This is a genomic window from Streptomyces pacificus (assembly GCF_011766325.1).
Classification (GTDB): Bacteria; Actinomycetota; Actinomycetes; order Streptomycetales; family Streptomycetaceae; genus Streptomyces; species Streptomyces pacificus.
In genome coordinates this window covers 1-57,408 of the sequence record NZ_BLLG01000006.1, presented here as the reverse complement: position 1 = coordinate 57,408, position 57,408 = coordinate 1, and the positions used below count along the sequence as shown (strand labels likewise).

Here is a 57,408-nt window from a genome sequence, read left to right as displayed (position 1 = left end):
TAGTAGGTGCCCGGAGCCTTCCGCAGGTCCGCTCCGGGCTGTTCGGGTCTGGGGGCCGGCGGCCCCTTGCGGGAACGCGGAGAGCGTCGGCGGCCGATCCGGATCGGCCGCCGACGCTCTCCGCCGGGAACGGCAGAGGCGGCCGGCCCTGCCCCCGAGGCAGATCCGGCCGCCTGCCGCTCGCGCCCGTGCGGACGGCTACTTCACCGGCTGCGGTTCCGGGTCCGGCGAGTCCGCCGGAGCCGAGTCGTCCGCGTCACCGCCGTCGTCCGGTTCCCCCGGCGTCTTCACCGAGTCCAGCAGCAGCTGGGCCACGTCGACGACCTGGAGGGACTCCTTGGCCTTGCCCTCGCCCTTCTTGCCGTTGACCGAGTCGGAGAGCATGACGAGGCAGAACGGGCAGGCGGTGGAGACGATGTCCGGGTTGAGGGACAGGGCCTCGTCGACGCGCTCGGTGTTGATGCGCTTGCCGATCCGCTCCTCCATCCACATGCGGGCGCCGCCGGCGCCGCAGCAGAAGCCGCGTTCCTTGTGGCGGTGCATCTCCTGCTGGCGCAGGCCGGGCACCTTGTCCATGATCTCGCGCGGGGGTGTGTAGACCTTGTTGTGGCGGCCCAGGTAGCAGGGGTCGTGGTAGGTGATCAGGCCCTCGACCGGGGTCACCGGGACCAGCCTGCCCTCGTCGACGAGGTGCTGGAGGAGCTGGGTGTGGTGGATGACCTCGAACTCGCCGCCGAGCTGCGGGTACTCGTTGGCGATGGTGTTGAAGCAGTGCGGGCAGGTGGCGACGATCCTCTTCGCGGCCTTCGGCTTCCTCGAGGACGCATCCTCCTGCCCGGACTGCCCGGACTGCCCGTCCTCCTCTGGGGACTCGCCGAAGGCCATGTTCAGCATGGCCACGTTCTCCTGGCCGAGCTGCTGGAACAGGGGCTCGTTGCCGAGGCGGCGGGCGGAGTCGCCGGTGCACTTCTCGTCCCCGCCCATGATCGCGAACTTGACGCCCGCGATGTGCAGCAGCTCCGCGAAGGCCTTGGTGGTCTTCTTGGCCCGGTCCTCCAGGGCGCCGGCGCAGCCCACCCAGTAGAGGTAGTCGACCTCGGTGAGGTCCTCGACGTCCTTGCCGACGATCGGGACCTCGAAGTCGACCTCCTTGGTCCACTCGACGCGCTGCTTCTTGGCCAGACCCCAGGGGTTGCCCTTCTTCTCCAGGTTCTTGAGCATCGTGCCCGCCTCGGACGGGAACGACGACTCGATCATCACCTGGTAGCGGCGCATGTCGACGATGTGGTCGACATGCTCGATGTCGACGGGGCACTGCTCGACGCACGCACCGCAGGTGGTGCAGGACCACAGCACGTCCGGGTCGATGACGCCGTTCTCCTCGGCGGTGCCGATCAGCGGGCGCTCGGCCTCGGCCAGGGCTGCCGCCGGGACGTCCTTCAGCTGCTCCTCGGAGGCCTTCTCCTCGCCCTCCATGGTCTTGCCGCCGCCGGCCAGCAGGTACGGGGCCTTGGCGTGCGCGTGGTCGCGCAGCGACATGATCAGCAGCTTCGGGGAGAGCGGCTTGCCGGTGTTCCAGGCGGGGCACTGCGACTGGCAGCGGCCGCACTCGGTGCAGGTGGAGAAGTCGAGGATGCCCTTCCAGGAGAACTGCTCGACCTGGGAGACGCCGAAGACGTCGTCCTCGCCCGGGTCCTCGAAGTCGATCGGCCTGCCGCCCGAGGTCATCGGCTGCAGGGCGCCCAGTGCGGTGCCGCCGGTGGCCTCGCGCTTGAACCAGATGTTGGGGAAGCCCAGGAAGCGGTGCCAGGCCACGCCCATGTTGGTGTTCAGCGACACCGTGATCATCCAGATCAGCGACGTGCCGATCTTGATCATGGCGAAGAGGTAGATCAGCGTCTGCAGCGTCGGGACGCTCAGTCCGTCGAAGGCCAGCACCAGCGGGTACGAGACGAAGTAGGCGGCCTCGTAGTGGTCCACGTGGTGGATCGCGCCCTCCAGGCCGCGCAGGACGAGGATCGCCAGGCCGATGGTCAGGATGACGTACTCGACGAAGTAGGCCTGCCAGGCCTTGGAACCGGCGAAGCGGGACTTGCGGCCCGCGCGGGAGGGCAGGTTGAGCAGCCGGATCGCCATCAGCACGAGGATGCCGGCGACGGTCATCAGGCCGATGAACTCGATGTACATCTCGAACGGCAGGAAGCCGCCCAGGACCGGCAGCGTCCAGTCGGCCGCGAACAGCTGGCCGTAGGCCTGCGCGAGTGTCGGCGGCAGCGTCAGGAAGCCGATCGCGACGAACCAGTGGGCGAAGCCGACGATCCCCCAGCGGTTCATCCGGGTGTGGCCGAGGAATTCCTTGACCAGGGTGGCCGTGCGGGCCTTGGGGTTGTCGGTGCGGCTGCCTTCGGGCACGGGCTGGCCGAGCGTGACGAACCGGTAGATCTGCGCGACGGCTCGGGCGATGAGCGCAACGCCGACCACGGTCAGGACCAGCGACACGATGATCGCGGCGAGTTGCATGCGGGGGCTCCTCGGGCCGACGCGGGCGGGAATCGGCACTTACTAAGCGGTAACTTATGCAGTCCGTGCTGAGCGTACCCAGTTATTCCGTCGCACTGTAGCCAGGTGGGCGGTGATCTGCGTCGCTCAGGTCAACCTGAGTGCGGGGCGGGCGCAGGGCCAGCAGCGTGCGCGCGAGGACGGCCAGGTCCAGCCCGATCCAATGGTGCTCCACATAGTGCTGGTCGAGCAGCTCCGGCTCGTCCCAGGGGAGGGTGGAGCGCCTGCGCAGCTGGGCCGGGCCGGTGAGGCCGGGCCGGACGGCTGCCCGCCAGGGGGCGGCGGCGCGGGGGTTGTCCGGGGCCAGGGCCGCCGGGCCGACCAGCGACATCTCCCCCGAGATGACATGGGGGAGCCTGGAGAGCAGGTCCAGTCGCCAGCGGCGGGTGTGCAGTGAGCGGACGGTGAAGGGGTACCCGTGGAGCCCCGTCCGCAGCTCCCGTACGACGATCGGACCGGGAGGGCGCCGCAGGGCGAGGGCGCAGGCCGCGACGGTCAGCAGCGGCGCGGCGAGGGCCAGCAGCAGCGTGCCGAGGGCCAGGTCGAGGAGGCGCTTGGGGTCCGTGATCCCCGGCGGTCCCGTGACCGGGGGCCCGGGCGCTCTGGGGGACGCCGCCGCCGGCGGCGGGCCCGCCGGTCCCGCCGGTCCCGCCGGTCCTGCCGGTCCCGCCGGCCCGTCGGGCCCGGCCGATCCCGTCCGTGGTGGTTCCGCCGGTCCTGCTGTTCCCTCCGGTCCGGTCGACTGCACGGGGCGCAAGGCACTCACCTGACCGTTCTGTCATCTATCGGTCGATACCTGCTGGTTTCTGTCCAGTCGGACGCGTACCTGAACCTTTCGCGTACTTTGGGGAACGATGGCACGGTGGATGCGGGGGTGCCTACAGGCCGCGCCGGGCGGGCAGCGCGAGGGCAGACGCACCATAGTTGAGTCGAGGCGACTCAGCTCTGTTGACGCCCTGGTGTGGAGTGGGGCATCCTTGAGCCAGTTCCGCTCAAGTCCTCTGGAGGAATCGAAATGGCACGTGCGGTCGGCATCGACCTGGGCACGACTAACTCCGTCGTCAGCGTTCTGGAGGGCGGTGAGCCCACCGTCATCACCAACGCCGAGGGCGCCAGGACCACGCCGTCCGTCGTCGCCTTCGCCAAGAACGGCGAGGTGCTCGTCGGCGAGGTCGCGAAGCGCCAGGCAGTGACGAACGTGGACCGGACGATCCGCTCGGTGAAGCGCCACATGGGCACCGACTGGTCGATCGAGCTGGACGGGAAGAAGTTCAACCCGCAGCAGATCTCCGCGTTCATCCTGCAGAAGCTGAAGCGGGACGCGGAGTCCTACCTGGGCGAGAAGGTCACGGACGCCGTCATCACCGTCCCCGCCTACTTCAACGACTCCGAGCGCCAGGCCACCAAGGAGGCCGGTGAGATCGCGGGTCTGAACGTCCTGCGCATCGTCAACGAGCCGACCGCCGCCGCGCTGGCGTACGGCCTCGACAAGGACGACCAGACGATCCTCGTCTTCGACCTCGGCGGCGGCACCTTCGACGTGTCGCTGCTGGAGATCGGTGACGGCGTCGTCGAGGTCAAGGCCACCAACGGCGACAACCACCTCGGTGGCGACGACTGGGACCAGCGCGTCGTCGACTACCTGGTGAAGCAGTTCGCGGGCGGCCACGGCGTCGACCTGTCCAAGGACAAGATGGCTCTCCAGCGTCTCCGCGAGGCCGCGGAGAAGGCGAAGATCGAGCTGTCGTCCTCCACCGAGACGACGATCAACCTGCCCTACATCACGGCGTCCGCCGAGGGCCCGCTGCACCTGGACGAGAAGCTCACGCGCGCCCAGTTCCAGCAGCTGACCTCGGATCTGCTGGAGCGCTGCAAGACCCCGTTCCACAACGTGATCAAGGACGCGGGCATCCAGCTCTCCGAGATCGACCACGTGGTCCTCGTCGGCGGCTCGACCCGCATGCCGGCCGTCGCCGAGCTGGTCAAGGAGCTGACCGGCGGCAAGGAGGCCAACAAGGGCGTGAACCCCGACGAGGTCGTGGCGATCGGTGCCACCCTCCAGGCCGGTGTCCTCAAGGGCGAGGTCAAGGACGTCCTGCTGCTCGACGTGACCCCGCTGTCCCTCGGTATCGAGACCAAGGGCGGCATCATGACCAAGCTCATCGAGCGCAACACCACGATCCCGACGAAGCGCTCCGAGATCTTCACGACGGCCGAGGACAACCAGCCGTCCGTGCAGATCCAGGTCTACCAGGGCGAGCGCGAGATCGCGGCGTACAACAAGAAGCTGGGCATGTTCGAGCTGACCGGTCTGCCGCCCGCCCCGCGCGGCGTCCCGCAGATCGAGGTCTCCTTCGACATCGACGCCAACGGCATCATGCACGTGACCGCCAAGGACCTCGGCACGGGCAAGGAGCAGAAGATGACCGTCACCGGCGGCTCCTCGCTGCCGAAGGACGAGGTCGACCGGATGCGCCAGGAGGCGGAGCAGTACGCGGAGGAGGACCACCGCCGCCGCGAGTCCGCCGAGACCCGCAACCAGGCCGAGCAGCTCGTCTACCAGACCGAGAAGTTCCTCAAGGACAACGAGGAGAAGGTCCCCGGTGACGTCAGGACCGAGGTCGAGACGGCGGTGACCGAGCTCAAGGAGAAGCTGAAGGGCGAGGACACCGCCGAGATCCGCACCGCCACCGAGAAGGTCGCGGCCGTCTCCCAGAAGCTCGGCCAGGCCATGTACGCCGACGCCCAGGGCCAGCAGGCCGCGGGCGGCGCGGGCGGCGAGGACGCCGGGGCCTCCCAGGCGAAGGCCGACGACGACGTCGTCGACGCCGAGATCGTCGACGACGAGAAGGACCAGAAGGGCGGCGCTTCCCGATGACGGAGGAGACCCCGGGTTTCGAGGAGAAGCCCGACGTCCCCTCCGGCGCCACTCCCGATGACGCGGCGCAGGCCGCCGCCCCCTCCGCGGAGGAGGGGGCGGCCCAGGCCGGGGACGCAGCACAGACGGCCCGTGCGGCCACCGACGCGGGCCTGACGGCCCAGCTGGACCAGGTCCGGACCGCGCTGGGCGAGCGCACGGTGGACCTGCAGCGGCTGCAGGCCGAGTACCAGAACTACCGCCGCCGGGTGGAGCGGGACCGGATCACCGTCAAGGAGGTCGCGGTCGCGCAGCTCCTGACCGAGCTCCTGCCCGTGCTCGACGACATCGGCCGGGCCCGTGAGCACGGCGAACTGGTCGGCGGCTTCAAGTCGGTGGCGGAGTCGCTGGAGACCGTCGCCGCCAAGATGGGGCTCCAGCAGTTCGGCAAGGAGGGCGAGCCCTTCGACCCGACGGTCCACGAGGCCCTGATGCACAGCTATGCGCCGGACGTCACCGAGACGACCTGCGTGGCGATCCTGCAGCCGGGCTACCGGATCGGGGAGCGGACCATCCGGCCCGCGCGGGTCGCGGTGGCCGAGCCGCAGCCGGGGGCCCAGCCCAAGGAGCAGGCGGCGGAGCAGGCGGCGGACGAGGAGAGCGGTGGCCCGGACGAGGGCTGACGCGGACGGCGGGTACCGGGAGGAGGGACGTCGATGAGCACGAAGGACTTCGTCGAGAAGGACTACTACAAGATCCTCGGCGTCCCCAAGGACGCCACCGACGCGGAGATCAAGAAGGCGTACCGGAAGCTCGCGCGCGAGAACCACCCGGACGCCAACAAGGGCGACACGAAGGCCGAGGAGCGCTTCAAGGAGATCTCCGAGGCCAACGACGTACTCGGCGACCCCAAGCGGCGCAAGGAGTACGACGAGGCGCGGGCGCTCTTCGCCAACGGCGGCTTCCGGGCCGGTCCCGGCGCCGGAGGAACGTTCAACTTCGACCTGGGCGACCTCTTCGGGGGCGCCCAGGCCCCGGGCGGCGGCGCCGGTGGTGCCGGCGGTGCCGGCGGCTTCGGCGGTGGACTCGGGGACGTCTTCGGCGGTCTGTTCAACCGCGGTGCGGGCACCGGTGCCCGCACCCAGCCGCGCCGCGGCCAGGACGTCGAGTCGGAGGTGACCCTCAGCTTCACCGAGGCGGTGGACGGGGCCACGGTCCCGCTGCGGATGTCCAGCCAGCAGCCCTGCAAGGCCTGTTCGGGCACCGGCGACAAGAACGGCACGCCCCGGGTGTGCCCGACCTGCGTCGGGACCGGTCAGGTCTCACGCGGCGGCAGCGGGTCCTTCTCGCTGACCGATCCCTGCGTGGACTGCAAGGGCCGCGGGCTGATCGCCGAGAACCCCTGCGGGGTCTGCCACGGCAGCGGCCGCGCCAAGTCGTCCCGGACCATGCAGGTCCGCATCCCCGCCGGGGTGAGCGACGGCCAGCGGATCAGACTGCGCGGCAAGGGCGCACCGGGCGAGCGCGGCGGACCGGCAGGCGATCTGTACGTGGTGGTCCACGTCGGTGAGCACCCGGTCTTCGGTCGCAAGGGCGACAACCTCACCGTCACCGTGCCGGTCTCCTTCGCGGAGGCCGCGCTCGGCGGCGAAGTGAGGGTCCCGACGCTCGGCGGGCCTCCGGTCACCCTGAAGCTGCCCGCCGGCACGCCGAACGGGCGTACGATGCGGGCCCGCGGCAAGGGCGCTGTCCGCAAGGACGGCACCCGGGGCGATCTGCTGGTCACCGTGGAGGTCGCGGTGCCCTCGGTACTCGGCGACGAGGCCCGTGCGGCGCTGGAGGCCTACCGCAAGGCGACTGAGGGCCATGACCCGCGGGCAGAACTGTTCCAGGCTGCGAAGGGAGCATGACGCGATGGACGGCCGACGTCGACAGCCCGGATTCGGTGGCCGGGCCTACGAACTGACCGAGGAGACCCCGGTGTACGTCATCTCGGTGGCGGCCCAGCTCTCCGGACTGCATCCGCAGACCCTTCGGCAGTACGACCGACTCGGCCTGGTCTCCCCGGACCGCACGGCGGGGCGCGGCCGGCGTTACTCGGCCCGGGACATCGAGCTGCTCCGCCAGGTCCAGTCCCTGTCCCAGGACGAGGGCATCAACCTGGCCGGTATCAAGCGCATCATCGAGCTGGAGAACCAGGTGGCGGCACTGCAGGCCAAGGTCGCCGAGCTGTCCGCGGCGGTCGAGGGCGCGGCGCTGGCGATGCAGCAGCGCGAGGCCCAGGTGCACGCGTCGTACCGGCGCGACCTGGTGCCCTACCAGGACGTGCGGCAGACGGGCGCGCTGGTGGTGTGGCGGCCGAAGCGGGACGGCTGAGCCTCCGGTCGGCCCGCGGGTCACCGGCCTGCGGGTCCGGTGGCCGGTGACCGGGCGGGGAGGCCGGGGCTCGGGGCCGGACCCCGGGGGTACGGGCCGTGGTGCGTACGCTTCCCGACCTCTGCGCCGGTGCTGGTGAGGCGGCCCTTCAGCGGCCCTTCGGCGGCCCTTCGGCGGTCGGCCGCGTCGCCGGCGTCCGTGAGCGTGAGGGGCCGGCGGTTGTGCGTCGGGGTCCGTACGCGCCCGTCGGGGTTCAGCCCGGATCCGTACTCGTCCACCGGTGTGTGTCGAAGTCGGTGCACGTCGGTCGGGGTCCGTGGGCGTTCGTCGGCGTCGGGACGGCGTGCGCCGGTTTCCGCCGGTGTCCGGCAGGGCGGGTCCGCGACGGACCCGCGGGGCCTGGTGGCCCACCGGCTTGCCGTGGAAGGCGGACGCGGTGCGCGGGACGGCCGGGGCGGGGCCGGTGCTCTCGGTCAGTGATCGTGCTCCAGGATCCCGGACCGGGAGATGAGGTAGCCGAGCTGGGCGCGCGAGCCGCTGCCGAGGGCGGAGGCCAGCTTGGCGATGTGGGCCCGGCAGGTGCGGACGTTCATCCCGAGGCGGCGGGCTATCGCCTCGTCCACATGGCCCTCGACGAGCAATTTGGCGATGGAGCGCTGGACGCCGCTGACGCCGTCCAGTTCGGGGGCGTAGGAGACGATCTGGTCGTCCCAGGGGACGCCGTGGAGCCAGAACTGCTCGAAGACCCCGACCAGATACCGCACCAGGCCCTCATGGCGCAGCTCCAGGGCGACCCTGCGGTCGGTCCGCGCCGGGATGAAGGCCACCTTCCGGTCGACCACGATGAGCCGGTCGATGATCTCCTCGAGGGTGCGGACCTGCGAGCCGTAGGGGGCCACCCGCTCCACGTAGGCGATGGTGGCCGGGTGGTGGCGTGCGGTGTGCTGGTACAGCGTGCGCATCGAGACTCCCCGGTCCACCAGCATCGAGACGCGTCGTAACCCCTCCTGGAGGGTCGCGGGCCGGCGGCCGCTGCCGGGCTGCACCGTCAGCAGCTCCTCCTGGCACTCGGCGATGACGCGGTCCAGCGTCGCGTTGATGAGGCTCAGTCCTTCGAGGACGGTGATGGCGTCGGTCGTGGACGGATCGTGCGAGTTCAGCGCCATGAACGGCTCAAACGATTCCGCCAGTGAGACGGTCAGCCGCCTCCGGTCCTGGATCTCCCGCTCCAGGGGCTGCATCAGCTGGTGCAGGGCGACGGACGGCGGGACCGGGCGGAGCCACTCGGGGTCGTCGGGATCCGGGCGGAGCATGCCCATGTCCATGAGGCATGGGGCGTTGGCGACCTCGGACCGCGCTATGCGGCCACTGCGCAGAGCGGACGCATACAGCTTTTTCCCGGCCTCGCACAGCTCGTCGTGAGTGTGCTTATCTCCCTCATCGCCCTGTTTCATCTGCATGTGCACCCCCCTCAGGGTCCTGAATTACAGGAACATGATGCCTGGCCACGCTGGTGAAGGCGTTCGCAGTGGGCCATCGTCGTAACCGCGGGGGAGGAGGTAGTGATCACAAGAGGTGGAGATCGGCCATGACCAGGATGGTTCGTGCACTGTGCGCTATAGCCGTTGCGGCTGCTCTCGGCGGTCTCGCGGTGAGCGGTGAGCCGACGTGGGAGTGGAAGCCCACGACGGTGACCGCCACGGTGGCCGCGGCTTTGGGTGAACCCACGTGGGAGAGCGCGACGATGGACGTGGCTCCGGGTGAACCGACGTGGGACAGCGCGCCCGCGGACGTGGCTCCGGGTGAACCCACATGGGACAGCGCGCCGGCGGACGCGGACGTATGAGCATGCCCCCGGACGATCGCGTCTTCCGGCGGGAGATGGCGACCGCCTATCGATCCGGGTGGCACTTCATCGACCTCGTCACGGCAATTCCCCACCGTGGCGACTCGCTGATGGTCACTCTCTTCGGGGAGCCGATCGTCGTCGCCCGCGAGGACGACGAGGACGTCCGCGCCTACCGGTGTCTTCGCCGGCCCCGCGGGGCCCCGCGCCCCGTCCGCTGTGCGGTCCGGTACGGCATGATTTTCGTCAATCTCGACCAGCGCGACCACCAACTGGTCCAGCCCGAGACCACCACCGCCACCCCCCGCAGCGCCTGAGCGGTTCCCCCGTCGTTCAAGATCGCTCAGGTGCTTCCCCCACACAGCGGCGCCATCGTGGACCTGAAACACGATGGCGCCGCTGTGCTGCGCCCGAAAGGCGATGGCGCCGCTGGACACGCGTGCCGTCACGAGGCGCTGCGCGAGCGGTCGTGGCAGCGCCGTGGTGCCGTGCGCGGGCGCCGGCCGGGCGCCGGCCCGTCACACCCGGACACGCGCACGCGCGCGGGCTCCCGGGACCGAGGCCGACATGCCCTCCCCCTCCGGGCGGACACGCTCGCGCGCGCGGGCTCCCGCCGCCGGTCCCGTCCACGACGGTCCGCGCCTCGCGGACGCGCGCGGACGCCGGCCCGTCACACCCGGCCCATCGCCCGGGTCAGCGCGATCTCGATGACCACGCGGTCCGGGTTCGGCGACGGCGTGCGGCCGTAGCGCTCCGCGTAGCGGGCCACCGCGTCGGCGACGGTCTCCGGGTCCGTGCGGACCGTGGCGCGGCCCTCGAGCGTCGCCCAGCGCCCTTTGTCCACCTGGCAGACCGCGACCGGGGCCCCTTCGGGGCCGGCGGCCAGCACATGGGCGACCTTGCGGCTGCGCTTGTTGGTGATCACGCGGGCGATGCCCCTCCCGCCGCCCTCCGGGTCGTATGTGGCGCCCACCGCCACGACGTGCGGTGTGCCGTCGGGCCGGGGCGTGGTGAGCGTGCACAGGTGGTACTCGCGCCAGAAGCCGAGGAAGGACTCGTGCGGGTGCCTGGGGTCGATGGCCATGCCCCGGAACCTACCCGGGGGACTACATCCCGACGAATCCGGGGAGGACGCAGTTCCGGGCGCCCATACTTGAGCGGAACCGGCTCAACTTTGTGTACCTTGGGAGAGGCATAGTCATGGGGAGAGCCGAGGCGAGGAGGAGAAGCCGCACGTGGATGCTGAGCTGACCAACAGGAGCCGGGACGCGCTGAGCGCGGCGAGCACCCGGGCGGTGTCCGAGGGGCACGCCGACCTGACCCCCGCGCATCTGCTGCTGGCGCTGCTCGCCGGCCAGGACAACGAGAACATCACCGACCTGCTGGCGGCCGCCGATGCGGACCAGGCCGCCGTGCGGTCCGGTGCGGAGCGGGTCCTCGCCGACCTGCCCAGCGTGACGGGCTCGACGGTGGCGCCGCCGCAGCCCAACCGGGAGCTGCTCGCCGTCATCGCCGACGCCGGGCGGCTCGCCCGGGAGCTGGGGGACGAGTACCTCTCCACCGAGCACCTCCTCATCGGCGTCGCCGCCAAGGGCGGCCGGGCCGGCGAGGTGCTGTCCGGGCAGGGCGCCACTCCGAAGAAGCTGCGGGAGGCGTTCGAGAAGGCACGCGGGGGCCGCCGCGTGACCACGCCCGACCCCGAGGGCCGGTACAAGGCCCTGGAGAAGTTCGGCACCGACCTCACGGACTCGGCCAGGGAGGGCCGGCTCGACCCGGTCATCGGCCGCGACCAGGAGATCCGCCGCGTCATCCAGGTGCTCTCCCGCCGTACCAAGAACAACCCCGTGCTGATCGGCGAGCCCGGCGTCGGCAAGACCGCCGTCGTGGAGGGCCTCGCCCAGCGCATCGTGAAGGGCGACGTCCCGGAGTCCCTCCGCGACAAGCGGCTGGTCGCCCTGGACCTCGGCGCCATGGTCGCCGGGGCCAAGTACCGCGGCGAGTTCGAGGAGCGCCTCAAGACCGTCCTCTCCGAGATCAAGGAGAGCGAGGGCCGGATCATCACCTTCATCGACGAGCTGCACACCGTCGTGGGCGCCGGCGCCGGCGGCGACTCCGCCATGGACGCGGGCAACATGCTGAAGCCGATGCTCGCCCGCGGTGAGCTGCGCATGGTCGGTGCGACCACCCTCGACGAGTACCGCGAGCGGATCGAGAAGGACCCGGCGCTGGAGCGCCGCTTCCAGCAGGTGCTGGTCGCCGAGCCCACCGTGGAGGACACCATCGCCATCCTCCGCGGCCTCAAGGGCCGCTACGAGGCCCACCACAAGGTGCAGATCGCGGACAGCGCCCTGGTGGCCGCGGCGACGCTCTCCGACCGCTACATCACCTCCCGCTTCCTCCCCGACAAGGCCATCGACCTCGTCGACGAGTCGGCCTCCCGGCTGCGGATGGAGATCGACTCCTCCCCGGTCGAGATCGACGAACTGCAGCGCGCCGTCGACCGGCTGCGCATGGAGGAGCTCGCGCTGTCCAAGGAGACCGACGAGGCGAGCGTCCAGCGGCTGGAGAAGCTCCGCCGCGACCTCGCGGACCGGGAGGAGGAGCTGCGCGGGCTCACCGCGCGCTGGGAGAAGGAGAAGCAGTCCCTGAACCGGGTGGGCGAGCTCAAGGAGAAGCTCGACGAACTCCGCGGCCAGGCCGAGCGGGCCCAGCGCGACGGCGACTTCGACACCGCGTCGAAGCTGCTGTACGGGGAGATCCCGGCGCTGGAGCGCGAGCTGGAGGCCGCGAGCGAGGCCGAGGCCCGGCAGGAGGCCGCCAAGGACACGATGGTCAAGGAGGAGGTCGGTCCGGACGACATCGCGGATGTCGTCGCCTCCTGGACCGGCATCCCGGCCGGGCGGCTGCTGGAGGGGGAGACGCGGAAGCTCCTGCGGATGGAGGAGGAACTCGGCAGGCGGCTGATCGGCCAGAGCGAGGCCGTGGCGGCCGTGTCCGACGCCGTGCGCCGCTCGCGCGCCGGCGTCGCCGATCCCGACCGGCCCACGGGCTCGTTCCTCTTCCTCGGCCCGACCGGCGTCGGCAAGACCGAACTCGCGAAGGCCCTGGCGGACTTCCTCTTCGACGACGAGCGGGCCATGGTCCGAATCGACATGTCCGAGTACGGCGAGAAGCACAGCGTGGCGCGGCTGGTCGGGGCACCGCCCGGCTACGTCGGCTACGAGGAGGGCGGCCAGCTCACCGAGGCGGTCCGCCGCCGCCCGTACAGCGTGGTGCTGCTGGACGAGGTGGAAAAGGCCCACCCCGAGGTCTTCGACGTCCTGCTGCAGGTCCTGGACGACGGGCGGCTGACCGACGGGCAGGGCCGGACGGTGGACTTCCGCAACACCCTCCTGATCCTGACCTCCAATCTCGGCAGCCAGTACCTGGTGGAGCCGCTGACCAGTGCCGAGGAGAAGAAGCAGCAGGTCCTGGAGGCCGTACGGGCCTCGTTCAAGCCGGAGTTCCTCAACCGGCTGGACGATCTCGTCGTCTTCTCGGCCCTGGACAAGGAGCAGCTGGAGCGCATCGCCGAACTCCAGATCGCCCGGCTCGCCGAGCGGCTCGCCGATCGCCGGCTCACTCTGGACGTCACCCCCCAGGCCCTTCAGTGGCTGGCCGACGAGGGCAACGACCCCGCCTACGGGGCCCGGCCGCTCCGCCGGCTGGTCCAGACGGCGATCGGCGACCGCCTCGCCAAGGAGATCCTCGCAGGTGGGGTGAAGGACGGCGACACGGTCCGCGTCGACCGGGCCGACCACGGCCTGACCGTGGAACCGGTGCGGTGAGCCACGCCCGGGTGGGGGTTGCCAGCCCCCGCCCGGGATGGGAGAGGATGGCCGCATCCGTACGAAGGGAAAACACCCGGTGAGCATCGACCCGTCCTCGATTCCGAACTTCGGGGGACAGCCCCAGCCCCAGGCCCAGGCTGCGTCAGGACCGGCGGGCCCGGTCGTCCCCGACCAGGACCTGGTCAAGCAGCTCCTCGACCAGATGGAGCTGAAGTACGTCGTCGACGACGAGGGTGACCTCGCGGCGCCGTGGGAGGAGTTCCGCACGTACTTCATGTTCCGCGGCGAGAACGAGCAGCAGGTCTTCTCGGTGCGGACGTTCTACGACCGTCCCCACGCGCTGGACGAAAAGGCCCGGGTCCTCGACGCCGTCGACGACTGGAACCGCCGCACGCTGTGGCCGAAGGTGTACACGCACACTCATGAGGAGGACGGGCAGCCCACGACCGTCCGCCTCATCGGCGAGGCCCAGATGCTGATCGGTACCGGTGTCAGCCTCGAGCACTTCGTCTCCTCGACGGTCAGCTGGGTGCGCGCGGCCATCGAGTTCGACAAGTGGCTGGTGGAGCAGCTCGGCCTCGCCCCGGCCGGGGAGTCCGCCGACGGGAAGCCTGCCGGCGAGTAGCCGGCGGACGGCGCCTGAGGGCGCCCGGGGGCACCCGGGGCGCCTGTGGCGCTGGGGAGCGCTTGCTGCGTGGGGGTGCCTGGGGCGTCTGGGCCGCCGGGGTGCCTGCTGTCCACCGCGGCGCCTGCGGCGCCAGGGGCATCCCGGAGGCCGGTGGGCGATCAGGCCGGGGACCCGGCGCGCTTGAGCCCGGCCACGGCACCCGGGTCGCCCGGGGTGCTCCGGGTGCGCGCGATATGCGCGTGAGCGTCCGGATATGCGCGCGGCGCGGACCGCCTTCCGCCGGACCGCCTCCCGCCGGACTGCCCCCACCGGGGTTCACAGCGCCATCGGGGCGACGGTCAGATACGTCCCGTAGCAGCACGACAGCCCCGCCAGGGCGGCGACCACCGTGACCGCCGCCCTGGGGCGGGCCTTCGCCAGCGCGGCCGCCAGAGGCAGCAGCAGCGGGAACGCCGGCAGCAGAAAACGCGGCTTGGACTCGAAGAAGCCCGAGCCGCCGACCGTGATGAGCACCAGCACCCCGGTGTACACCACCAGCGCCAGCGGCGGCCGGTCCAGCAGGAACCAGCAGGAAGGGGGCGAACAGCAGGAGCCCGGCGCCCGCGATCAGCAGTGCCATCGGCAACCCGAAGAACGTCGGGGCGGTCACCATGCCCCGGATCGCCTTCAGCGACCCCAGACCCAGGTCGAACCGCGAGGTCCAGCCGCGCTGCACGGCGAAGTAGCCCCCCAGCGCATCGCCCTTGCGGACCCCGACCCACAGCACGTAGCCCAGCCAGCCGGCGGGCGCCGGCGCAGCCGCGGCCAGGACGGGCACCCGGCCGCCCTTCGCACCCCGCCGTCTCCACAGCTCGCAGCACGCCACCGCGCAGACGGCCGCGGCGACCGCGATCCCGTTGGGCCTGGTCAGACCGGCGAGACCGGCCAGCGTTCCGGCCCACAGCCAGCGGCCGGCGGCCAGCGCGTACAGCGCCCAGGCGGCGAACGCCGTCAGCAGCGGCTCGGTGTAGGCCATGGACAGGACGACCGCGTGCGGCAGCAGTCCCCACAGCAGGACGACGAGGGTCGCGAGCCTGCGGCCGTGGAGCCGCTCGACGACCGCGTAGATGCCCCAGGTCGCCGCTCCCGCGGCCGCCCTGACAGCGCGAGCCCCGCGGTGCCGCCGGTGACCGGCAGCGCGGACACGACGGCGCGGATCAGTCCCGGGTAGAGCGGGAAGAAGGCGAGGTCGGACTGGACGGCGCCGTCCGGCCAGTACACCGGGCGACCGTAGCCCTGCGTGGCGATGCCGGTGTACCACCTGGAGTCCCACGAGGTGGCGAGCAGTGCCCGGGGCGAGCGGCCGATGTACCAGGCCCACAGGGACACCACGGCCATGCCGGTCAGCCGGGCCGCCGCGGACAGCCCGAGGGCGGGCACCGCGCGGTGGAGCCCCGAGCGCGCGCGTGGTGCCGCGCGGCCGTCGGCGGACGCTGCCTTGTCGAAGGTCTCGGCGAACAGGGGGCACCTCCGTGCGCGCGCATGTGCGGTCATCCCGACCTTCGGCGGTCCGCACGGGCGGCGCGACCCCTGGGCAGCCGCCCGGGTGCATCGCCCCGCCGGCCCTCCGTCCTCGGTCCCGCCGCGATGTCCTGCCGCGATGTCCTGCCGCGACGGTCCCGTCTCGCCCCAGACGGGAACGGTCTCGGGTGGCCCCACCTGCCGGCCGGGAGATCGGGCCGTGAAGACGTCCGTGCGGAGCCGTGACTTCGGTGCCCACCTCGGGCTGTGTCTGACCACGTTGAGAGAACTGTCTGTAAGCACTTCTCTGGGCTCCACTGCATGGAACTGGAGTGGCTCCAGGCGTAAGGAGTTGATCTGGCTCCGCTTTGCGCTCATGGCGCCGCATGGATCTCGGACGTCGGGATAGGGTCCGTTGGGAGGTGTGGGGGGGAATGAGTTTCCGGCTGGCGGCGACGCAGGGGACGGCGAGTTGGAAGAGGAGCTGCTGTAGCTATGCACGTCGTGCTCCGTGCTCAAGACCGGTGCCATGTTGCTCGCCGGGGCCGGATCACTTGGTGGCCAGCAACGTCCGAGCCTCCTCGGCGCACCCCCAAGACAGCGTGACGCCGGCGCCTCCGTGCCCGTAGTTGTGCACGACCACGGTGCCATCCTCCCGCACCTCTTCCTCCACACGGACCGTGGCGCGGGTCGGTCGAGCACCGATCCGGTGCTCCAGAACACGGGCCTCGGCGAGGCGGGGCTCGACCTCGGCACAGCGGGCGAGGATGCCGGCCGCCGCCTTGTCGTCGGGGGCCAGATCGCCTTCGCCGTCGATCGCTGTGCCGCCCAGGACGACGTTGTCGCCGTGAGGATAGAAGCACAGGAGGTCCGGGGAGAGGCCGGTGTCCTCGGAGAAGAACTCGGTCAGCCCGGGGTTGGTGACGACGACGTGCTGGCCGCGGATGGGCCGGAGGTCAGGGTCCGGAACCAGGTCGCGTGCGCCAAGGCCCGCGCAGTTGACGATCGCTGAGGCTGGACCGGCGTCCGAGAGCGAGGTCAACTGTCGCCGCTCGACCACGCCCCCGGCATCGCGGAGTCGGCGCAGGAGGTAGTCGAGGTGGGTGGGCATGTCGATCAGTGGCACGGTGAACCGGTAGCCCGCCGTGAATCCGGCCGGTAGTTCGGCCCGCTCGCACTGCCGGAAACCCGGCAAAGTGGTGGCCCAGTCCGGCGCGGCTTCGGCCGTGCGGGACGCCTCGATGCCACTGGTGAGCCGGACGCCCGTCGCCGGGTCCTGGGCCAGCTCCCGGAAGATCTCCAGGGACCGTTGTCCCCACTGGTCGACCTTGTCCTTCGGTTCGACCAGGTAAAGCCCCCACATCGCCCCGGCCGCCAGCGACGTGACCCCCGGCACCTGCTCGGCGATCACGTGCACCGAAGCCCCGGCCTCGGCGAGAACGACGGCCGTGGTGAGCCCAGCCACCCCAGCCCCGACAACGACAACGCGCTCCCCTGCGGTCATGAACCTGACCCTAACGGCCGGGTTGCGTCGATGGGGCGTGTTGGGCGAGGGCGTCCTCCAGGGCTGGCAGGAAGCCGCGCACGTGAAGGTTGCGCTGTCGGCGACGGAGGTCGGCGGCAAGTTGGTGGAGCAGCGCCGCGCTGCGAGGCGGACGACATCGAGGCGGTCGGCGGCGATCTGGCCGATCTCGCAGGCTGCCTCCAGGTCTCCGTGCGCGCTGTGTCCCAGGGCCAGCCAGGCTCCTTCGAACATCGCACGGCGCTGGCTTGGGTCGCCGCGCGGCACGTCGTACGCCCCGGATCTGAGCATCTCGATCCCCTTGGCGAGGAAGCGACGGCTCTCCTTTCCGCTCTCCGCCTTCTGCTGCGCACGACCCATCTGGATGAGGCCGTAACCAGCCTGGCAGTCCAGGTGGTTGTCGGTGAGGAAGTACATCCAGCGGGGCTCTTCTTGGCGGCCGTCCCGGCTTGCGATCAGTTCGCGAGCGGCACCACGAGTGTGAGCGAAGTCGTTGTCACGGCCGGCGCCGGCGTACGCGTAGGCGAGCCGGGACAGGACGGACGCCCGGACCGCCAGCGGAGCGGCGTGGCTCGCACGGCGGGCGGCCTCACCCAGGGCGATGGCGTCCGCGGGGTGTCCGCGACTCGCCGCCTGGAAGGACAGGTCGCCCAGGATGTGGGCACACAGGGGAAGATCATTGACCTGACGGGCGGCACGAAGCGCTGTGACGAAGTAGCGCTGCGCCAGGCCGTGGTCGGCCGCGTCGAAGGCCATCCAGCCGGCCAGCTGGCCGATCTCCGCGAGCGCGCGGAGCAGACGGCTCGCGGCAGCCGGAGGGTGGCCGCGTTCGCGAATCAGCAGTCCGACAGCCCGGAACCGTGCTCCGACGTAGGGCAGATGACGTGCCCCTCCGTGCTTGTCATCGAGCAACTGGAGCATGGGGAGATGCTGCTCGACCTGGTCCACGAGCGGATCGGTGTCGAGCGACGACGTCATTCGGGGCGTGTACTGACCGCGTCCCGCGCTGCCGTCGAGGTACTGGGCGACGATCGCGAGGAGTCCCGCGCCCGAGATCGTGAGGAACCGGCGTCGGTCGACGAGCCCTCCCATCACCCAGTCCTCCACGATCGCCTCCATGCCCTGCGCGGTCCAAGGCCGCGCGAGATCCGTATCCGCGGGGACCAGCGCTGATGAGTCGCCCACACGGCCCTGCCACAGTTCGGCCACCGAGACATTCCTACCCAGCTCCTGGGAGAGCACGTAGGCGGCCATCATCGGCAATGGCGCGCGCGGCAGGGAGCCGGCGTCCCGCCAGTGGTACGGCGCCGACTCGGCCACCGTCCCCGCGCCGAAGACGCGGTTGAGCTTGCGAGCGAGCGCCTTCGGGCTCCACCCGAGTTCGTCGAGGCACCCCGCCAGTACGGCGTTGGGCTCGCCTGTCTGCGGTGCCACGTGCGACCACCCTTCGCTCCAGTGGTTCGTCCCATCACTTCGCGAGCCCCATGGTGATGCCCCTGGACGGACGATTCACCACAGCCGCATGGAAGTTGACCGAGTTGACCCACTGATCGGGTCCTGCCTGACCGTCCCCCTCCTGTGTTCTTGGATCCCGGCGGAGGCGCCCGTCTTCCGAGCCGACGGAGAAAGAGGTGGGCCTTGAGACAGCACACGAGCACCTCCCCAGGCCGACCGGGCGATGTGCTGGACCGTGACGCCGGACGACCAACCCCCGCCCCCGAACGCGGGCTCGCCGCTGGCGGCGGCACGACCACCCTGATCACGGATCTGCCGTACGGACCGGAAGCGGCCGAGGTCGCCCGGGGCGCCGTGACGCTGGCGCTGCGTGGCACTGAGACGGACGTACTCGCTGACGCCCGCCTGATCGGGTCGGAGCTCGCGACGAACGCCTTCGTCTCGGGCAGTCCTCCGTTGGTTCTGTGCGTCGACCGCAGGAGTCTGGCCGACGGCGGCCTGGAGATCGAGATCACCGTCACCGACGGCGGCTGTTCCCGCCCGGCACCCGCTTCTCCTACCGCTCCCGACGAGCAGGCCGAATCTTCCTCCCGCGGATGCGGGAGGGCTGGAGCCGCTGCGCCGCCGAGGCGTTACTCCTCGGCCTTCCCTGCCTCATCCGCCCAGGGGCCGGCCTGGGCGACCTCGCCGCACTGGCTCGCCAGCCGGCCCCGGACCTCCGTCGCCTCCCTGCACAGGTCCGGGAGCGTGCGGCGGCACGCCACACCGAGGCCAAGGCGGGGTACGAGGCCCTGGCCCGGTTCGACCTGAACTACTTCGGCGACGCCTGGGGCAACCTCCTGACGCAGGTCGCCTGACCAGCGGCTTAAGCCTGCGCGACCAGCTTCTTGCTGGCAGCTTCCAGACGGGCCAGCACGCGGTCCCGGCCGAGCAGCTCCATGGACTCGAACAGCGGGAGTCCGATCGTCCGGCCGGTGACCGCGACCCGGATGGGCGCCTGGGCCTTGCCCAGCTTCAGCCCGTGCTTCTCCCCGACGGCGAGCAGGACGGCCTTCAGGTCGTCCGCCTTCCACTCCGCGACGTCGGCCAGCTCGGCGCGGGCGTCCGACAGGATGTCGCCGGCGCCCGCCTTCATCGCCTTGTTCCACGACGCCTCGTCCTCGACCGGCTCGTCGAGGAACAGGAAGTCCACATAGCTGGTGATCTCGGAAAGCAGCGCCAGCCGGGTCTGGGCCAGGGAAGCCGCCGCCTCGAAGACGTCCTTGTCGAACGCCTCCGGCCGCCACGGCGCGTACGGGGCGACGAGCCACGGCGCGCAGGCGGCGGCGAACTGCTCCGGCGACAGGGCGCGGATGTACTCGCCGTTGAACGCCGTCAGCTTCTTCACGTCGAAGAAGGCCGGCGCGGTGTTGACGTCCTCGATCCGGAAGAGCTGCTCCAGCTCCTCGTACGGCCTGATCTCCCGGTCGTCGCCCGGGCCCCAGCCGAGCAGCATGAGGTAGTTCACCATCGCCTCGGGCAGGAACCCCTCGGCGAGGTAGTCCTCCAGCGCCACCTTGTCCCGGCGCTTCGACAGCATCTGCCGCTTCTCGTTCACGATCACCGGCAGATGCGCCCACACAGGCGCCTTGGCACCGAGCGCCTCCCACAGCAGCTGCTGCTTCGGCGTGTTCGACAGGTGCTCCTCGCCTCGGATGACCTGCGTGATTCCCTCGTCCAGGTCGTCCACGACGTTGGCGGTCAGAAAGACCGGGGACCCGTCACCACGGGCGATCACGAAGTCCTCGATCGCGCTGTTCGGGAACGCCGGCTCCCCGCGGACCAGGTCGACCACGACGGTCTCCCCCTCGTCCGGCGTCCGGAACCGCAGCGCCCGCCCCTCCTCGAAGGCCAGCCCCCGGTCCCGGCAGAACCCGTCGTACCCGAGGTGCTCCGACCCCGTGCGCTCCTTCAGCTGCTCCCGGGTGCAGTCGCAGTAGTACGCCCGGCCGGCCGCGAAGAGCTGCTGAGCTGCTTCCCGGTGCCGGTCGGCGTTGTGCGACTGGAAGTACGGCCCCTCGAAAGCCGCATCCTCGCCATGGATGCCGATCGCCGCGAGCGCGCTGATGATGCCCTCGGTCCACTCCGGCTTGTTCCGGGCCGCGTCGGTGTCCTCGATCCGCAGCACGAACCTGCCGCCGGACTGTCGCGCCACCGCCCAGTTGCAGAGAGCGGACCGTGCGCCACCGACATGGAACATGCCGGTCGGGGACGGGGCGAAACGAACGCGAACCGGGGCATTAGACATGCGCTCCAGGGTGCCGACGCTGGACCTACGCCCCGGACCACTCGGCCTACCCCCACCGACGTTTCTCGGCCGTCCTCACCTCCTATTCGTCCGTCATCTTCTTCCTCTCCCTTACGCGCTCCACGCTGCCGCGGATCGCAGGGGCGGCCCGGCGAATGCCTGCTGCTGCCGCTCGCGGTGAGGGCCGCCGAGGTCGGGCATGAGGTCGTCGGCGTCGGATGTGAGATGGTCCTCTGCGTCTTTCGTGTGAGGCGGCAGTAAGCAAGGGTCCGCAGGGTTCCAGCCACCTAGACTGGGCATTCTCACTGGCCCCGTTCGCGGTCAGCTGTACACGCCCGTCTCGGTGGACTTGCTGGCTTGTTCCTGGGATGTTCGTACGCAGAGACGGACTCGCTAGCACGTTCGAGTCCGGCCTGCCGCGAGTGCAGCCAAGCGCTCGGCGGGCGGTGCGCACGTATGGAGGATGAATGACGGATCTGCAGGCTGTCGAGATTTGCGCAGGGGCGGGCGGCCAGGCCCTCGGGTTGGAGCGCGCCGGATTCGGGCACGCCCTGGCCGTTGAGCTCGACATGCACGCCGTCGCCACACTGCGCAAGAATCGGCCAGACTGGGATGTCCGGCAAGGCGATGTGGCTGATCCGGAGGTCTGGAAGCCCGAGAAGTTCAGCGGGATGGATCTGATCGCCGGCGGAGTGCCGTGCCCGCCCTTCACCATCGCCGGTAAGCAGTTGGGGGCAACCGACGAGCGCGATCTTTTCGCCTGGGCCGTGCGCCTGGCTGAGAGGGCCAAGCCCAAGGCGCTCCTACTGGAGAACGTCCGGGGGCTCAGCGCCAATCGCTTCGCGGCCTATCGGCAGAACGTCCTCGACACCCTGCAGAGCGCTGGCTACGTCGCTCAGTGGAAGCTCCTCCACGCAGCCGACTTCGGAGTGCCGCAGCTGCGCCCCCGTTTCGTGCTCGTAGCGCTACGCCCTGAATACGCTGAGTACTTCACATGGCCTGAACCGCTGGCGGCCAAGCGGCCCACAGTGGGCGAAGCCCTTTGCGACCTGATGGCCGCTAGAGGCTGGGAGGGCGCTAGAAGCTGGGCTGAGAAGGCCAACGACATCGCCCCCACCATCGTCGGAGGGTCGAAGAAGCACGGTGGGGCCGACCTAGGACCTACGCGCGCCAAGGCTGCTTGGGCGAAGCTGGGGGTGGACGCTCTCGGTGTCAGCGATCAGGCCCCAGAGCCTGGCTGGAAGCCGGCTCAAGGCAAGCCAGGACCGAAACTGACCGTGGAGATGGTGGCCCGGATCCAGGGCTGGAAGCCCGAGGACGAGTGGGTGTTCGAGGGCCGGAAGACCAGTACGTACCGGCAGGTAGGCAACGCCTTTCCGCCGCCTGTCGCCGAGGCGGTGGGCCGGTCCATCGCACGGGCGCTGCGGCAGGAAGGGCCCCGCACCGAGCTGGTAGAGACAACAGAGGTAGTCCACGACCCCGTCTACAAGCTGCTTCGGGGGGTGGAGCGTCCCATCGGGGTCGACCAGATCATCAGCCGGTTGGAGAAGACCGGGCAGCACATGTCAGAGCCGGAAGTCGAACGGCACATTGCCCACCTCGAGCACGACTTCGTGATCCACAGGGTGAAGCGCTCCAGCGGAGCCCTCAGCTACAGGCTCGGCGAGTTCAAAGCTTTCGTCGGCCAAGAGGGCCATCAGAGGCATGAACTCTTCTCCCTGAACCAGGCGAAGATCAGCTGACAGCCGCCGCGGGCGGTCAGGGGGCCTTCCGGTCACGCTTCGTGGCTGCGGCCTCCTGCCGCCGGGCGGTCACTGCCTCGATGACGGTCCTGGCACACGCCTGTGGCTCGAGGTGCTCCCAGAAGCGGAGCACCAGCCAGCCCGCCTCCGCGAGGCGGTTGTCCGTGTCCCGGTCGCGCTTGGTATTCCGGCCGATCTTGTCTTCCCAGTACGGCCGGTTCGTCTTGGGCATCACGAAGTGCTCTGGGCAGCCGTGCCAGAAGCAGCCGTCGATGAAGACGGCCACCTTCACTGGGCGGAAGACCATGTCAGCCGTGCGGCGCATCTTCGGAAGCGGCTTGGCCGCCACCCGGTAGCGCAGTCCAGCGGCGTGGACGAGCGAGCGGAGGAGCAGCTCGGGTGCGGTGTCGCGGTTCCGGTTGCCGAGCATGCTCCGCCGGTTCGCGGCCGAGGAGGCCCAGGAACCTTCGGGCCGTGCCCACTGCCCGGCCTGTTGCTCTGGTTGCGCTTGCTCGCTCATGTCTCCGGCAGTTTGGGGACGGCTTCCTCTGGGTCATCCGGCCTCGCGACAACCCATTCCTGCCCGCCCAGTTCTACTCTCGGTGCGTCCCCGTGGCGGAGACCGGCAGCCGCAAGCCGGGCGCTCACCGACTCACCGGGACCAGGTACGGGCAGGCCGAGCGCTTCGGCAATCCGGCCGTGGCTGGAGTAATGGCCCAGGATAACGATGCCCCGGGGTTGGAGCCTTGAGCGCGATCCGCCGTTGTAGCGGACGCGTTTCATGTAGTCCTCCTGCATCGCCACTGTAGCGACGACAGTGCGGCTGATCCGGCGGCCCTGAGCTCTCACGAAGAGATCATCCACCCTGCGTTGGCCGCTCCTGTGGGAGAAGATCGCCTTGATATCAGCCTCGGAGAGCCGCAGCAGCATGTTCTCCTGGAGAGGAGCCCGGTGGAACAGCCACCGCACTGCGGCCCGCCCTGCGGCGTTCAGTGTCTTCTTGGCGTCCCGGTTGCCGCCGTTGTTCAGCCTCTCAGGCAGGGCGCGCACGAGGCCGGCGGACCATCTGGACTCTTCATCGCTGGCCCAGACGACAAGCAGCAGGTGAACGAGGGCCTCTGGCGGGACCATCCACCCGCCGAGCGTCTGCGAGTACTTGCAGTCGACGTCGGTGCCGGCGATCGAGTAGTCCATGCTGAGGCCGTCGGCGAAGCCGAACTCGCGCTGCATGTTGATCTCGATCAGCGTGCCCAAGTGGGCCTTCTCGGTCTTGTACAGCTGGTCCCACCGGAAGCGACCGGTGTGCTGGCCATCCAGCAGCATGTCGATGCTCCGCCGGATCGCCCCTGCGGTCCTCCTGCCGTGCGGGTCGGCAGCGAGAATCTGCTGCGCAACGACATCCAGTTCCGGATCGCCTGGTTCGTCAACAGGCCACAGGGCTGCCTGCGTGCTCATCGCTTCGCCGTCCACGGCAGGACTCTATCCGGGCTCCGGACGGCAGGGCAGCCCGGTCCGACGAGGACACTGGCAGACTTCAGCTGTGATACGCGAACCAGCTGAACTGCAGATCGATGACGAGGGCCGTGTGTCCCTGCCGCTTGGGCTCCTGGCGGAGGCGGGCCTGGATACGGGCGGCCGCATCCTCGCCTTCAGCGACGGGGGCGGGCGCATTGTGCTGCAGCGGGAGGCGGACGCCGTCGAGGCGCTGCTGCGAGACGGAACTCTGTGAGTCGCAGTTCTGCTGGCGCTAGACGGCTCCCGCCCCGAGATGCTCCAGGAGTGCTCGCACGTCCGCGGCGTCCATTCCTGCGGCCAGCGGGACTTCCTCTTCCGGATCGCCCAGCTGCTGCACCTCCGGGTCGTCGAGGATCCGCCCCATGAAGTCCAGTTTCTGCGCCAACCGAACGGCTACCACCTCGTCGACCGTACCTTCGGCCGTAAGGACCGTGACCCGCGTCTCCGTGTCCAGCGCGAGGCCGAGGCGGTGAATGCGGTCGAGGCTCTGCAGGAACTGGCCGGCCTGGAAATCACGGTCCACATAGACCGCGTCATGGCACACCTGGTGGAGGCTGATGCCCTCGCCGAGGGTCGCCGGATTGGAGATGAGGACGCTGCAGTCCGGATCCTTCCGGAAGCGGCGCAACTCAGCTTCCCGGTCGGGGGTCCCCCCGTGCACAGCCGCTGGCTGGAACGGCGCCAGCAGTGCTTGGAGCGAAGTGATACTGCGGACGAAGCTCGTCCAGATCAGAGTCTTGCGTCCGGCCTCAGCATTGGCGGACACGATGGATAGGGTTTCCTGGTACTTGGGCGGCAGCTCGTAGTCGGGGAGTCGGCGGAGGAGCATGGAGAGCGGATCCCCCTCGGCCACCTCCAGCGGTGGGACGCGGAAGTACAGCGGCTCGTAACGCGTTGAGCCCGCCACGAGCAGAGCCGGGCTGGTGGCGGCCATCAGCAGGCGCAGCGCTGTCTTGCCGAGCGATTCGAAGTCGGTTCGGTCGGCCGCCGCCCTGGCTGAGAGCTTCCCCACCAGAGCGTCGTAGATCTCGCGGTGAAGCGGCGGCATCGGGATTCGGCGCACCCGCGTCTCCATGGGAGGCAGTCCGAGCTCCTCTTTGGTCGTCCGCGTATACAGGGGGCGCAGTACTCGGCTGGCATGGGCGAGGTCGCCGCCGTCGACAGCTTGAGTGACCACGCGCCGCCCGTGCCCCGGCCAGACGAAGGAGAGAAGGTTCTCCAGGTCCTTGGCGCCATTGGGTGCAGGAGTGCCGCTGAGGATCATCCGGACACGGCTGAGGGGGCCCAGTGCCATGCAGGCGGCACCGTAAACCCCGGCCCCGCCGAGCTTCATTCGGTGGGCCTCATCGAGGACGAGCATCGCTGGGGCCGCCTCCAGCCACTGGGACAGCCCAGCGAGGGCCCGGTCCAGACGCTCGTAATTGACGAGGAGGATGTCTGCTGAGGCCGGGACCGTCTTGCCGAGCACCTGCACGTCGAGCCCGGTGGCGAAGCACTGCTCCGGCTCCCATTGCCATGCTTCGTAGGCGGACTTCGGGCTCACCACAAGCATGCGGGTTACGGCTCCGCGCTGGCGGAGTGCAGAGAAGACGGCGAGGGAGACGCGGGTCTTGCCGGCGCCGGGCACACTGAAGTTGGCTCCGTGGCGGACCGAGAGAAGGCGGGCTATGTCGCGGAGCTGGAAAGGGGTAAGAGGGCCGATCCAGTCGTCGCTCAGCAGGGCCGGGACCGACTCCGGCTCGACGGTGTCCTCGTCGGGCGAGCCGCTGAGGAGCCTCTCCGCCGTGTCCGCCGTGTCGAGCATCTCGGTGACAAGGAGACGGAAGTCTTCCTCCCATACAACGCTGTCCGGTCGTGCCCAGGCCCCGAGCGCGCTGATACTGGCGAGGAAGCTATCGATGGGGACAGCTGCCGAGAGCCTGTCGGTCATCCGGCCGCTGGGGAAGCTGGCGATCAACTGCCCCAGCGCACCACGGTACTCGGGCACAGTCCGCAGCGCTGCCTGCGTGCGAGTGATGTCGAAGCCGATCGTCAGACTGGGTCCGTCGGCCACTTAGCGCGCCTTCCCGAACGTCTCGAGGAGCCAGGTCACGCCGTCTCCTGGGTGCTGCACAGTGCGCCTGGTCTCGATAGCGAGCTTCTCCAGTTTCTGCCGTAGATCAGTGACGGCGTCGTCGAACGACTCCTCATCCAGGCTTCGCTGCGCGCGGGACATGACCAGGTCCGTAACGCATTGCTCGATGTCGCGGCCGGCATCGGCAAGGCGGGCAGGTGCTGCCTGCTTGCGCTTCTTGATACGCGCGTCGCGGCCGGCATCGCTGATGGCCTGATCCATCGCCACGCGCAGCCGCACGACCTCCTTCTCTGCCTCAGCCGCAGCCTCCGGCGGAGCCGCGCTGCCTGGCCGGCTGACAGCTCGCGCGTGCAGGACGGCGTCTGTCAATGCCTTGGCTGCACCAAGGGAGGCAGACGGACCCTTCACAGCCCGACCCAAACCGGGGATGGCCACCCCCGCCGAAGCTTCAGCTGGGGCTTCGCTGTCCGGCAGCGTCTTGGAGAGGTAGCGGTCGCGGAAGTCGTGGTCGATGAACCGGACATCGGTCTTGGCGAAGCCCAGGAGCATGGCCGCCAGCCGGTTCTCCAGCAGGAGCTCCGCCTTCTCCGGGTTGACCGCGTACTGCTTGGCGTATGCGCGGTGCAGTTCGCGGAACTTCTCCGCCTGGTCCTCGAAAGCGACCAAAGACAGCTGCTCGTCGGCCGTCTTGCTTCGCTCGATGAGCGACTCGATGCGGGCGAGCACCCACTGGTCCTGTCGGCAGCGCTCCGCGGTCGTGCGGAAGGTAGCGGCGATGACAGCGAGGGGCGTGCCTTGATCCACTAGCTCCTGAACCGCGAGCAACCGGTTGATGTAGGAGTAGTCCCGCCGGTGCTCCTTGCGCAGCTGGAGCGACAGTTCGATCGCAGCGATGTCCTGCCAGTCGCAGGAAGGCGGCAGTACGGCTACACGCATGGCGTGGTTGGGGCCGAAAAGCTGCATCAGAGCAGCGCGCCGGGTATTGCCGTTGACGAGGATGCCTTCGTGAGTGATCAACCCGGGATCAGTCTGGCCGTACTCCTTCAGGCTCGCCATCAGTTCGTCGAACTCAGGATCAGTCCGGGCGGGGTCTGCCGGCAGCACCTGCAGAAGTCGGTCCAAGTACGCCTGGCTGTCACTGCTCCAGGGGTCGTCCGCGAGCGCTTCCGCCTGCTTCGGGTCGTGGCCGGCCTGTGCGCGGATGCGGTGGGTTGCCGGGTTGTAGTAGAGGCTGCCCACTGGCACCTGGATGACTTCCAGATGCTCCGGCCCGCCCCGCCACTCGACAGTGAAGGTCTCGCGGGGACCGCCGCCGGCCGCGATCTCCTCCAACCGGGACCGCACAAGGGCGCGGTTCTCCTCGGCACCCGGCGGCAGACCGTAGCCTTTGGCCATGTACTTGCTCCTGCTTCCGTTCGCGTTCTTACGAGGTTGTTCTGTGCAGCAGGGCTGCTCAGCCGAGTCCCAGCTCCGCCCGGAGCTGCGCCCGCGACTCCTCAGGCAGAGAGCGGTAGTCGCTCCAGATCTGCTCCAGGAGGCTGAACTCCCGCCGGTCGGCCGCCACCCAGCCGGACAGTACGCTGCGCTCGGCTGAGTCGAGGACGGCGGCTGCCTTGAGCACCGTGCCCAGATCCACTGCGAGCTCCCTGCCTCCCACCCGGCACCGCTTGCACTCGGTGACCAATTCCGTGGCCTTGGTGCCGTCCGGCTTCACCACTTCCCTACGGGCGATGTCGAGCTGGGCTGCCTCATAGGTGCCGGCGTAGATCTCGCCAGGGGTGATGCCGCAGGAGCGGCACATGTTCCCGTCCCTAGCCAGCACCTCGCGTCGGCGCGCTGCACCGATCGCGATCGTTCCTGACTTGCGGGTCGCGCGACCTGGCTCCCAGACAGGGTCGCCGGGCTTCACGAAGCGCTGCTCGTGGGGGTCCAGCTCCTCGTCTTCCCTGTTGGTGTCGATACGCCAACCGAAATCCCGGAGGTCCCGCATGCGGCGGTCGACCTGGGACACCCCGGGGAAGGCTGCACGCAGGTCCTCCTTGGTGAAGGTATTGCCTTCGCCGACCACGGAGACCAACCACAGGGCCACGCGCTTCATCGTTCCGAGGCCGGCATCCTGCCAGGACGGCATGACATCTCCATTCGCGGGGGCCTCCCTGCGGGATGGCCCGGGTGGCTGGTGGGCAGCGGGCTGCGGACATTCATTAGTAGCACGGCCCCACATCCTCATTCCAGCGATTAGCGATCTTTACACAGGCGGGGAAAGAGAAGGCGTCCGTAAAGATCCGTTTTAGGGCTATTTGTCGGCATTGAAGGTGGCAAACCACCCCCGAAAAGTAGTCAGGAAAAAGCGCGGAACTGTGCACCGCCGAGCCGGGGAGTGGCTAGGCTTCCGGTGATCACCGGTTCCCCCTAGGCAATCTCGAGCGAGCGGAAGGGTTCGTTTGGCATGCCGTCACTTGGATCGATTAGCACCACCTGTGCGCCCGAGGCCACGCAAGAGGTTCAGGCGTTCGCCAAAACCCTCAAGCTCCTCATCCACCATGTCCGCCCCGGCGACACGATGGCGCAGAAGGCGAAGGCACTGCACGTCTCGCCGCCGCTCCTCTCCCACTGGCTCAACGGACGGCGGCTTCCGCGTACGGCAGTTATCGAAGAGATGTCCGGGTTGGCGGCCGAGGGAGTGGCAGACGGTGGAGATGCCGCCGTACTGGCCCGCGAGTTCGCAGCACTCAAGCCACTCCTCCAGGCCGCGCGGAAGTCGACCTGCCGTCGATGCGCGGGCAGGTGCACCTGCGACGAGGCGGGGGTCGAGAGGGACCGGCGCAACAGTTCCTGCAGCACCTCCGCTGACAAGGGGGACCGGCGCAACAGCGCGGCGCCGACGAACTCGAATTTACCGGCGCACCTGGCGGCGATGGCCGAGGCTGACCGCGTGGCTCATCTGCTGGGCCTGGGGGCGGCACTGAGCGAAGGGGATATCGGCGTATATGCCGACATCCTTGCGCGCGCAGGAATGAAGGCCGAAATGGAGGTTCTGATCCGTTCTGCTGAATCATCCGGGAGGGACTCAACGGAAATTGCAATCGCCCTCGGCGGACTCCGCTAGCATTTTGAATGGTCGACTCTCACTCAAATCAGGAACAGGGAAAACACGTGTCCAGCGACAGGTGCGAGGGGCCCCGCCCCCTTAACGGCTGCCGCGCACCCCCGGCAGTGCAGGGAAGGCTCGGCCTGAAGGGTCGGCAAACCGCGACCGAGACCTCCCCTGCCGAAACGCCCGTTAGATCGATGACCAACCAGGAGTTCCATCTTGAATAGTAAGGCCCTTCCGGCCCGACTGGCCAGGAAGATCAAGGCTGCCTGCCTGCGGCTCCGCGCTGCCACCGGAGGTCCGGAACGCGTTGGCCCCCTGTGGGAGAAGACGCGTCGCCGGATCCGCTTCCTCCGCTGGACGCTGGTGATCCAGATCCTCAAGGGGGCCGCCTTCGCCGGCGGCGGCATCCTCATCCAGATCGCGGCCACTCGGTACCTCAACCATTGAAGTACTCGCTGCTCACGGCCCGTCCCTGCCCCGGGGGGAGCAGGCACTGACCGACCGGCCGCGCTAACGGCGGCAAGCTGAACGATCAGGCAGTGTGCGGCACCAGCGCATGTCGGCGGGTGCCGCACACTGCTGGCTGACGGCCGGCACACCCGTACCGGCCGACCTCGCAGTGCACAGCTCAGCACCCTGACCGCCGCCTGCGCCCCCCGGGGAGCCGACCCGCTCCCCGAGCCCCCGCAGGACCATGCGACACCCGGTCACTCCAACGCCGTGACCTGCACAAACGCCATACGCACTGGTCACGATCCCGCCCGGACCTCATTCGGGACGAAGAGGGCGTGAGTTCAGGACGCCAGGTGTTGCAGCCGACTGGCAGCCTCGTCGAGAACGTCGTTCCTCTTGCAGAAGGTGAAGCGGACCTGGGTGCGGCCGGCGTCGGGGTCGTCGTAGAAGACGGAGTTGGGGATGGCGACGACGCCGCAGCGTTCGGGGAGGGTGCGACAGAAGGCGTAGGCGTCCTTCTCGCCGAAGGGGGTGATGTCGGTGGTGATGAAGTAGGTGCCCTCCGGCTGGTAGACCTCGAAGCCGACCGCCCGCAGGCCGTCGCCGAGCAGGTCGCGCTTGCGCTGCAGGTCGGCACGGAAGCCGTCGAAGTACGAGTCGGGGAGGCGGAGAGCTTCGGCGACGGCGTACTGGAAGGGGCCCGCGCTGACGTACGTCAGGTACTGCTTGGCGGTGCGGACAGCGGCGATGAGCGGGGCGTCCGCCATAGCCCAGCCGACCTTCCATCCGGTGAAGGAGAAGGTCTTGCCGGCGGAGGAGATGGAGACGGTGCGCTCGCGCATGCCGGGGAGCGTGGCGATCGGGACGTGGGCGGTGCCGTTGAAGACCAGGTGCTCGTACACCTCGTCGGTGACCACGAGCAGGTCGTGCTCGACGGCGAGTGCGGCGATGGCGCGTTGTTCGTCGGCGGTGAGGACCATTCCGGTGGGGTTGTGCGGGGTATTGAGGAGCAGGAGGCGAGTGCGCGGGGTGATCTTGGAGCGCAGCTCGTCGAGGTCCGGGCGGAAGGATGGGGCGCGCAGGGTGAGCGGGACGCGCTTCGCGCCGGCCATGGCGATGCAGGCGGCGTAGGAGTCGTAGAAGGGCTCGAAGGCGATCACCTCGTCGCCGGGCTCCAGCAGCGCGAGCATGGCCGCCGCGATCGCCTCCGTCGCGCCCGCGGTGACCAGGATCTCCGTGTCAGGGTCGAGGGTCAGGTCGTAGAAGCGGTGCTGGTGGTCGGCGATCGCCTGGCGCAGCTCCGGGACACCCGGGCCTGGCGGATACTGATTGCCGCGGCCGTCGCGCAGCGCTCGTACAGCGGCCTCACGTACGGACTCCGGGCCGTCCGTGTCCGGGAAGCCCTGCCCCAGGTTGATCGCGCCCGTCGCGGTCGCCAGGGCCGACATCTCCGCGAAGATCGTCGTCCCGAGCCCGTCCAGCCTGCGGTTCAGCAGCGGCCTGGTGTTCATCTCTCCACCGTTCTCACTCGGGTACCCGATGAGTGTGCACACCCCATCCTGACTCATCGGATCCCCATCCCGCGGGGGGCCGGCAGGCTGAGGCCCTGCTCCTCCGGCTCCCGGGGCACCCCGGTCTTCGCCGAGAGGGCGCGCGGAACCTCTGGACTCGCTCAAGTCCGCTTTGGACCGGGAAGGCGCCGGGCATACCCAGGGCAGCCGGAGACGGCCTTGCTTCGGGGGATGAAGGCAGGTGAGGTCAGTGATCAAAATTGCGATCGGGTTAGCGGTCGCCGTGGCCATCGGGATCGTGGTGGCGAGGGCCGGTGGCAGGCGCGGGGGCCGTCCGCGCCGCGGCGGAGGCGGCACCAGTTGGTGGGCCGGTGACGGGGTCGGTCCTTCGTCTGGTGGTTCGCCGTCCGGTGGTTCGCCGTCCGGTGGTTCGCGGTCTGGTGGTGCGTCGTCCGGTGCTTCCTCCCGCGGTGGCGATGGCGGTGCCAGCGCCAGCGGCAGTGCCGGCAGTGGCGGCGGCTGCGGAGGTGGCGGCGGTGGTGGCGGCGGCTGCGGTGGTGGTGGCTGCGGTGGTGGCTGATGGCCGTGCGTACGGCGGCAGTTGACGGGCCTGTGCCCGGCGGCTGAGCCCGGCGGCCGGCCGCGGAGGCCGGGGCGGCGCCCGAGCGGATCGAACATCCGCCGGGCGCAAGCCTGTTGACGCCTGATGCACTTATCCGCCGTGGTTGTGCACGTGCCCGGCAGGTTTACCTTGAACAGGTGAACCGTAGGGCCCCCCAGGGGATGTAATGCACGTCAAGTTGGGTAAAAGCGCTGTGGGCGCCGTGCACTTCATGATTCCCTCGCTGTTGAGAACATCCAGCCCTCGGACCGTCTGCGGACCCGAGTCGGCAGATCCCCCACCTCCCTGTGCTGCCCCCGGGGCGCCCCGGTCCACCCGTCACGCGTGTATTGCGGAGCCGACCCATGCTCACGACCCTGAAGACCTCCTACACCGACACCCGCGCGGCCGATCTGGCCTGGGCGCTGGATCGGGAGCCGCTGCCCGCGCTCGCCGCGCTCGATCTGGAACTGGTGGGTTCCAGACTTCAGTTGAGACTTCTGGGCGCCTCTCACCAGGTGCTGCTCGAAGGGGAGCCCGGCATCTGCTCCGAGACGGTGGCGTGCATGCCCGGCCGCAGCACGCCGCTGCCGCTGGGCGTGGCGCGGCGCCTCGGGGGCTGGGAGTACGAGTTCGCGGCGCGGGTGGAGACGCTGTCCGAGCGCTCGTTCGCGGTGCGGGCGCAGGAGCTGCTGGCGCTGGTGGCGGACCATCCGCACGGGCTGGCCGGCACGTTCCCCGGCTCGCCGCACGCCTTCACGGCGATGGTGGCGCAGCAGGTCGACGGCCAGACGTGCTGGCGGACCTGGCACGCGTACCCCCAGGAGGGCCAGTTGGTCGTGACCCGCACCCAGGTCGGCGCGCGACCGCCCCTGCCGCGCTGACCGCCGCCAGCACGGCATTTCGGGGCAGTCGCACTCGTGTGGGTGACACTTTTGGAGGGATGTGTGACGTAGCGTGATGTCGTGATGGGCCAGTCTGTGTCGGCATCGGCGCGGGGCGGGTTGCGGCCGCCGCCCGTCCGGCCGGACGCGGGCTGGCTCGTGCCGCTGTCGACGCTGCTGCGCCCGCGGTACGCCGAGTGAGCGCTGTGAGGCGTGCGGGTGTCGCGCGGAAGGGCTCCCGCCGGGCCGACGCTGAGTAGGCTCGGCTTCCATGGAGCATCAGGTGTTCGTTCCGGTACCGGCAGACAGGCTTCGGCGGACTCTGGCCGACCCCGCGCGGGTCGCCCGGTGCGTCCCGGGCCTCCAGCGGGACGCCGACGCGGCGGCGGGCCCACTCGCGGGCCGGCTGAAGGTCCGGGTGGGCGGTCACACGATCACCTACCGGGGCGCGCTTCGCGTCACCGAACGGGACGGCGGCTTCAGGGCCGAGGGGGAGGGAGCGGAGGTCCGGGGCCACGGCTCGGTCACGGTGGCGCTGACCGCCCTGCTCACCGAGGCCGAGGGCGGTACCACGCTCGCCTTCACCGGGACGGCGCATGCGGACGGCCGCCTCGCCGAGGCTGCTCCCGGCGCGGCAGAGCAGTCCGCCGCCCGCCTGCTCGACCGGTTCGCCGCTGCTCTGGCCGCCGCCGCGGCGGACGAGGAGCGCGGGGCGGACGAGGAGCGCGGGGCGGACGGCGGCGACGGCGAGGAACCGCCGGGGGGCGGGGGCGGGGAAGCCCCGGACGGCGGGGGCCGCGGGGGCGAGAGCGGCCCGAGCGATCGGGGTGCCGCTCCGGCCGGCTCCGGCGGCGCTCCCGGGCGGTCGGACGCCGCGGCCGGGCAGGAGCCGCCTTCCGCCTCGGGTACCGGCCCCCCGGCGCCGGCAGCCGGTGCGAACGGCATGCACGAGGGCCCGGCGGACGGCGACGAGGACCAGGGCGCGCCCCTGTTCGAGGTCGATGTGCCTCCGTCGGCACTGGACCCGTTGGCCGACGAGGTGTTCGGCGAGGACGGCGAACCGCCCGCCGAGGCGGCGCACGCCCGCCGGACCATGATCGGTCGCAGCGCCGAGGAGGTGGACCACGCGCCGCCGCGCGGCCGGTACGCCCCCGTCCCCGCACCCCGGTCCGCAGCGGCCGGCGGCGCCCTGCGCTGGGCCGCCCCCGCCGCCGCGCTCGCCATCGCCACCGCTGTGGTCGTCGCACGGGCACTGCGTCGCCGCCGGTAGCCGCCGGTCATCGAGCGGCCTATACGAGCGGGGCGCGCCGGGCTGCCCGACAGTAGGGTCGGGGTGTGAGTAGCGAAGAGAACATCCGGCTCATCGCCGGCGACGCCGAGTTGACGGTCACTCCGGGCAACGGCTGCCGGATCAGCAGCTTCCGTGTCGCGGGTACCGAGCTGCTGCGGCAGGGGGAGCGGTACGGCTGCTTCCCGATGGTTCCCTGGTGCGGCCGCACGGGGAACGGCCGCTTCCGCAGCGGCGGGGTGGAGCACCGGTTGCCCGTCAACGACCCGCCGCACGCCATCCACGGCACCGGCCGGGACACCGCGTGGCGCACCGCCCGCACCGGCCGCGCCGAGGCCGTCTTCACCTGCGAACTCGGCGAACCCTGGCCGTACACCGGGCTCGTCACCCAGACGTTCGCACTGAACGAGGACTCGCTGACACTCCAGCTCGGCGTCGAGACGTACGACGACTCCTTCCCCGCGCAGGCGGGCTGGCACCCGTGGTTCCTGCGCCATGCCTTTCCCGACGGCAAGGGCGCCCGGCTCGACTTCGTCCCCGACTGGCAGGAGGAGCGGGGCCCCGACTACCTGCCCACCGGACGGCGGATCGGCCCGATGCCAGGACCGTGGGACGACTGCTTCGGCATGGAGGACGGCGTCGACGTCACCCTCACCTGGCCGGAGCGCCTGGAGCTGACGGTGAAGAGCCGCACCGAGTGGGTCGTCGTCTACGACGAGCAGGAGGAGGCGATCTGCGTCGAGCCGCAGTCCGGCCCCCCGAACGGCCTGAACACCCACCCGCGCCTGGTCACTCCGATCGATCCGCTCGAGATCTCGACGACCTGGTCGTGGCGTCGCCCCGCGTAGGGGCGCCCCGCTCACCCGGCCCGGCCGGCCGGTAGCGGCGGGGCGGCTTCGGAGGCCACCCCCGTATGGCGTGATCCCGTCGGGCGTGATCCCGTCGGGCGTCCGGTCCGGGTCCGGGGCCCGGAGGGCAGCGCCTCGGGGCCGGGAGGCAGCGCGGCGGGCAGCGCCGCGCGGGCCCGCTCTGGTGCACCGGTACCGCGCGGGGCCGCTCTCGTACACCGGTTACCGCGCGGGGCCGCCTCCCGTGGTTGCCGGGGGCGGGGGCACATGCCGGACGTTCCCGGCCGGGCGGGACTCCCGTCGCACGCCCTAAGCTCGTGACCATGACTGACGTACGTGCTGAGCTGCTCCAGCAGATCAAGGACAAGGCCGTGGTGCACGGCAGGGTGACCCTCTCCTCGGGGCGTGAGGCCGACTACTACATCGACCTTCGCCGGATCACGCTGGACGGTGAGGCGGCGCCTATGGTCGGCCAGGTCATGCTGGATCTGACCAGGAACCTGGAATTCGACTGCGTCGGCGGTCTGACGCTGGGCGCCGACCCCGTCGCGTCCGCGATGCTGCACGTCATGGCCGCCCGTGGCGGGCGTCTGGACGCCTTTGTCGTGCGGAAGGCCCAGAAGACGCACGGGATGCAGCGGCGTATCGAGGGCGCGGACGTCAAGGGCCGTCGCTGCCTGGTGGTCGAGGACACCTCCACGACCGGCGGTTCGCCGCTCACCGCCGTCGAGGCCGTGCGTGAGGCCGGGGGCGAGGTCGTCGCCGTGGCGACGATCGTGGACCGGGGTGCCGCCGGGGCGATCGCCGAGGCGGGGCTGCCCTATCTGACCGGATTCGAACTGTCGGACCTCGGTCTCGCCTGATCCGGACGGCCCGATCTGACCTGCGCTTTCCGTAAGGGCGTGGGTGTTTCACGTGAAACCTCGCGCCCCTCGTCCCCGGAGCCACCATGGGCGTCTGGGAGGATAGGTGCGACGATGACGTCGCCCCCAGGTCAGGGTGCCAAGCAACGCACACCGCACATCACAAGGAGCGGACAGATGCCCATCGCAACCCCCGAGGTCTACAACGAGATGCTCGACCGGGCGAAGGCAGGCAGGTTCGCCTACCCGGCCATCAACGTCACCTCGTCCCAGACTCTGCATGCCGCGCTGCGCGGTTTCGCGGAGGCCGAGAGCGACGGCATCGTCCAGATCTCCACCGGTGGCGCGGAATACCTGGGTGGCCAGTACGACAAGGACATGGTGACCGGCGCCGTCGCCCTCGCCGAGTTCGCGCACATCGTGGCCGCCAAGTACCCGGTCAACATCGCCCTGCACACCGACCACTGCCCCAAGGACAAGCTGGACGGCTATGTCCGCCCGTTGCTGGCCGTCTCCGAGCAGCGTGTCGCCCAGGGCCGCAACCCCCTCTTCCAGTCGCATATGTGGGACGGCTCCGCCGAGACCCTCGCCGACAACCTGTCCGTCGCCCAGGAGCTGCTGGCCCGCGCGGCCGCCGCCAAGATCATCCTCGAGGTCGAGATCACCCCGACCGGCGGAGAGGAGGACGGCGTCTCGCACGAGATCAACGACGAGCTCTACACCACCGCCGAGGACGCCATCCGCACCGCCGAGGCGCTGGGTCTCGGCGACAAGGGCCGCTACCTGCTCGCCGCGTCCTTCGGCAACGTCCACGGCGTCTACAAGCCGGGCAATGTCGTGCTCCGCCCCGAGCTGCTCAAGGACCTCCAGGAGGGTGTCGCGGCCAAGTACGGCAAGTCCGAGCCGTTCGACTTCGTGTTCCACGGCGGCTCCGGCTCCACGGCCGAGGAGATCGCGGTCGCGCTGGAGAACGGCGTCGTCAAGATGAACCTCGACACCGACACCCAGTACGCCTTCACCCGCCCCGTCGCGGACCATATGCTGCGGAACTACGACGGCGTGCTGAAGGTCGACGGCGAGGTCGGCTCCAAGAAGACCTACGACCCGCGCACCTGGGGCAAGGCCGCCGAGGCCGGCATGTCCAAGCGCGTCCTCGAGGCCTGCCAGGTGCTGCGCGCCGCGGGCAGCAAGATGAAGTAGGCGGTACGGGACGGAGTCCGGTGCGAGGCCCGGCACCGGACTCCGTCCTGCCGGTAAGGACCGTCGTGCAGGAGCATCGGCAAGGGCCGTCGTGAAGTGTTGTGAAGGAGCATCGGGAAGAACTGCCGGGAAAGATTGTCGGGAGGGACCAGACGATGCCGCACCAGACCCCGTACGACTTCGACACCCCCGTCGACCGGCGTGATACTGCCAGCGTGCAGTGGGACGGCACGGCCGACCGGTTCGGCAGAGCGGGACTGCTGCCGTTCACCATCTCCGACATGGACTTCACCTCACCGCCGCCGGTGCTGGACGCGCTGCGCGAGCGCATCGCACACGGGGTGTTCGGGTACACCGACTGGCGCCTCGGACCGTTCACCGAGGCCGTGTGCGACTGGCACGCCCGGCGGTACGCCACCGCCCTCGATCCGGAGCGGATCGTCTACGCGCCCTCGGTGCTCAGCCAGATCTCGCAGCTGCTGCAGATGTGGACGCGGCCGGGGGACGGGATCGTCGTGCACGCACCCACGTATGACGGCTTCCACAGAACGGTGACGGGCCTCGGCCGGCGGCTCCGGCCCGTCGCGATGGGCGACGACGCAGGCCTGGAGCGGGAACTCGCCAGGACCGACGCGAAGGTGCTGATCCTCTGCTCGCCGCACAACCCCACCGGACGGGTGTGGACCGAGGCCGAGCTGAAGGGTTTCGCCCGGCTGGCGGCGGAGCACGGGGCCGCAGTGATCTCGGACGAGATCCATGCGGACTTCGTGCACGACGGGCACCAGCATCTGCCGTGGACCCGCTTCGCGGACGACGGGGGGAGGTGGGCCGTGGTCACCTCGGCGTCGAAGGCGTTCAACTTCCCCGCCCTGAACGGTTCGTACGGCATCATCGGCGACCCCGGGGAGCGTGCGGCGTTCATCCGGCGGATGGAGACGGGAGAGGGCCTCGGCTCCCCGGCCGTGCTCTCGCTCACCGCGCACATCGCCGCGTACCGGCACGGTGCCGCCTGGCTGGACGCCGCTCGCGGCTATGTGGCGGGGAATCTGGCGATGCTGGAGGAGCGGCTGCGGTCGGCCTTCCCGATCCTCGGCTGGACGCCGCCGCAGGCCGGCTATCTGGCGTGGATCGACCTGCGGGAGCTCGGGGTGCAGGACGAGGCGCTCCAGCGGGAGCTGGTCGAGCGGGAACGCGTCGCGATCATGCCGGGAACGGTGTACGGGGCGGAAGGCTTCGTCCGGCTCAATCTGGGCTGCCCACGTTCCAAGGCGGAGGCGGGCGCCGATGCGCTGGTGCGGGCCCTGACCAGGCTGGCCTAGAAGGCGCCCGGGCCCCGCCTCGACCGTTCCCCCTCGCCCGGCCCTGTGCGGCCCCGTGCGGCCCTGTGCGGCCCCGTGTGGTGGCCGGGCCGTGCGGGACCCTGCCGCGGTGGGCCGGGCGGGCCGGGTGGATGGGGTAGCGCGGTAGCGCGGGTGAAGGGAGACCGTGCCGGGTGGGGCGGTTGGACCGGGGCCGGTGCCGGTCCGGTCCGACGCCGGGGCGTACCCGGTGGCTACCGGGCCGAGCCGGGGCGCGGCGTCCCGGGGCCGGGAGCGCGCCCCGGGGGAGACGCCCGGGCCCTCGACGTCCGGGTGCCTCCCTCGGGCCCCCGCCTTCCGGGATCCCGGGCCCGGGATCCCGGAAGGATTCCGCGGGCGGTCCTCGCGCGGGGCTGCGGGGGGCGAGTGAGACGGGGCGGCACGGCTCCCCTGCCACGCCCCGGACGCATGGCGATGACCGCGGCCGGCTCGCCACGGGAGTGCGGGGGCGGAATGATTCGCCCCATGGACATCAGGCTCGCGTCGGCCACCGGGCGCTGGACCGTCCTGACGACCGTCCTCGGGTCCAGCATGGCCCTGCTCGACTCCACGGTCGTCAATGTCGCCCTCCCCCACATCGGTGAGGACCTCGACGCCGACCTCGCCCAGCTGCAGTGGACCGTCAACGCCTACATGGTGACCCTCGCCGGGCTGATCCTGCTGGGCGGTGCACTGGGGGACCGCTACGGGCGCCGGCGGGTCTTCGCCGCCGGTGTGCTGTGGTTCGCTGTCGCGTCGCTGGCCTGCGGACTGGCACCGAACGCCGAGGTCCTGATCGCCGCCCGCGCGCTGCAGGGCGTCGGCGGGGCACTGCTCACCCCGGGGTCGCTCGCGCTGATCCAGGCGAGCTTCCACCCGGAGGACCGGGCCAGGGCCGTCGGGCTGTGGTCCGGCTTCGGCGGGGTCGGCGCGGCGGCCGGGCCGTTCCTCGGCGGCTGGCTGGTCGACGGCCCCGGCTGGCGGTGGATCTTCCTGCTGAACGTGCCGCTGGCCGCGCTCTGCGTGCCCGTCGCGCTGCGCCATGTGCCCGAGTCGCGCGACCCCGCGGCGCACGGCCGGTTCGACGTGCTGGGCGCGGCGCTGGGGGCGCTGAGCCTCGCACTGGTCACCTACGCGCTGATCGACGGCGCGTGGTGGAGCGGCGTCGCCGGGGTTCTGACGGGTGCCGCGTTCATCCGGCTGGAGCGGCGCCGGAAGAGTCCCATGCTGCCGCTGTCGATCTTCCGGTCCCGGCTGTTCACCGCGGTCAATCTGGTGACGGTGTGCGTGTACGCGGGTTTCAGCGGCTTCTTCTTCCTCACGGCGCTGCAACTCCAGGTCGTCTCCGGCTACTCGGCCCTGGCCGCAGGAACCGCCCTGCTGCCCACCACCGTGCTGATGCTTCTGCTCTCCGCGCGGTCCGGGCAGCTGGGCGAGCGGATCGGCCCGCGCATCCCGCTCACGGTGGGACCGCTGCTGAGCGCGGCCGGGATGCTGCTGATGCTCCGGGTCGGCGCCGACGCCTCGTACGCCGCCGATGTGCTGCCCGCGCTGCTGGTGCTCGGCCTGGGCATGGTGACCTTGGTCGCTCCGCTGACCGCGACCGTGCTGGCGTCCGTGGACACCGGGCGGGCCGGGATCGCCAGTGGGGTCAACAACGCGGCGGCCCGTGCGGCGGGGCTGCTCGCGGTGGCCGCGCTGCCGATGCTCACCGGGATGGGGCCGGAGGCGTACCGGATGCCCGGGCAGTTCGCCGCGGCCTTCGCCCGGGCGATGCCGCTGTGCGCGGCGATCCTGGTGGCGGGCGCGGTACTGGCCTGGGCGATGGTCCGGCGGCCTGAGGACTGGCGGTGTCCCGCCACGTGCAGGGTGCACTGCGGCGTCGGCGCGCCGCCGCTGGAACCGCGGCGGGGACCGGGGCGGACCGGGCAGCCGGGCGCGCCCTAGTGCGGGCGCGCCCCAGGTCGGGCGTGCCCCAGGTCGGGCGCCCTGGCTGAGGGCGCGCACCACGCCACAACCCGGGGGGCGACGAAGCCCCGCCCTGGCAGGACCCCGTGGGCGAAGGCTCCGCGGATCGGGCCTGGTTGCCCCCGGCAGGGCGCCGACGGCTCCGTCGGTTGCCCGACTCTGCCAGCGCACCGGTACCGGCTCCGCGGATCCGCCGGCGACCTGTGACACTGAACCCATGGCCATCCACGAGAACCTGCTGGGGGGACCGCCCCCCACCCATCTGCCCGACGACCCCGAGCCGCGCGAGATGCTCGCGACCGGCACGGCTCCCGCCGATGTCGCCGCGAAGTACCCGACCTCCTCGCTTGCCTGGGCCCAGCTCGCCGACGACGCCTTCGAGGCCGGACGGGTCGTCGAGTCGTACGCGTACGCGCGCACGGGCTACCACCGGGGTCTGGACGCGCTGCGCCGCAGCGGATGGAAGGGGCACGGACCGGTGCCGTGGGAGCACGAGCCCAATCGCGGCTTCCTGCGTGCCCTGCATGCCCTCGCCCGCGCCGCGCAGGCGATCGGCGAGCAGGAGGAGTACGACCGCTGCAGCGCGTTCCTCCGCGACTCGTCCGGGACGGCGGCCGACACCCTCGGCTGACGACGACGCGAGCGTCCGTCCCCGCCGCCGGTCCGGATGCGATCGACCCGCTGTGACGGCCCCGCCGTCGTCGCCGGTCCGTCCCCCGCCGGTCCGGGCGCGGTGCCGCCGCGGACGCCCGGTCCGGACGCGGCAGAGCGAGGACGCCGCCGCCCGCGACCCGGTCCGCGGTGAGCCGGACCGCGGTGAGTGGACCGCGGTGAGCCGGACCGCCGCGCGGCGGACCGTCGTGCACCGGAGCCGTGCGAAGCGGAGCCGTGCGAAGCGGTACACCGCGCGCGGGGAGCGGGCGGTGCCGCACCGGACACCCCCGAGGGGCCGGGAGCCCCCGCCCCGGCACGGGGCGGGCGCCCGGACCGGGACGGGGCCGAGCGGGCGGGTGCCCCGACAGGGCTCCCGCCCCTCGCGTTACCGGCAGGGCCCGTGCTTATGATGCGCGAGGGGACCGGGGCTCCGAGACCAGCAACGGAAGGAGCGGACCGCTACCCGGACATATGTGTCAGGAGACGGCGAATGTCGCACTTTCCCGATGCCTCCGGAGCGGGTTCGGTCACCCCGAACCTCGACTTCGCGGGCACGACCCCGTACGAGGACTACGTCAAGGCCGATGTCCTCACCCATCTCCAGAAGCCCCTCTCCGAGGATCCCGGGGAGATGGTGTTCCTGGTGACCACCCAGGTGATGGAGCTGTGGTTCACCGTCATCGTCCACGAGTGGGAGACCGCCTCCCGGGCCCTGCGCCGCGATGCCGTTCCCGTCGCGATGGACGCGCTGAAGCGCTCCGTGCGGGAGCTGGACGCGCTGAACGCCTCCTGGCGGCCGCTCGCCCAGCTCACCCCCGTGCAGTTCAACTCCTACCGCGACGCCCTCGGCGAGGGCTCCGGCTTCCAGTCGGCGATGTACCGGCGGATGGAGTTCCTGCTCGGTGAGAAGTCGGCGTCCATGCTGGTCCCGCACCGCGGCGCCCCGCGTGTCCACGCCGAGCTGGAGAAGGCCCTGCACGAGCCGAGCCTCTACGACGAGGTGCTCCGCCTGCTCGCCCGCCGCGGGCTGCCGGTTCCGCCGTCCGTCGTCGACCGCGACCCGTCGCAGCGCTACGAGCCGTCGCCCGAGGTCGAACGGGTGTGGGCGGAGGTCTACGCGAACGAGGACCAGGACGCCGAGCTCGTCCGCCTCGGCGAGGCGCTGACCGATGTCGGCGAACTGGTGTGGCGCTGGCGCAACGACCACCTCGTCGCCACCCGGCGCGCCATGGGTGCCAAGGCCGGCACCGGTGGCTCCGCCGGCGTCGCCTGGCTGGAGAAGCGGGCGGCCAAGAACGTCTTCCCCGAGCTGTGGACGGCGCGCAGCCATGTCTGAGAAGAGACGCGCAGCCATGTCTGAGAAGAGACTGGGCGAGCGGGCCGCGGAACTGGACGCGGCGGACGAACTGGCCGGGCGGCGGAAGCTGTTCGCGCTCGACGACGACACGGTCTACCTGGACGGGAACTCCCTCGGCGCCCTGCCGCGGCACGTCCGGGACCGGATGGCCGACGTCATCGACAGGCAGTGGGGCGAACTGCGCATCCGCTCCTGGGACGAGAGCGGCTGGTGGACGGCGCCGGAGCGGATCGGCGAGCGGATCGCCCCGCTCGTCGGCGCCGGGCCGGGGCAGCTCGTCGTCGGCGACTCCACCAGCGTGAACGTCTTCAAGGCCCTGGTTGCGGCGGTGCGGATGGCGCCGGACGGCCGCGACGAGATCCTGGTCGACGCCACGACCTTCCCCACCGACGGCTACATCGCCGAGTCGGCGGCGCGGCTGACCGGCCACCGGCTGGTCGTGGCCGACCCCGCCGGCGTACCGGACGCGGTGGGGCCGCGCACGGCGGCGGCGCTCGTCAACCACGTCGACTACCGCACCGGCCGGCTGCACGACCTGCCGGGGATCACGGCGGCGCTGCACGCGCGGGGCGCACTCGCCGTCTGGGACCTCTGCCACAGCGCGGGCGCGCTGCCCGTCGGCCTCGACGAGCACGGGGTGGACCTCGCGGTCGGCTGTACGTACAAGTACCTCAACGGCGGGCCCGGTTCGCCCGCGTACCTGTACGTCGCCGAGCGCCACCAGGGCCGCTTCGACTCGCCGCTGCCCGGCTGGAACTCGCACGCCGACCCGTTCGGGATGACCCGCGACTACCGGCCGGCCGGGGGCGCGGCACGCGGCCGGGTCGGTACGCCCGACATCCTCTCGATGCTGGCGCTGGAGGCGGCGCTCGACGTGTGGGACGGGGTGGCGGTGGAGGCGGTACGGGCCAAGAGCCTCGCCCTCACCGACTTCTTCCTCGAATGCGTCGAGGCGTACGCGCCGGAGGGGGCACTCACCCCGCTCACCCCGGCCGCGCACGCCGAGCGGGGCAGCCAGGTGGCGCTGGCCTGCCCCGACGCACCCTCGGTCATGGAGGCGCTGATCGCCCGCGGGGTGGTCGGCGACCTGCGCCGCCCGGATGTGCTGCGGTTCGGCTTCACCCCGCTGTACGTCGGCTTCGCGGACACCGAGCGCGCGGCACGGGTCCTCGCCGACGTACTGGCCGGAGCGGACGCCCCGCCGAGCGGCTGACCGGCGGGGGCCGGCGGCCTGGTACCGTCCCGGCTGGCCAGGCCGACTCGGCCCCCTCACCGAAAGGTTGGAGCAGCATGCCGGACCCCGCCGCCGCTCGTGACGCCGCCGAGGAGGCTTCGGCCCTGTCGCATCCGGCCGTCGCCCCGGACGCCTCGGCGGTCTACGGGGAACACCCGGACCAGGTCGTCGACTTCTACGCGCCGCGGGACGGCCGGGACCCGGCGCCGCTCGTGGTGGTGCTGCACGGAGGAGCGTGGCGGGCACCGTACGACCGGCGGCACATCAGTCCGTTCGCGGACTTCCTGGCGCGGCGCGGTTTCGCCGTGGCGAACGTGGAGTACCGCAGGGGGCCGTCGCTGCCCCAGCCACGCGCCGAGGAGGGCGCCGGCGGGCCGGTCGCCGGGCGCTGGCCGGAGACGTTCGACGACATCGCCGCCGCGATGGACGCGCTGGCGGACCTGACCCGCGCGGAGCTGCCGCAGGCGGACCCGCGGCGCACGGTCCTCACCGGCCATTCCGCGGGCGGGCACCTCGCCCTGTGGGCGGCCGCCCGGCACGTGCTGCCGGTGGGCGCGGCCTGGCGGCTGCCGACCGCCCCGGAGCTGCGCGGGGTCGTCGCGCTGGCGCCGATCGCCGATCTCGGCCGGGCGGCCGAACTGGACGTCTGCGGCGGCGCGGTGCACCAGTTCCTCGGCGGGCGGGCGGAGTCCGGGGCGCGCGCCGGGTGCGCGGACCCGGCCGTGCTGCTGCCCACCGGGATCGCCACGGCCGTCGTCCAGGGGCGCGAGGACAGCGTGGTGCCGCAGGCCGTCGCCGAGTCCTTCGTCGACGCGGCCGCGAAGGCGGGCGAGACGGTCGGGCTCACCCTGCTCGGCGGCATCGGCCACTTCCCGCTCATCGATCCGTCGGCGGACGCCTGCGCGGTGGTGGCGGAGGAGATCGCACAGCTCGCCTGGTGACGGCCTCCGCCAGGCCGGGGGGCGTACAACAGGGGCGCTGGTCGTACCCGACCGGGGTCGCAGCCGCCCGGGCGGTACCCGGGCGGTATCCGGGCGGTATCCGGGCGGTACCCGGGTAGTACCTGGGACGGACGCGGGAGGATCCGCATCACAGGGGACGACCGCGTCCGCGCCCGCCCGTACCTTTGCCGACGTGACCGACACGCAGACCACCGCGACCACGTCCCACTTCCCGACCATGCCGACCACCGCCACCGCCGCGGCCGCCGCCACCACGCCCGGCTTCCCTGCCGCCGCGACCGTCCCGACCACCCGGCGCATACCGCGGACCGATGCCGGCAACCGCAGTCCCGAGTTCCGTCTGGCCCTGGGCGCGCTCGCGGGTCTGCGCCGGGACCTCTTCCACGGCGCCTTCGCGTACCGGCCGCTGGCCCCGCTGCCCGGTGACGGGGCGCTGGCCCGGCGACTGCCCGCGCGTATCCGCCGGTTCGCGGTCTGGACCCCGCACGCGATCGTCGCCGCCGGCGCCCTGCTGGCGCTGCTCGTCGGCGCCCCCGCCTACTCCGGGACGCTCGGTCCCGTCTCCCTCGTCTTCATGGCGGTGCCCGCGGCCACGGTGCTGCTGACGCTGGTGCGACCGGTGCTGGCCTTCTGGGCCTCGCTCGCCTCGACGCCCTTCCTCGCGGCCCTCGGCAACGTCTGGGGCGACGGGCTGTGGACTCCGGCCACCATCGCCGCCCATCTCGCGGTCCTCACCTTCGTGGCGGCGCGGACCCGGCCGCGGACCGCTGTCTGGATGTGGGTGCTGACGGGGGCGCACGGACTGCTCGCGGGTGCCGTCCTCGGCGTCGTGTACCCCGCGGGAAGCACGATGCTGCTGTTCGTCTCGGCCTTCGTGCTGCTGGTGGTGGCGATGGCGCAGGTGCGCCGGCAGGCGGTACGCGAAGTCGCCGCCCAGCAGAGCGTCACGGCCGTCGAACGCGACCGCCGCACCCTGCTGGAGGAGCGCAGCACGATCGCCCGCGAGTTGCACGACGTGGTCGCCCACCATATGTCGGTCGTCGCCATCCAGGCGGAGGCAGCCCCGTACCGGGTGCAGGATCCGCCGCCCGAGCTGGCACAGGCGTTCGCGACCATCAGGGAGAACGCGGTGGCCGCGCTCAACGAACTGCGCCGGGTGCTCGGTGTCGTACGGGCGGAGGACTACGAGGCCCCCGGCGCACCCCAGCCGACCCTCGCCGATCTCGACGCGCTGCTCGGCAATGTCCGGGACGCCGGCCTTGACGTCGGTCTCGTGATCACCGGAGCGGTCCGGCGACTGCCCCCGGGCGTCGAACTCTCGGCGTACCGCATCACCCAGGAGGCCCTGAGCAACGCGCTGCGCCACGCGCCGGGCGCGTCCGCGAAGGTGGAGGTGGCGTACGTCCTCGGCGGACTCGGCGTCCGCGTCGTCAACGGCCCGGCCAGGGGCCTGCGGAAGCCCGACCACCTGGCAGGCGCCGCCGGGCGGGGTTCTCGCCCGGCGGGCCCGGCGGAGCCAGCGGAGCGGGTGGGCGCGGTCGGTGCGGTCGGCGCGGTCGGTGCGATGGATGAGGCCGGCCCGGTGGAGCAGTCGGAGCAGTCGGAGCAGTGGGAGCCGGTGGACGAGGCCGATCCGGTGGGTTCGGCCGGGGCCACCGGCCTCGGCCACGGTCTCACCGGCATGCGGGAACGGGTCTCCATGCTGAACGGCGAGATGGCGACCGGCCCGACGGAGGACGGCGGCTACGAGGTCACCGTGTTCCTCCCCACCCGGCAGGACGAGACCGTATGACCATCCGCGTCCTCATCGCGGACGATCAGGCGATGGTCCGCGAGGGTTTCTCCGTCCTGCTGAACGCCATGCCCGGCATCGAGGTGGTCGGCGAGGCGGTCGACGGCCGGGAGGCGGTCGCACAGGTCGACGCGCTGCGGCCCGATGTGGTCCTCATGGACATCCGCATGCCCGAGCTCAACGGCATCGAGGCCACCCGCGAGATCGTCGCCGCCGACAGCGACGCGAAGGTGCTGGTGCTGACGACCTTCGACCTGGACGAGTACGTGTACCAGGCACTGCGCGCCGGTGCCTCCGGCTTCCTGCTGAAGGACGCCTCCGCGCGTCGGCTCGCGGACGGGGTGCGGGTGGTGGCGGCGGGCGAGGCCCTGCTCGCGCCGTCCGTCACCCGCAGGCTGATCACGGAGTTCTCCCGGATCCCTGTGGCGCCCAGGTCGTCGGCGCCGGCCCGGATCAGCGATCTGACGGAACGCGAGACGGAGGTCCTGGCTCTGATCGCGCAGGGTCTGTCGAACGCGGAGATCGCCGCGCAGCTCGTCGTCGCCGAGTCCACGATCAAGACCCATGTCAGCCGGATCCTGGTGAAACTGGGGCTGCGGGACAGGACGCAGGCGGCGGTGTTCGCCTATGAGGCGAGGCTGGTCACGCCGGGTTGAGGTCTCCGTTCCCGGTCGTCGGCGATGCCGGTTGGCGATGCCGGAGGGCTGCGGACGCCTGCGGACGCCGGCGCACGGCATCCGTAGGGCACAGGCGGAGGGCCGCGGCGGCGCCGGTGGTGGCGGCGGTGGTGCGGCGCGGTGGTGCCGTGCGGCGGTCAGCGGGGCGGTGGGGGCGGTGCCTCCGGCGGGTGGGGTGGCCGCGGTGGTGCCTCAGGTGGGGGCGGGGGTTCGGGCCTGTCCGCGGGCGGTTCCGTCGGCCGCGGTGGCGATGCGGGTGCGGGTGCCGGTCCCGGTGGTGGCGCCGGTGGTGGTGCGGTCGGGGCCGTCCCGGGTTGCTGCGGTCCGGGCTTGTGCCCCGGAGGGGCCGGCGGTGGCGGTGGCTGTCCCGCTCCGTGCGGCGGCGGGGGTTGACCCGGCGCGTGCGGCGGTGGCGGGGGTTGACCCGGCGCGTGCGGCGGCGGTTCCGGTGGCATGCCGGCGAGGTCCGGTGCCTGCTCCGGCCACACCAGCAACACGGGGCAGGGTGCGTGGTCCACGACGAACCGGGCGGCCGGGCCCAGACTGCGCGGCCCCAGGTGACCTCGGTCCCCGTCCCTTGCGACGATGAGCAGATCGGCGCCTTCGGCCGCGGTGACGACTTCCCGTTCCACCCGGCCCGAACGTTCCAGACGCGTGCACGGTCGGCCCAACCGCTCGGCTGCCAGGGCGAGCAGCCGCTCGGCGGAGTCGGCGCCGAGGTCCTCCATCCGGTCCCCCGGGTCGTCCCCCTGGCGTCCCCGCCCCAGCAGGCCGGCGAAGGCCCCGCGGGCGACGCCCGCCGAGACCGGTTCGCTGACGTGCAGCAGCGTGACCTCCTCGCTCTCGGCCGTACGGGCGCGTGCGGCGTCGACGCACGCGGGCCAGGTGCCCTCGACGATCCAGGCGATCACGGGCATGGGAATCAGCCTCCCGAACCTTGGAGCACGAGCAGTGACGCCCACAGTGCCACGACCGACAGCACGAGGGCGGCCGGCACGGTGAGCAGGCCGAGCCGGGTGAACTCCGCGAGGTCCACCTCGTGTTTGTGCTGGTGCACGATCCGGCGCCACAGCAGGGTGGCCAGCGAGCCCGCATAGGTCAGGTTGGGGCCGATGTTCACGCCCAGCAGGACGGCCAGCACCGCGCCGGGGCCGGTGGGAACGGCCAGGGGGAGCAGCACCAGCACCGCGGGCAGGTTGTTGATGAGGTTGGCGAGCAGCGCGGCCAGGGCTGCCAGCGCCAGCAGTGCGGGCAGCGAGGTGTCGGACGGGACGAGCTGCCCGAGGAGGTCCGCGAGGCCGTTGTCGACGACCGCCCGGACCACGATGCCGAGCCCGAGGACGAACGCCAGGAAGGGCAGGGAGGCGGCGCCGACGATGCCGCGCACGGTGGTGCGCCGGCGGATGCCGGCGCGGACGCCGAGGACGAGGGCACCCGCGGCGGCCGCCCAGGCCGGTTCGATGCCCAGCGCGGAGGTGACGACGAACCCGGCCAGCGTGCAGCCGAGGGTGGCCAGCGCGAACACCGGCAGCGCGACGGTCTCGCCGGACGTGCCCGTACCGGTGCCGATGCTCAGGTCGGCGGCGAAGAACCGGCGGAGGGCGACGTACTCGACGGCGATCGCGACCAGCCACGGCAGGGCCATCAGCCCGGCGAACCGGGTGAAGCTCAGGCCGCTGGCCGAGAACGCGAGCAGGTTGGTCAGGTTGGACACGGGCAGCAGCAGCGAGGCGGAGTTCGACAGATGGGTGCAGGCGTAGACGTGCGGCTTCGGCCTGACGCCCATCCGGGCGGCGGTCGCGAAGACGACGGGGGTGAGCAGCACGATCGTGGCGTCCAGACTGAGTACCGCGGTGATCACCGAGGCGAGCCCGAAGACGGACGCGAGCAGCCGCTTGGGCCGCCCTGCCGACCGCTGCGCCATCCAGGCGCCGCAGGCGCGGAACAGCCCTTCGTCGGCGCAGAGCCGGGCCAGTACCAGCACCGCTGCCAGGAAGCCGATCACCGGGCCGAGCCGTGCGACCTCCTCGGCCGCGTGTGCCGTGGAGATCGCGCCGGTGGCGATCAGCAGCGCGGCGGCGGGCACGGCGGCGGCGGCCTCCGGCACGCCGAAGGGTCTGACGATCGCGCAGAAGAGCACCAGGAGGAGCAGGAAAGCGGACAGTGCCTCCGCGAGCGGTGTGGACAGGATCGGTGCCTCCGGTACGTGGTGCGGGGCGCATGGTGCGGGGTGGTGGCGGGACACGTGGTGCGGGGCGAGGGCTGATCGGTGACGCGGCACGCGGCCGGAATGCGGACGGGCGACGGGCGACGGGTGACGGGTGACGGGATACGGATGGCGGATGACTGATGGCGGACGGGGGACGGGGGACGGGGGACGGGGGACGGAGGACGGGGGACAGCATTGACGTGGTGCGGTCGATCGGTCTGATCGGTCTGATCGGGACTATGTGGTGCGTTTCGTGACGTCTCTCATCGAACCACTCCGGTGCCCCTCCCGAATCACGCGGTGGGCGGTTAGCGTCCGGCTATGGATGCTCCTGTGTTCGCACCCTGGTCGCCCGCCTTCACCGCGGACCCGTATCCCGCGTACGCGGAACTCCGCAACCGGGGGCGGGTGCACTGGTTCGAGCCCACGCGGCAGTGGCTCGTGCCCCACTACGCCGATGTGTCCGCCCTGCTGCGGGACCGCCGTCTCGGCCGCACGTATCTGCACCGGTTCACGCACGAGGAGTTCGGGCGCACACCCCCGCCGCCCGGGCACGAGCCCTTCCACACGCTGAACGACAACGGGCTGCTCGACCTCGAGGCACCGGACCACACCCGGATCCGGCGGCTGGTGACCAAGGCGTTCACTCCGCGGACCGTGCAGTCGCTGGAGCCGACCGTGCGCCGGCTGGCCGACGAACTGGTGCGCGGGCTGGTGAAGAACGGCGGGGGTGATCTGCTCGCCGAGGTCGCCGAGCCGCTGCCGGTCGCGGTCATCGCGGAGATGCTCGGGATACCGGAGTCCGATCGCGGTCTGCTGAGGCCCTGGTCGGCGGACATCTGCGGGATGTTCGAGCTGAATCCGTCCGAGGAGGCAGCGGCGAGGGCGGTCCGGGCCTCGGTGGAGTTCTCCGCCTATCTGCGGGAGCTGATCGCCGAGCGCCGTGCCCGGCCGGGCGGGGATCTGGTGTCGGCGCTGATCTCCGCTCACGACGAGGGGGAGCGGCTCAGCGAGCAGGAGATGGTCTCCACCTGCGTGCTGCTGCTGAACGCGGGACACGAGGCCACCGTCAACACCACGGCGAACGGCTGGTGGACGCTGTTTCGCCACCCGGCCGAGCTGGCGAGGCTGCGGGCCGACCACACGCTGCTGCCGACGGCGGTGGAGGAACTGATGCGGTACGACACCCCGCTGCAGATGTTCGAGCGCTGGGTGCTCGACGACATCGAGATCGGCGGCACGGTCGTCCCACGCGGCTCCGAGCTGGCGCTGCTCTTCGGCTCGGCCAACCGGGACCCGGCCCGCTTCGAGCGCCCAGGCGACCTCGACCTCGGCCGTGCCGACAACCCGCACATCACGTTCGGCGCCGGGATCCACTACTGCCTGGGCGCTCCCCTGGCCCGGGTCGAACTGGCCGCTTCCTTCGGGGAACTGCTGCGGCAGGCCCCGGCGATGCGGCTCGCCGCGGAGCCGGAGTGGAAGCCGGGGTATGTGATCAGAGGGCTGCGGGAGCTGCGCGTGGAGGTGTGAGGCGCCCCCCGTGCGGGCGGTCTCAGCTCAGTGGACGAATTCCGGCTGCATGTACGGCGTCCACCAGCTGGTCAGGCCCCAGACGCCGAGGGCGAGCCCGGCCATCGCTGCCGCTGCGGCGAGCCAGGGGCGGCGCAGCCACCGCAGCCCGGCGGCCCAGAGGGCGAGCGGCAGCAGGGCTCCGCCCAGGGCGACCAGGGGGAGGTCGACGTAGAGCACGCTCAGGTCCCGGTGCCGCTGGCCGACGCCGCCGTCGATGCTGATCCTGGCCAGCGGTGCCCAGGCGAGCAGCGCGGTGGCCGCGCCCCCGGCCGCGAGGAGGCAGCCCGCGTAGCCCCTTGTGTCCTTCGTCATGACCACTACGGACGTGGGAGCGTTTCCGGTGGTTCCGGTGGTTCCTATGGTTCCGGTGGCCGGTGGCCCGGGGGTTCCAGTGGCCCGGTGACGGGACGGCCTCTGCGCCGTCGCCGCCGTCCGGTCCGCCGTCGTCCGGTCCGCCTTGTTCCGTGGTCGCGCCGCCGGTGCCGTCGTCCCGCGCGGCGGCCTCGGCTGTGCCTGCCCTGCCGGCCGCCGCCCCGCGGGTGTCACCGGCTCTCCGGGCGTGCGGGGCGGGGGCGCGAAGGCGTCCCGCCCCGCGGTCGGATTCCGTCAGATCCCCAGGTCCCGGCGGCGGAAGGCGGCCAGGCCCGCGGCCGTCAGGGCCGCCGCCAGCGCCGTGAGGACCAGCATCGGCGGCCAGTCCATCGGCGGTCCCGGGAGCTTCGGCAGATGGCCGAACGGCGAGAGGTTCAGGGCGGCCTGGGGCAGGTCGAGCGCCGGGCCGACCCAGCCGAGTGCGAGGCACAGCCCCGCCACGGCCCAGCCGGCCGTCGCGGCCCCGGGCACCGCGCCGTACAGCAGCAGCGCCACGCCGGCGAGCGTCCACACGGCGGGGACCTGGACCAGCGCGGCGCCGGTGAGCGAGGAGAGGTCCCCGCCGTGGCCGAGCGCCAGTCCCGCCCCGGCGAGCAGCATGATCAGTACGGCGCCGCCGAAGGCGACGGCCAGATGCCCGGCGGCCCAGGAGGTCCTGCCGACCGCGTTCGCGAGGACCGGTTCGGCGCGCTGGGAGGTCTCCTCGCCGTGCATGCGCAGCACGGACCCGACCGCGTACAGGGTGGCGATCAGCCCGAACATGCCGATCATGGCGGCGAGGAAGGCGTCGGTGAGCGCCGTCTGCCCGCCCATCCGCTCGAAGATCTCCCTGGTCCGCTCGTTGTCGCCGACCAGGTCCGCCGCGCCGTCGGCCATGCCGCCGAAGACCGTCCCGGCGAGCAGGAACCCGGCCGCCCAGCCGAACAGACCGGCGCGCTGGAGCCGCCATGCGAGCCCGGACGCGGTCGCGATCCGGCCCTCGGCGGGGCCCGGCCGGGTGGCCAGGAGGCCCCTGCCGATGTCCCTGCGCCCGGCCAGGGCGTACGCGGCGGCGCCCTGGGCGGATGCCGCGCCGAGCGTGAGCAGCAGCACCCACCAGCGTTCGCCGGCGTAGGCCCGGACGTACTCGGCCCAGCCCACCGGGGACAGCCAGGTCAGCAGCGATGATTCACCGCCGAGGCCGCCCCGGGCCGGGTCGCCCGCGGTACCCGCGTCGCCGGCGGCCCGCAGGACGAACGCGAGGCCGAGCGCGGCCGCCGTCACTCCCTTGGCGAGCCGGGCGCTCTCGGTGAGCTGGGCGACGACCGCCGCCGCGGTGGCGAACAGCATGCCCGTGCCGCCGATCGCGAGGCCGAGGGCGAGCGCGCCGGCCGTGCCCTGGCCGGCCAGCCCGGCGGTGATCAGCAGGGCGATCGCCGCGTTGGCGACGCCTGCGGTGAGCAGTGCGGCCGTCAGGGGCGCGCGCCGGCCCACCATGGCGGAGGAGAGCATTTCCTGACGGCCGCTCTCCTCCTCCTCGCGGGTGTGCCGCACCACGACGACCAGGCTCATCACCGCGGCCAGCACGGCCGCCAGCGTCCCGAACCGCCAGGCGACCAGTGCGCCGGTGCTGTCGCCGAACACCGGGCCGTAGAGGCTGCGGAGCGAACCGTTCGCGGCCATCGACTCGGCGAACCGGGTCCTGTCCTCCGGCGTGTCGTACAGCGTCCCCAACGAGCCGACGCCGCTGACCACCATGCCGGTGATCACCAGCACCCACACGGGCAGCATGATCCGGTCCCGGCGCAGGGCCAGCCGGAGCAGGGTGCCGGTGCCGGCGAGCGGGCGGCCGGCGCGGCGCGCCGCGTGCGCCGTGCGGGGTGCCATGACGGCGCTCACCGCGCCACCGCCCCTTGTGCCCGGTCGTCGCGTCCGTCGCGGTCGTCGCGGTCGTCACGTCCGGAGCTTCGGCCGCCCCCGTCACGTCCGCCGGGTCCGCTGCCTCCGCCCCGTCGGCCGGGTCCGTCGCCTCCGCCGGGTCCGTCGCGACGCCCGTCTCCGCCCCGGTCTCCGCCCCCGTCTCCGCCTCGGTCTCCGCCCCGGTCGGCGTGTCGGTCGGGTCCGCCGGGGCCCGTGCTCTCGGGTGCACCGTCCTCGTAGTGCCGCAGGAAAAGTTCCTCTAGCGTGGGCGGAGTGCTGGTCAGCGACCGCACACCGGCCGCGGTGAGCGAGCGCAGCGCCGCGTCCAGCTTGTCCGTGTCGACCTGGAAGCGGACCCGGCACCCGGTGTCCTCGGCGGCGGCCGCCGGGCCCTGGACGTCGAGGTCGTGGACACCGGGCAGTCCCGCGAGTCCGCCGGGCACGCCCGCGAGATCGGCGCTGACGCTGGTGCGGGTGAGATGGCGCAGATCGGCGAGCGAGCCGCTCTCCACCGTCCGGCCCCGGCGGATGATGCTGACCCGGTCGCACAGCGCCTCCACCTCGCTGAGCACATGGCTCGAGAGCAGGACCGTCCGGCCGCGATCGCGCTCCTCGCCGACGCAGTTCCGGAAGACCTCCTCCATCAGCGGGTCGAGCCCGCTCGTCGGCTCGTCGAGGATCAGCACGTCGGCGTCGGAGGCGAACGCGGCGACCAGGGCCACCTTCTGCCGGTTTCCCTTGGAGTACGTTCGCCCCTTCTTGGTGGGGTCGAGTTCGAACCGGTCGGTCAGCCGGTTCCGGCGCGTCCGGTCGAGTCCGCCGCGCAGCCTGCCGTAGAGGTCGATGACCTCGCCGCCGGAGAGGTTGCGCCACAGGGTCACGTCACCGGGGACGTACGCGGTCCGCCGGTGCAGTTCGACGGCGTCCTGCCACGGGTCCATGCCCAGCAGCCGGGCGGCGCCGGAGTCGGCGCGCAGCAGTCCCAGCAGGATGCGGATGGTGGTGGACTTCCCGGCCCCGTTGGGCCCGAGGAAGCCGTGGACCTCGCCGGCCTCGACCGCGAGGTCGAGGCCGGCGAGTGCGGGTGCCCGTCCGAACGCCTTGTGCAGTCCGGCAGCGCTGATGGCCTTGGTCATGATTCAGAACATACGCTAGATTCATAAATTTGTGAAGTTAAGAAACCGTATAAACTCGCATCCGGGTTGCTGAGCAGGGGAGATGATCCGGGAATGACGCCGATGACCGAGGGCGCCGAGGGTGCCGGGGGCGCCGGGGGTGCCGGGGGCGCCGGGGGTGCCGGGGGCGCCGGGGGTGCCGGGGGCGCCGGGGACGCGGAGGCCGTCTCGCGTTTCGTGGAACGCTTCGCGGCCCAGCTCGTCGAGGCCGGTATGACGCGCATGCCCGCCAGGGTCTTCGCCGCGCTGATGTCCTCCGACTCGGGCGCGATGACCTCCGCCGAGCTCGGCGAGCGGCTGCAGGTCAGCCCCGCCGCGGTGTCCGGTGCGGTGCGCTATCTGTCGCAGCAGCACCTGGTGTCGCGCGAGCGTGAGCCCGGCTCCCGGCGCGAGCGCTACCGGGTCCACAGCAACCAGTGGTACGCGGCGTTCACCAGCCGTGACGTGATGCTGAAGCGCTGGTCGGACTCGCTGCGGGAGGGAGTGGCGAGCCTCGGCGCCGACACCCCGGCGGGTCGCAGGCTGGCGGAGAACGCCGCGTTCTTCGACTTCCTCCAGGAGGAGTTCGGCGCGATCATGGAGCGTTGGCGGGAACACCGCGAGCGGGTGTTCGGCCCTTCCTGACCCGGATTCCGGGCCTCACGGCGCTCCACAGCGCACCGGTCCGGGGCTCACGCGGGGGCACTGTGCCACGCGGGCCCACCGTGCCGTCTGGGCTCCGGTGCCGGGTGCCGGCGCGAAACGCCGGATCGGATCCGCGCCCGGGCCGCTGAGGGTTCGGCCCGGCCCGCCCCGCGCCCCGCGAGTCGCCTCTGGGTAACGCCCCGCGACTCCCCTCCGGGCAACGTTCCGCGAGTCGTCGCCTCCGGGCAACGTTCCGCGCCAGTCCCCTTCCCGGCCGGAAAGCGTCCGCGCCCCGAAAGCGTCCCCGGCCGCTCACTCTCCCGCGGCCCGCGGCCCCGGCAGCGTCAGTGACCACGCCCTGGGGCGGAGGGTCCAGGTCCGGTGCCGGACCGGTCCGGCGACCAGCGCGTCGGCGCGATAGCGGAAGTCGGCGCCGGAGACGGTGACCACCTTGGCCAGGATCCGTACGGGGCCCGAGCCTGATCCGCGCCGCACGGTCACCTCGGCGGCGCCGTCGGCCGTGCGGACGCGTACGTCCTCGATCGGCTCGTCCAGATCGCTCAGCAGCACCCCGTCCGCCTCCACCCGCAGCCTGAGCCGTGCGCCAGGCGATGCCTGGGGAACGGGACCGGCCAGGGTGCGGACCAGTGAGCGGCAGACGCGCCACACCGAGCCGACCGGTCCCGCCGCCCCGCCGGTGCGCGTGCCGCCCCAACCCCCCCAACCCCCTGAACCCCCCGTGCCGCCAGGACCCCCCGTGCCGCCCCTGCCCGCGGGGATGCGCAGATCGGCCAGCACCACCCCGTCACTGTCGTCGGCCAGCAGGTCCAGCCGGTGCGCGGCTCCGTCGAGGACCGTCCGGGCGGCCGCCACCGCATCGGCCGGCACGCCCAGCGCGCGGGCCGTCTCCACCGAGCCGCGGGCGCCGACCGGGACCAGTGACAGGGTCTCGTCGGCGAGTTCCCGAGCCCGGTGCAGCAGGCCCACCGCGCGCAGCAGCGCACGGTCGTCACCGATCACCACGGGGCGCCGGGAGCCCCTGCGGGCGAGGGCGCGGGAAAACTCCTTGGGCCCGTCGGGCAGGCAGATCTTCGCCGCCGACCCGGCGCACAGCACATCTTTCGCGATACGCACGGACTCACCGTCGATACGGCGGGCGACCGGGTCGATGACCACCAGGAGCTGGTCGGGAGCCGACACCTCGGTCCTTCCTCGGGTAGCATCTTTGTGCAAGAGCCCCTTGCGCTATTGCGCCAGGGGCTTCGTCTATTCCGGGGCAACCGGTTGGCGGCTCAGGCCCCCGACCATGGACATGCCCCGCCCGGAAGGGGTGTACGCCTGTGCCCGCACTTGTGCTGCTCGGTGCTCAGTGGGGTGACGAAGGCAAGGGAAAGGCCACCGACCTCCTCGGTGGATCCGTGGACTACGTGGTGCGTTACCAGGGTGGTAACAACGCCGGCCACACCGTGGTGGTCGGTGACCAGAAGTATGCGCTCCACCTCCTCCCTTCCGGAATCCTCTCGCCGGGATGCACCCCGGTCATCGGCAACGGCGTCGTCGTCGACCCGGCGGTCCTGCTCTCCGAGCTGAGCGGGCTGAACGACCGCGGCGTCGACACATCCAAGCTTCTGATCAGCGGAAACGCCCATCTGATCACCTCGTACAACGTCACGCTCGACAAGGTGACGGAGCGCTTCCTCGGCAAGCGCAAGATCGGCACCACCGGTCGCGGTATCGGCCCGACCTACGCCGACAAGATCAACCGGGTCGGCATCCGGGTCCAGGACCTGTACGACGAGTCGATCCTGACGCAGAAGGTCGAGGCGGCGCTGGAGCAGAAGAACCAGCTCCTGGCCAAGGTCTTCAACCGCCGCGCCATCGAGTCCGGCCGGGTCGTCGAGGAGCTGCTGGGCTACGGCGACCAGATCCGGCCGTACGTCGCGGACACCACGCTGGTCCTGAACAACGCCCTGGACGAGGGCAAGGTCGTCCTCTTCGAGGGCGGCCAGGGCACCCTCCTGGACGTGGACCACGGCACGTACCCCTTCGTCACCTCCTCGAACCCGACGGCCGGTGGCGCCTGCACCGGCGCGGGCGTCGGCCCGACGAAGATCAGCCGGGTCATCGGCATCCTCAAGGCCTACACCACCCGGGTCGGCGCGGGCCCCTTCCCGACGGAGCTGTTCGACGAGGACGGCGAGGCGCTGCGCCGCATCGGCGGCGAGCGCGGCGTCACCACCGGCCGCGACCGCCGCTGCGGCTGGTTCGACGCGGTCATCGCCCGCTACGCCACCCGTGTCAACGGCCTGACCGACTTCTTCCTGACCAAGCTCGACGTGCTGACCGGCTGGGAGCAGATCCCCGTCTGTGTCGCGTACGAGATCGACGGGCAGCGCGTCGAGGAACTGCCGTACTCGCAGACCGACTTCCACCACGCGAAGCCCGTCTACGAGTTCCTGCCCGGTTGGTCCGAGGACATCACCAAGGCCAAGACCTTCGCCGACCTGCCGAAGAACGCGCAGGGCTATGTGCGGGCACTGGAGGAGATGTCCGGGGCGCCGATCTCGGCGATCGGTGTCGGACCGGGCCGGGACGAGACGATCGAGGTCCACTCGTTCCTGTAGGCCCGGGGGACCGTGC

Annotated in this window: 46 protein-coding genes and 3 pseudogenes; 29 read left to right on the top strand and 20 right to left on the bottom strand. The window is 71.4% G+C overall.

Features of this window, described 5'->3' with window-relative positions:
- Positions 1-198 precede the first annotated feature (198 nt).
- Positions 199-2,520 carry a (Fe-S)-binding protein gene (locus SCWH03_RS12365; RefSeq protein ID WP_173264239.1) on the bottom strand — a complete coding sequence of 774 codons (2,322 nt, stop codon included), beginning with the start codon at positions 2,518-2,520 and terminating at the stop codon, positions 199-201.
- A gap of 82 nt (positions 2,521-2,602) precedes the next feature.
- Complete coding sequence (locus tag SCWH03_RS12360) at positions 2,603-3,307, bottom strand: sugar transferase (RefSeq protein ID WP_254076709.1); 705 nt, start codon at positions 3,305-3,307, stop codon at positions 2,603-2,605.
- Positions 3,308-3,574: 267 nt separating this feature from the next.
- Here SCWH03_RS12360 and dnaK point away from each other — a divergent pair, with 267 nt between their 5' ends.
- Genes dnaK through SCWH03_RS12335 form a run of 4 tightly spaced genes read left to right on the top strand, consistent with a single transcriptional unit; the run spans position 3,575 to position 7,792 of the window.
- Entirely contained in the window at positions 3,575-5,437 is a 1,863-nt protein-coding gene (dnaK, locus tag SCWH03_RS12350) for a molecular chaperone DnaK (protein WP_173264238.1), read from the top strand.
- The gene (gene grpE / locus SCWH03_RS12345; RefSeq protein WP_173264237.1) at positions 5,434-6,099 is read left to right on the top strand and encodes a nucleotide exchange factor GrpE; all 666 of its coding nucleotides are present in this window, start codon (positions 5,434-5,436) and stop codon (positions 6,097-6,099) included. The genes dnaK and grpE overlap by 4 nt, the downstream gene beginning before the upstream one ends.
- Before the next feature lie 33 nt (positions 6,100-6,132).
- A complete protein-coding gene (gene dnaJ, locus SCWH03_RS12340) occupies positions 6,133-7,326 on the top strand; it encodes a molecular chaperone DnaJ (RefSeq protein WP_173264236.1) in 1,194 nt (397 codons plus the stop codon).
- Positions 7,327-7,330: 4 nt separating this feature from the next.
- Entirely contained in the window at positions 7,331-7,792 is a 462-nt protein-coding gene (locus SCWH03_RS12335; protein ID WP_173264235.1) for a heat shock protein transcriptional repressor HspR, read from the top strand.
- Between the two features lie 473 nt (positions 7,793-8,265).
- On the opposite strand, the gene SCWH03_RS12330 is transcribed toward SCWH03_RS12335, so the two are convergent.
- The gene (locus SCWH03_RS12330; RefSeq protein WP_371872661.1) at positions 8,266-9,252 is read right to left on the bottom strand and encodes a helix-turn-helix domain-containing protein; all 987 of its coding nucleotides are present in this window, start codon (positions 9,250-9,252) and stop codon (positions 8,266-8,268) included.
- Positions 9,253-9,380: 128 nt separating this feature from the next.
- Between SCWH03_RS12330 and SCWH03_RS12325 the strand changes: the two genes are divergently transcribed.
- Both SCWH03_RS12325 and SCWH03_RS12320 read left to right on the top strand, forming a co-directional pair.
- Entirely contained in the window at positions 9,381-9,638 is a 258-nt protein-coding gene (locus SCWH03_RS12325; protein WP_173264234.1) for a hypothetical protein, read from the top strand.
- A complete protein-coding gene (locus tag SCWH03_RS12320; RefSeq protein WP_173264233.1) occupies positions 9,635-9,955 on the top strand; it encodes a Rieske (2Fe-2S) protein in 321 nt (106 codons plus the stop codon). The genes SCWH03_RS12325 and SCWH03_RS12320 overlap by 4 nt, the downstream gene beginning before the upstream one ends.
- 353 nt (positions 9,956-10,308) lie before the next feature.
- On the opposite strand, the gene SCWH03_RS12315 is transcribed toward SCWH03_RS12320, so the two are convergent.
- Entirely contained in the window at positions 10,309-10,722 is a 414-nt protein-coding gene (locus SCWH03_RS12315; RefSeq protein WP_173264232.1) for a pyridoxamine 5'-phosphate oxidase family protein, read from the bottom strand.
- 151 nt (positions 10,723-10,873) lie between these two features.
- Between SCWH03_RS12315 and clpB the strand changes: the two genes are divergently transcribed.
- Both clpB and SCWH03_RS12305 read left to right on the top strand, forming a co-directional pair.
- Positions 10,874-13,465, top strand: coding sequence for an ATP-dependent chaperone ClpB (gene clpB / locus SCWH03_RS12310; RefSeq protein ID WP_173264231.1), 2,592 nt, complete (start codon positions 10,874-10,876; stop codon positions 13,463-13,465).
- 79 nt (positions 13,466-13,544) lie between these two features.
- Positions 13,545-14,093 carry a type III secretion system chaperone family protein gene (locus SCWH03_RS12305; protein WP_173264230.1) on the top strand — a complete coding sequence of 183 codons (549 nt, stop codon included), beginning with the start codon at positions 13,545-13,547 and terminating at the stop codon, positions 14,091-14,093.
- Positions 14,094-14,411: 318 nt separating this feature from the next.
- Here the strand turns inward: SCWH03_RS12305 and SCWH03_RS29865 are convergent.
- The 3 genes and pseudogenes from SCWH03_RS29865 to SCWH03_RS29755 all read right to left on the bottom strand — a co-directional run.
- Positions 14,412-15,629 (bottom strand): annotated as a pseudogene (locus SCWH03_RS29865) (glycosyltransferase family 39 protein).
- 517 nt (positions 15,630-16,146) lie between these two features.
- On the bottom strand, positions 16,147-17,100 hold the full coding sequence (locus SCWH03_RS12295) for an FAD-dependent oxidoreductase (RefSeq protein ID WP_173264229.1): 954 nt from the start codon (positions 17,098-17,100) through the stop codon (positions 16,147-16,149).
- 183 nt (positions 17,101-17,283) lie between these two features.
- Positions 17,284-18,552, bottom strand: a pseudogene (locus SCWH03_RS29755) (NsdA family TPR-like regulatory protein); the annotation flags it as partial.
- Between the two features lie 602 nt (positions 18,553-19,154).
- Between SCWH03_RS29755 and SCWH03_RS12285 the strand changes: the two are divergent.
- Positions 19,155-19,430 (top strand): annotated as a pseudogene (locus SCWH03_RS12285) (glycosyltransferase); the annotation flags it as partial.
- An 8-nt stretch (positions 19,431-19,438) separates the two neighbouring features.
- On the opposite strand, the gene gltX reads toward SCWH03_RS12285, so the two are convergent.
- Entirely contained in the window at positions 19,439-20,812 is a 1,374-nt protein-coding gene (gene gltX / locus SCWH03_RS12280) for a glutamate--tRNA ligase (protein WP_254076744.1), read from the bottom strand.
- A 515-nt stretch (positions 20,813-21,327) separates the two neighbouring features.
- Here gltX and SCWH03_RS12275 point away from each other — a divergent pair.
- Positions 21,328-22,602, top strand: coding sequence for a DNA cytosine methyltransferase (locus SCWH03_RS12275; protein ID WP_173264227.1), 1,275 nt, complete (start codon positions 21,328-21,330; stop codon positions 22,600-22,602).
- Positions 22,603-22,618: 16 nt separating this feature from the next.
- On the opposite strand, the gene SCWH03_RS12270 is transcribed toward SCWH03_RS12275, so the two are convergent.
- Together SCWH03_RS12270 and SCWH03_RS12265 are read right to left on the bottom strand one after the other, a co-directional pair.
- Positions 22,619-23,122, bottom strand: coding sequence for a very short patch repair endonuclease (locus tag SCWH03_RS12270; RefSeq protein WP_173264226.1), 504 nt, complete (start codon positions 23,120-23,122; stop codon positions 22,619-22,621).
- Entirely contained in the window at positions 23,119-24,072 is a 954-nt protein-coding gene (locus SCWH03_RS12265; RefSeq protein WP_254076707.1) for a NaeI family type II restriction endonuclease, read from the bottom strand. Before SCWH03_RS12265 ends, SCWH03_RS12270 begins: the two co-directional genes overlap by 4 nt.
- Positions 24,073-24,142: 70 nt before the next feature.
- Here SCWH03_RS12265 and SCWH03_RS12260 point away from each other — a divergent pair, with 70 nt between their 5' ends.
- Positions 24,143-24,331, top strand: coding sequence for a hypothetical protein (locus tag SCWH03_RS12260; protein WP_173264225.1), 189 nt, complete (start codon positions 24,143-24,145; stop codon positions 24,329-24,331).
- Between the two features lie 18 nt (positions 24,332-24,349).
- On the opposite strand, the gene SCWH03_RS12255 is transcribed toward SCWH03_RS12260, so the two are convergent.
- The 3 genes from SCWH03_RS12255 to SCWH03_RS12245 are packed head-to-tail and all read right to left on the bottom strand — an operon-like array spanning position 24,350 to position 28,322.
- Positions 24,350-26,170, bottom strand: coding sequence for a DEAD/DEAH box helicase (locus SCWH03_RS12255; RefSeq protein WP_173264224.1), 1,821 nt, complete (start codon positions 26,168-26,170; stop codon positions 24,350-24,352).
- The gene (locus SCWH03_RS12250; protein WP_173264223.1) at positions 26,171-27,586 is read right to left on the bottom strand and encodes a transcriptional regulator; all 1,416 of its coding nucleotides are present in this window, start codon (positions 27,584-27,586) and stop codon (positions 26,171-26,173) included.
- A 58-nt stretch (positions 27,587-27,644) separates the two neighbouring features.
- Positions 27,645-28,322: a KpnI family restriction enzyme N-terminal domain-containing protein gene (locus SCWH03_RS12245; protein ID WP_123188666.1), complete on the bottom strand. Its 678-nt coding sequence runs from the start codon at positions 28,320-28,322 to the stop codon at positions 27,645-27,647.
- Between the two features lie 318 nt (positions 28,323-28,640).
- Here SCWH03_RS12245 and SCWH03_RS12240 point away from each other — a divergent pair, with 318 nt between their 5' ends.
- Together SCWH03_RS12240 and SCWH03_RS12235 are read left to right on the top strand one after the other, a co-directional pair.
- Positions 28,641-29,300 (top strand): helix-turn-helix domain-containing protein, encoded by a 660-nt coding sequence (locus SCWH03_RS12240; RefSeq protein ID WP_173264222.1) that lies wholly within the window; start codon positions 28,641-28,643, stop codon positions 29,298-29,300.
- Positions 29,301-29,504: 204 nt separating this feature from the next.
- A complete protein-coding gene (locus tag SCWH03_RS12235; RefSeq protein ID WP_173264221.1) occupies positions 29,505-29,735 on the top strand; it encodes a hypothetical protein in 231 nt (76 codons plus the stop codon).
- Positions 29,736-30,082: 347 nt separating this feature from the next.
- Here the strand turns inward: SCWH03_RS12235 and SCWH03_RS12230 are convergent, their stop codons facing one another.
- The gene (locus SCWH03_RS12230) at positions 30,083-31,252 is read right to left on the bottom strand and encodes a pyridoxal phosphate-dependent aminotransferase (protein WP_173264220.1); all 1,170 of its coding nucleotides are present in this window, start codon (positions 31,250-31,252) and stop codon (positions 30,083-30,085) included.
- 966 nt (positions 31,253-32,218) lie between these two features.
- Here SCWH03_RS12230 and SCWH03_RS12225 point away from each other — a divergent pair.
- The 13 genes from SCWH03_RS12225 (at position 32,219) to SCWH03_RS12165 (ending at position 46,896) form a co-directional block, all read left to right on the top strand.
- Complete coding sequence (locus SCWH03_RS12225; protein WP_173264219.1) at positions 32,219-32,737, top strand: DUF2617 family protein; 519 nt, start codon at positions 32,219-32,221, stop codon at positions 32,735-32,737.
- Positions 32,738-33,008: 271 nt separating this feature from the next.
- The gene (locus tag SCWH03_RS12220) at positions 33,009-34,007 is read left to right on the top strand and encodes an SRPBCC family protein (RefSeq protein WP_173264218.1); all 999 of its coding nucleotides are present in this window, start codon (positions 33,009-33,011) and stop codon (positions 34,005-34,007) included.
- Positions 34,008-34,072: 65 nt separating this feature from the next.
- Complete coding sequence (locus SCWH03_RS12215; RefSeq protein ID WP_173264217.1) at positions 34,073-34,873, top strand: aldose epimerase family protein; 801 nt, start codon at positions 34,073-34,075, stop codon at positions 34,871-34,873.
- 323 nt (positions 34,874-35,196) lie between these two features.
- Complete coding sequence (gene pyrE, locus SCWH03_RS12210) at positions 35,197-35,736, top strand: orotate phosphoribosyltransferase (protein ID WP_173264216.1); 540 nt, start codon at positions 35,197-35,199, stop codon at positions 35,734-35,736.
- Positions 35,737-35,913: 177 nt separating this feature from the next.
- The gene (fbaA, locus tag SCWH03_RS12205; RefSeq protein ID WP_173264215.1) at positions 35,914-36,936 is read left to right on the top strand and encodes a class II fructose-bisphosphate aldolase; all 1,023 of its coding nucleotides are present in this window, start codon (positions 35,914-35,916) and stop codon (positions 36,934-36,936) included.
- Positions 36,937-37,091: 155 nt separating this feature from the next.
- Positions 37,092-38,255 carry a MalY/PatB family protein gene (locus tag SCWH03_RS12200; RefSeq protein WP_254076706.1) on the top strand — a complete coding sequence of 388 codons (1,164 nt, stop codon included), beginning with the start codon at positions 37,092-37,094 and terminating at the stop codon, positions 38,253-38,255.
- Between the two features lie 504 nt (positions 38,256-38,759).
- Positions 38,760-40,220, top strand: coding sequence for an MFS transporter (locus SCWH03_RS12195; RefSeq protein WP_173264214.1), 1,461 nt, complete (start codon positions 38,760-38,762; stop codon positions 40,218-40,220).
- Positions 40,221-40,458: 238 nt separating this feature from the next.
- Positions 40,459-40,872 (top strand): DUF3151 domain-containing protein, encoded by a 414-nt coding sequence (locus tag SCWH03_RS12190; protein ID WP_173264213.1) that lies wholly within the window; start codon positions 40,459-40,461, stop codon positions 40,870-40,872.
- A 513-nt stretch (positions 40,873-41,385) separates the two neighbouring features.
- Positions 41,386-42,231, top strand: a complete 846-nt coding sequence (locus tag SCWH03_RS12185; protein ID WP_173264212.1) for a tryptophan 2,3-dioxygenase — start codon at positions 41,386-41,388, stop codon at positions 42,229-42,231.
- Between the two features lie 16 nt (positions 42,232-42,247).
- Positions 42,248-43,465 carry a kynureninase gene (gene kynU / locus SCWH03_RS12180; RefSeq protein ID WP_173264211.1) on the top strand — a complete coding sequence of 406 codons (1,218 nt, stop codon included), beginning with the start codon at positions 42,248-42,250 and terminating at the stop codon, positions 43,463-43,465.
- 77 nt (positions 43,466-43,542) lie between these two features.
- A complete protein-coding gene (locus tag SCWH03_RS12175; RefSeq protein WP_173264210.1) occupies positions 43,543-44,427 on the top strand; it encodes an alpha/beta hydrolase in 885 nt (294 codons plus the stop codon).
- Positions 44,428-44,665: 238 nt separating this feature from the next.
- On the top strand, positions 44,666-46,240 hold the full coding sequence (locus SCWH03_RS12170) for a sensor histidine kinase (RefSeq protein WP_173264498.1): 1,575 nt from the start codon (positions 44,666-44,668) through the stop codon (positions 46,238-46,240).
- A complete protein-coding gene (locus SCWH03_RS12165; RefSeq protein ID WP_173264209.1) occupies positions 46,237-46,896 on the top strand; it encodes a response regulator in 660 nt (219 codons plus the stop codon). The genes SCWH03_RS12170 and SCWH03_RS12165 overlap by 4 nt, the downstream gene beginning before the upstream one ends.
- A gap of 158 nt (positions 46,897-47,054) precedes the next feature.
- Here the strand turns inward: SCWH03_RS12165 and SCWH03_RS12160 are convergent, their stop codons facing one another.
- Both SCWH03_RS12160 and SCWH03_RS12155 read right to left on the bottom strand, forming a co-directional pair.
- Positions 47,055-47,834, bottom strand: coding sequence for a universal stress protein (locus SCWH03_RS12160; RefSeq protein WP_173264208.1), 780 nt, complete (start codon positions 47,832-47,834; stop codon positions 47,055-47,057).
- 5 nt (positions 47,835-47,839) lie between these two features.
- Positions 47,840-49,105, bottom strand: coding sequence for an SLC13 family permease (locus tag SCWH03_RS12155; RefSeq protein WP_173264497.1), 1,266 nt, complete (start codon positions 49,103-49,105; stop codon positions 47,840-47,842).
- 342 nt (positions 49,106-49,447) lie between these two features.
- Between SCWH03_RS12155 and SCWH03_RS12150 the strand changes: the two genes are divergently transcribed.
- A complete protein-coding gene (locus SCWH03_RS12150) occupies positions 49,448-50,656 on the top strand; it encodes a cytochrome P450 (RefSeq protein ID WP_173264207.1) in 1,209 nt (402 codons plus the stop codon).
- Positions 50,657-50,683: 27 nt separating this feature from the next.
- Here the strand turns inward: SCWH03_RS12150 and SCWH03_RS12145 are convergent, their stop codons facing one another.
- The 3 genes from SCWH03_RS12145 to SCWH03_RS12135 form a co-directional block, all read right to left on the bottom strand.
- Positions 50,684-51,010, bottom strand: a complete 327-nt coding sequence (locus tag SCWH03_RS12145; RefSeq protein WP_173264206.1) for a hypothetical protein — start codon at positions 51,008-51,010, stop codon at positions 50,684-50,686.
- 294 nt (positions 51,011-51,304) lie between these two features.
- Positions 51,305-52,936, bottom strand: coding sequence for an ABC transporter permease (locus SCWH03_RS12140; protein ID WP_173264205.1), 1,632 nt, complete (start codon positions 52,934-52,936; stop codon positions 51,305-51,307).
- An 8-nt stretch (positions 52,937-52,944) separates the two neighbouring features.
- Complete coding sequence (locus tag SCWH03_RS12135) at positions 52,945-54,105, bottom strand: ABC transporter ATP-binding protein (protein ID WP_173264204.1); 1,161 nt, start codon at positions 54,103-54,105, stop codon at positions 52,945-52,947.
- A 102-nt stretch (positions 54,106-54,207) separates the two neighbouring features.
- Here SCWH03_RS12135 and SCWH03_RS12130 point away from each other — a divergent pair, with 102 nt between their 5' ends.
- On the top strand, positions 54,208-54,768 hold the full coding sequence (locus tag SCWH03_RS12130) for a GbsR/MarR family transcriptional regulator (protein WP_371872669.1): 561 nt from the start codon (positions 54,208-54,210) through the stop codon (positions 54,766-54,768).
- A 312-nt stretch (positions 54,769-55,080) separates the two neighbouring features.
- Here the strand turns inward: SCWH03_RS12130 and SCWH03_RS12125 are convergent, their stop codons facing one another.
- Positions 55,081-55,968 (bottom strand): diacylglycerol kinase, encoded by an 888-nt coding sequence (locus tag SCWH03_RS12125; RefSeq protein ID WP_173264203.1) that lies wholly within the window; start codon positions 55,966-55,968, stop codon positions 55,081-55,083.
- A 140-nt stretch (positions 55,969-56,108) separates the two neighbouring features.
- Here SCWH03_RS12125 and SCWH03_RS12120 point away from each other — a divergent pair, with 140 nt between their 5' ends.
- Entirely contained in the window at positions 56,109-57,392 is a 1,284-nt protein-coding gene (locus SCWH03_RS12120; RefSeq protein WP_173264202.1) for an adenylosuccinate synthase, read from the top strand.
- Positions 57,393-57,408 lie beyond the last annotated feature (16 nt).

Coding starts and splice junctions, on each gene's coding strand:
- SCWH03_RS12335 (WP_173264235.1), top strand. CDS start 7,331: ATGGACGGCCGACGTCGACAGCCCGGATTCGGTGGCCGGGCCTACGAA.
- pyrE (WP_173264216.1), top strand. CDS start 35,197: ATGACTGACGTACGTGCTGAGCTGCTCCAGCAGATCAAGGACAAGGCC.
- SCWH03_RS12270 (WP_173264226.1), bottom strand. CDS start 23,122: ATGAGCGAGCAAGCGCAACCAGAGCAACAGGCCGGGCAGTGGGCACGG.
- dnaJ (WP_173264236.1), top strand. CDS start 6,133: ATGAGCACGAAGGACTTCGTCGAGAAGGACTACTACAAGATCCTCGGC.
- SCWH03_RS12140 (WP_173264205.1), bottom strand. CDS start 52,936: ATGGCACCCCGCACGGCGCACGCGGCGCGCCGCGCCGGCCGCCCGCTC.
- gltX (WP_254076744.1), bottom strand. CDS start 20,812: ATGTTCCATGTCGGTGGCGCACGGTCCGCTCTCTGCAACTGGGCGGTG.
- SCWH03_RS12245 (WP_123188666.1), bottom strand. CDS start 28,322: ATGCCGTCCTGGCAGGATGCCGGCCTCGGAACGATGAAGCGCGTGGCC.
- SCWH03_RS12220 (WP_173264218.1), top strand. CDS start 33,009: ATGGAGCATCAGGTGTTCGTTCCGGTACCGGCAGACAGGCTTCGGCGG.
- dnaK (WP_173264238.1), top strand. CDS start 3,575: ATGGCACGTGCGGTCGGCATCGACCTGGGCACGACTAACTCCGTCGTC.
- SCWH03_RS12130 (WP_371872669.1), top strand. CDS start 54,208: ATGACCGAGGGCGCCGAGGGTGCCGGGGGCGCCGGGGGTGCCGGGGGC.
- SCWH03_RS12150 (WP_173264207.1), top strand. CDS start 49,448: ATGGATGCTCCTGTGTTCGCACCCTGGTCGCCCGCCTTCACCGCGGAC.
- SCWH03_RS12160 (WP_173264208.1), bottom strand. CDS start 47,834: ATGCCCGTGATCGCCTGGATCGTCGAGGGCACCTGGCCCGCGTGCGTC.
- SCWH03_RS12200 (WP_254076706.1), top strand. CDS start 37,092: ATGCCGCACCAGACCCCGTACGACTTCGACACCCCCGTCGACCGGCGT.
- SCWH03_RS12250 (WP_173264223.1), bottom strand. CDS start 27,586: ATGGCCAAAGGCTACGGTCTGCCGCCGGGTGCCGAGGAGAACCGCGCC.
- SCWH03_RS12275 (WP_173264227.1), top strand. CDS start 21,328: ATGACGGATCTGCAGGCTGTCGAGATTTGCGCAGGGGCGGGCGGCCAG.
- SCWH03_RS12230 (WP_173264220.1), bottom strand. CDS start 31,252: ATGAACACCAGGCCGCTGCTGAACCGCAGGCTGGACGGGCTCGGGACG.
- kynU (WP_173264211.1), top strand. CDS start 42,248: ATGTCTGAGAAGAGACTGGGCGAGCGGGCCGCGGAACTGGACGCGGCG.
- SCWH03_RS12195 (WP_173264214.1), top strand. CDS start 38,760: ATGGACATCAGGCTCGCGTCGGCCACCGGGCGCTGGACCGTCCTGACG.
- SCWH03_RS12165 (WP_173264209.1), top strand. CDS start 46,237: ATGACCATCCGCGTCCTCATCGCGGACGATCAGGCGATGGTCCGCGAG.
- SCWH03_RS12295 (WP_173264229.1), bottom strand. CDS start 17,100: ATGACCGCAGGGGAGCGCGTTGTCGTTGTCGGGGCTGGGGTGGCTGGG.
- SCWH03_RS12135 (WP_173264204.1), bottom strand. CDS start 54,105: ATGACCAAGGCCATCAGCGCTGCCGGACTGCACAAGGCGTTCGGACGG.
- SCWH03_RS12240 (WP_173264222.1), top strand. CDS start 28,641: ATGCCGTCACTTGGATCGATTAGCACCACCTGTGCGCCCGAGGCCACG.
- SCWH03_RS12365 (WP_173264239.1), bottom strand. CDS start 2,520: ATGCAACTCGCCGCGATCATCGTGTCGCTGGTCCTGACCGTGGTCGGC.
- fbaA (WP_173264215.1), top strand. CDS start 35,914: ATGCCCATCGCAACCCCCGAGGTCTACAACGAGATGCTCGACCGGGCG.
- SCWH03_RS12145 (WP_173264206.1), bottom strand. CDS start 51,010: ATGACGAAGGACACAAGGGGCTACGCGGGCTGCCTCCTCGCGGCCGGG.
- SCWH03_RS12170 (WP_173264498.1), top strand. CDS start 44,666: ATGCCGACCACCGCCACCGCCGCGGCCGCCGCCACCACGCCCGGCTTC.
- SCWH03_RS12330 (WP_371872661.1), bottom strand. CDS start 9,252: ATGCAGATGAAACAGGGCGATGAGGGAGATAAGCACACTCACGACGAG.
- SCWH03_RS12320 (WP_173264233.1), top strand. CDS start 9,635: ATGAGCATGCCCCCGGACGATCGCGTCTTCCGGCGGGAGATGGCGACC.
- SCWH03_RS12190 (WP_173264213.1), top strand. CDS start 40,459: ATGGCCATCCACGAGAACCTGCTGGGGGGACCGCCCCCCACCCATCTG.
- grpE (WP_173264237.1), top strand. CDS start 5,434: ATGACGGAGGAGACCCCGGGTTTCGAGGAGAAGCCCGACGTCCCCTCC.
- SCWH03_RS12315 (WP_173264232.1), bottom strand. CDS start 10,722: ATGGCCATCGACCCCAGGCACCCGCACGAGTCCTTCCTCGGCTTCTGG.
- SCWH03_RS12185 (WP_173264212.1), top strand. CDS start 41,386: ATGTCGCACTTTCCCGATGCCTCCGGAGCGGGTTCGGTCACCCCGAAC.
- SCWH03_RS12175 (WP_173264210.1), top strand. CDS start 43,543: ATGCCGGACCCCGCCGCCGCTCGTGACGCCGCCGAGGAGGCTTCGGCC.
- SCWH03_RS12225 (WP_173264219.1), top strand. CDS start 32,219: ATGCTCACGACCCTGAAGACCTCCTACACCGACACCCGCGCGGCCGAT.
- SCWH03_RS12325 (WP_173264234.1), top strand. CDS start 9,381: ATGACCAGGATGGTTCGTGCACTGTGCGCTATAGCCGTTGCGGCTGCT.